The organism is Halorussus salinisoli (genome assembly GCA_005239435.1).
GTDB lineage: Archaea > Halobacteriota > Halobacteria > Halobacteriales > Haladaptataceae > Halorussus > Halorussus salinisoli.
The window spans coordinates 57,672-114,251 of sequence record SZNP01000009.1 but is presented as its reverse complement, the minus strand read 5'-3'; the positions used below and the strand labels follow the sequence as shown (position 1 = coordinate 114,251).

Sequence of the window (56,580 nt, the reverse complement as noted above, 5' to 3'; positions counted from 1 at the left end):
GCGGAGACCGGGGTCGTGTTCGATGGACTCGCCCTCGGCGAACCCCTCGAAGTAGGTGCCCTTCTCCACGGTTTCCGCGCGATTCAGCGCCGTCGCAAACGTGTCGGAGTCTGTCCAGTCAGTCATCTGCTGTCACCGCCCTCGCGGGCCAGTCACCGCGGCGCGCGAGCGCCCGGTGCATCTCGTTGGTCACTATCATGTACCCCTCGTCGAAGCCCATGCCGGGCTTGGCGAGGACCTGCGCGGCGTCGGTAGCCAGCGCGACGTGGGCGCAGGTCCGGGCCGACTCGGCGGTCTCGTTGCACGTCCCGCCGAGGTACGCGCGGGCGTCGGTCCCCTCGCAGTACCGGACGGCCTCGCCGCTCCGGTGGACGCCGCCGAGGTCGGGGGTCTTGACCTGTACCACGTCGGCCGCGCCCGCGTCCACGAAGGCTCTCACGTCGTCGAAGGTGTTGCACCACTCGTCGGCCACGACGTCCACGCCGACGCCCGCGGAGGCCAGACCGTCGCGGAGTTCGGCCATCGCGTAAATCTGCTCCTCGCGGCCGCCCTCGTCCATCGGACCCTCGACCTGGAGGGGGTAGGGCCCCGCCGCCTCCCGGAGGTCCGCGAAGTAGTCTGCCACCTCCGGCCGGTCGTACGGCGGGCCGAACACCTCTCCGAGGACGCCGTACACGTCCACGTGGAATCGAGGAGCGTAGTCCGCGCCCGACGGACCGAGTTCGTCGGTCCGGTCGGCGAGCCATTCGAGGTACTCGACCAACCGCTGGCCCTCCTCGCCGACCTTCTCGACGCTGTTGAACAGGCCGTGCGGGAGGACGGGCACGCCCTTCAACAGCATCTTCTCGGCGTTGTCCCGGCGGGCGTCGCCCGACTGCCCGAACACCGGCACGGGTTCGTCGGCCGGGTCGGTCCCGAGCGCGTCGGCCAGCACGTCGGTCTTCGTCTCGCGGCGCGCCCTCGCCGCGGCGTCGAGGAGCGCCTGCGAGACCCCGTACCGGATGGCGGTGTGGAGTCGCTGGCCGTCGCCGCCTTCACCGCCGTTCCGGACGAGGTCCTCCACAAGGTCGGCGTTCTCGGCGAACCGTTCTGCGGGTCGGCCGACCAGCGCGTCGGCGACCTGCCCCTCCACGACCGGGACGAACTCGCCGGCGCGAAAGAGGGGGTCCCGGCCGCCCGCCCCGGAGTACTGGACGGCGGCGCAGTCGCCGGTCGCGACCGTACCATCTTCGAGTTCCACGAGGACGCTTATCGCCTCGCCCGCCTGTCGAACCCGGTCGAATCCCGGGGTCACGGGGTCGCCGCGGTAACCGAAACCGTCGCGCTCGGCCCCGTCCTTGATGGCGCGCTGGTCGTCGAAGAAGAACCCGGACGCGCCGGGCACCGCCCGGATTCCGTCTATGGTCGTCACGCTCCCTCCTCCGGCCTTCCGATGAGGCGGCCGTCGCTGATGGCGTCCACGTCGTCGGCGACCATCTGGAACGACCGGTCGCGGTTCTCCGCGCGCGCCCGGCGGTCGAGTCGGTCGGTGTGAACGTCCTTCAAATCCGAGTCGAGAGCGAGATCGCCGAATTCGAGGATGCGAACCCGGCCGTCGTCGTCGCGGGCCGGGAGGACCGCGCTCTCGGCGCTCTCGCTCGGGGCGAACGGCACGTCGAGTTTGCCCGAGTCGAACGCCGCGAGGACTCCCTGGGCCACGTCCTCGTCGCCGAGTTCGAGAATCGTGTCCATCAGCGACCGGGTGGACTTCTCCACGAACTCCCGTTCGCGCTCGACGCCGTCGAGGTTGATGTCCTGCTCGCGCATCATGTCCACGAGCTGTCTGGTGGTTCGCAGGCCCGCGGCGTTGGCCTCCTTGGTCGGGACGCCGCCGAACTCCTGTGGCGACTTGGTGATGACCTTGTCGGGTTCCGCGATGGCCGCTGTGGCCGCCCCGAGCGCGATGACGCCGTTGGCACGGGCCTCGTCGGGCGGGAACCCGCCCATCCACTCGTGGAAGACGGTGGTGACTGTCACCTCGTCTGGGAGGTACTCCTCGCCGAGTGCTCGAAGCGCCCGGAGCGCCGCGATGTCCTGGACGAGGTTGCCGACCTGCCCGTAGCCCAGCGTGACGCTCCGGACGCCCTGCGTGGCGGCGAGCATCCCCTCGACCAGTCCGACCGCGATGGCGATGCTCGGCGGGACGAGCGTCCCCGTGAGGGGGCCGAACGGTTCGCGGTTGATGGTGACGCCGCGCTCGGTGTAGGCCCCGGCGAGGCGGTCGACGTACTGCCAGTGTTCGATGGTCTCCGCGAGGTCGCGTTCCTTCGTGTAGGGGATGTTGTACGAGATGGGTCCGCCCTCGAAGCTCTGGAACCCGCCGGCGAACGTGACGGCCGCGAGCAGGCGAGCGTCGGGCGTGCCGTGGCGCACCTCTATCGGGGCGTCTACCGCCTCGACGAGGTCCCGACACCCCTCGACGCCGTGGTTGACGGCCGGGAAACCGTTGAGGGTGTCGTCGCCGGTCTCGCGGGCCTCTTCGAGGCCCTGCTGGGCCTTCTCGTACTCGTTGTCGCGGGTGTACGAGTCGATGGTCGTCGGGAGCAGGTCGGCACGTCCCGCGTCGTCCAAGTGCCGGAGGAGTGCGATCTGGTCGTCCAGTCGCGGGACTCCGGCGCGGGGCTGGAGGAGCGGGCGGTCTGCGGTTTCGAGGACCCGGGCGAACTGCTTGCCTCGGGGTAGCGAGTCGTGGTAGGCGACCGCCTCCTCGAAGTCGACGTCTTCGACCGACCAGTGTTGCCGTATTCGTTCGTCGATGCGTGAGAGGTCCTCTCCGGAGAGTCTCGTGTCGCGTAACATAGTGAAAATAGCCAACTCAGCTCGTGAGCCTCGCTCGTTCGGCTTCGGATTCGGCGACGTTCGTGTCCGCTTTGAGGGCGGCGATGGCTTCCGTCGGCTCGGTTTCGGAGTCGAACACGCGGTCGAAACCCATCTCCCGGAAGCGGTCTCTGGTCCGGTCGAACTCGTCCTGACCGACCGCGAGGTTGCCGCCGATGTAGGTGACGGGGTCGAGACCCGCGTCTTCGATTGCCTCGTGGAAGCCGCGGCAGTCCTGTTCGGCGTGGCCGTACAGGGAGGAGACGAGTACCGCGTCACCCTCGTGTGCTTCGGTCGCGTCGATGAACTCCTGCTGGCTGGACTGGACCCCGAGGTTGACGACCTCGAAGCCCGCCGCCGAGAGCGCCTGTTCGAGTATCGTAATGCCGACGGCGTGTGCGTCGGACCCGATGACGCCGAGGATGACTGTAGCAGACATCGAGTAGAAATCCAATGAACAATACTTAAAGATAATCATTGTTCATGGTTAAATCCCTTTAAGGTCATTTGAGGGTGTACGTGTCCCTTCCACACAAACCACATTATTTATTGGGAAGATTTTTGGTGCGGGTGGGCGACCGGCGAAACGATGCCAGCGCTGGACGACGTGCGCGTACTCGACCTGACGCAGGTTCTCGCGGGACCGTACTGCACCATGCTCCTCTCGGACCTCGGAGCCGACGTAGTGAAAATCGAACGTCCCGGCGGGGACCTCATCCGCCCGAACCCGCCGTTCGTCGGAGACGACGACGCCTACGGCGGCTACTTCCAGAGCGTCAACCGCGGCAAGCGGAGCCTCGAAATGGACCTCGCGGACGAGGACGACCGCGTGGACTTCCTCGACCTCGTCGAGGAGGCCGACGTAGTGGTCGAGAACTTCCGGGCAGGCACGATGGAGAAGTTCGACCTCGAATACGAGACCCTGCGCGAGCGCAACCCCGAACTCGTCTACGCCTCCATCCGGGGGTTCGGCGACCCGCGCACGGGCGAGACCGACCGGCAGGGCCAGCCGTCGTTCGACCTCATCGCTCAGGCCCTCGGCGGCGTAATGGAGATTACCGGACAGGATGACGGCCCGCCGACCAAGGTGGGGCCGGGTATCGGCGACCTGTTCACCGCGACGCTGAACGCGGTGGGCATCCTCGCGGCGCTCCACCACCGCGAGAAGACCGGCGAGGGCCAGTACGTCGATACCGCGATGTACGACGCCATGATTTCGATGTGCGAGCGAACCGTCTACCAGCACTCCTACACCGGAGAGGTCCCGACGCGCCGGGGCAACGCCCACCCGACGCTGTTCCCCTACAACGCCTTCGAGGCCGCCGACGGCTACGTCGTCGTGGCCGCGTTCGGCGACAACCACTGGCGGGCGCTCTGCGAGGTCATGGACCGTCCGGACCTCGCGGCGGAGTACCCCGAGACCGCCGACCGACTCGAACACCGCGAGTCGCTCCGAGGGGAAATCGCCGACTGGACCGCGTCCCTCCCCGCCGACGAAATCTGTGACCGCCTCGAAGGGTCGGTCCCCAGCGCGCCCGTGCAGGACGTGGCCGACGTGTTCGAGGACGACCACGTCCACCGCCGGGACATGCTGGTCGAAGTCGAACAACCGGGGGCCGACGAGGACGTGACCATCGCCGGGTCGCCCATCAAACTGAGCGAGACGCCCTCGAACCCGGGCGAGCGCGCGCCGCTACTGGACGAACACCGCGAGGAACTGCTCGGTGACGAGGCGACCCAAGCGAACACCGACGAGGCCGAACCCGCGGACGCCGACGACTGACTCGACTACTGGCAAACGCTCGGTAACTCGACTGGCGTCTGGGTGGACTTTCGAATTAGTCGTCCTCCCGGACGTTCCGTCACTCCGACGAACGATAAACTCTTTTTGCGGGCCGCTCCACGTTTCGGGTATGGACTGGCCGCACGACCCCGACGGCGAGGAAGGTAGCGAAGGCGGACGCAAGTACGGCATGGCGATTATCGCCAAGAAAATCGACGAGGAGGAGGACTTCCCGATCTCGAAGCAGGAGTTCGCCGAAGAACACGCCGACGAACCGATTCGCATCAATCACAAGCGGGTCGTCAGCGTCGCCGACATCTTCGAACACGTCGAAGGTACGGAGTTCGAGACCATGGTCGATTTCCACAAGGCCGTGGGTGCGGGCATGCGGCGCGGCGGCTTCTGGGACTACCATCCGCAGGGCGAAAACCCCGCGAAGAAGAGCGCCTGAATCCGTCGCCGGGCTATTTTGCGCTGTCGTCTTTCCACCGCTCGTCCGAGTCGCTCCGCGTTTCTGCGTCGCCTCGTAGTTCGGCGTTTCGTGATTCGGCGTCCGGGCCGGCTTTGTCGTCCGGACTCGCCCGCCCCGCGTTGACCGCGCCGGGGCCGGTGACGGCGAGACCTTCGGACCCCTCGCGCTCGACGCCCTCGTCGCCGAGGGTCCACGCCGACCCCGAGTCGGTGTACGTCTCGGCGCGGACTTTCTCTTCCAGTAGATTGACCGCGACGGCGTTCGCGCCCTCGGGGATGATGAGGTCAGCGCGCTTCTTGGTGGGCGCGACGAACTGCTCGTGCATGGGCTTGACCGTCGAGAGGTACTGGTCGATGACACCCTCGAGGTCGCGGCCGCGCTCGACCACGTCGCGCTCGATGCGCCGGAGGATGCGCACGTCGGCGTCGGTCTCGACGTACACCCGGATGTCGAGCATCTCGTTCACGTCCTCGTCGTAGAGCGCGAAGATTCCCTCCAACACGACGACGTCGGTCGGTTCGACCGTGACGGTCTCGTCCTTCCGGTTGTGGATGGAGAAGTCGTACTGGGGCATCTCGATGGTCTGGCCCGACAGCAAGGCGTCTACGTGTTTACGGAGCAGGTCCCACTCGAACGCCGAGGGATGGTCGTAGTTGACCTCCGCGCGCTCCTCGAACTCCATGTGGCTGAGGTCCTTGTAGTAGTTGTCCATCGGAATGCGCGTCACGGCGTCCTCGACTTCCTCTGTAATTTCGCGGGCGACCGTCGTCTTCCCGGCCCCGGTGCCCCCCGCGATACCGACGACGAACGACGGGATGGTCATTGGTGTGGTGGAGGGCAGACTGTGGTTTGAATCCCTCGAAATTCGATTTCCCGTGCGCTCTTCGAAACCGTCGCTGAAGCGCGAGAAGTCGCTATCGCTCGTCGAAATAGTCGTACTGAAAAAGCGCGTTCGTCCGCCGTCAGGCGGCCTGAAAGCGAGATTTAAAGTCGCGTCAGATTCGTCGCGCGGGGGCCCTTGTCGGCCTGTTCGATGTCAAACTCTACGTCAGTTCCCTCTTCGAGGTCCGGGCCGCCGATGTCTTCCATGTGGAAGAACACGTCGTCGTCCGCGTCGTCCGTCGAGATGAAACCGTAGCCGCCTGTGTCGTTGAAGAAATCAACGTTGCCTTCTGCCATTGCAATTGTACGGACGCACGTTATATGGATAAGTCTTGGGTAATCCGTTTCTTAGAGCGCGAGATATTTGGACGATTATATCCACAACACAGGTTCGAGTGGCTGAACGTGACTGAACGGTCACCTCTGGAGGGAATTACGCTCGGTTCCGCTGTTCCGGCGCTGTTTCTGTAGGGTTCGGCTATTATCGACCGCCAGTCGCGGCCGCCGGGGTTGTCGGACCGTTCGATTATCGGGCTGCTCGGATTCCGAACTACTCGGTAAGCCCGAGCAGGTGGATAGCTCTCCAAGACTCGAAGCGGTCGCGTCCAAGCCGATAGAAATGGTGGAAGGCTACTAACCGAACCTCCGTGCCGGGAAGTTACCGAACCTTCGTGCCGGGAACGCTATCCTCGTGGGTCGTCAGGAGGTCGGCGTTCTCGCCCGCCGCGAGAACCATGCCGTTGCTCTCGACGCCGAACAGTTCGGCCTGCTCCAGATTCGCCACGACGACGACCTTCGTGCCCGGGAGTTGGTCGAGGTCGTGGAGTTGCTTGATGCCCGCGACGATTTGGCGGGTCTCGACGCCGATGTCCACTTCGAGGCGCGCGAGGTCGTCTGCGCCCTCGATGGGTTCGGCGACTTCGATTTCGCCGACGCGAAGGTCGAGGTCCTGGAACTCTTCGAAGCCGATGCGGTCGTCGTTCAGGGGTTCGAGGTCTTGTTCGCTCACGGTTTCTCCCTCCTCACTCTCGTCGTCTTCGTCGGCGTCTTCCGTAGCCGCTTCGATTCGCTCCTGCAACTTCTCGTCGAGTTCTTCGACGCGTTCGTCTTCGATCTTCTCGAACAGTTCGTCGGGTTCGCCGAACTCGCCCGGCGGCGATTCGAGGCAGGCGTCGAGGTCGGCGTCGTGGACCGACCCCGATTCGCCCAACTGCTCCCAGAGTCGCTGGGCCTTGCCGGGCAGGATGGGGGCCGAGAGCACCGCGACGGCCTTGGCGACCTGCACGCAGTCGTAGATGACCTGTTCGGCGCGCTCGGGGTCGTCGCCCGTGAGGTTCCACGGTTCGTTGCGCTGGATGTACTCGTTGCCGAACCCGGCCAGCGCGACGGCGGCCTCGCCCGCCTTCTTGAGCGAGTAGTCGTTGACCGCGGCCTCGAAGTTCGCGACGGCTTCTTCGATGCGCCCGGCCACCTCGTCGGAGGTGTCGGCTTCGGGCGCGCCGTCGTAGTTGCGGGCCGCGAACAGGAGGCTCCGGTAGGCGAAGTTGCCGAGCGTGCCGACCAACTCGCCGTTCACTCGCTCCTGGAACTTCTCCCACGAGAAGTCCACGTCCTGCTGGAAGCCGCCGGTCGTGGTGAGGTAGTACCGGACCAGGTCGGGGTCGAACCCTTCGTCGAGGTAGTCGTCGGCCCAGACCGCACGGTTGCGACTGGTCGAGAAGGCCTGGCCGTCGAGGTTGACGAAGCCGCTGGCCATGACCGCCCGCGGTTCGTTGTAGCCCGCTCCGCGGAGCATCGAGGGCCAGAAGACTGTGTGGTGCTGGATGATGTCCCGGCCGATGACGTGGACGATTTCGCCCGTGTCGCTCGCGTCCCACGTCTCGGCGTCGGTCTCGCCGTCGGCACCCGCCTCGGGCGCGCCCTCCTTCCAGACTTCCTCCCAGTCGAAGGTGTCCGCGCCGACGCGCTCGGTGTACTGCTTGGTCGAGGAGACGTACTCGATGGGGGCGTCCACCCAGACGTAGAGGACGAGGTCTTCCTCGGTCGTCCCTCCGTCCTCGCCGTCGCCCGACTCGTCACCGTCGCCGGGGTAGTCGATTCCCCAGTCCATGTCGCGGGTGATACAGAGGTCCTGAAGTTCGCCCTCGATCCACTCGCGGGGCTGGTTGCGGGCGTTGGAGGTCCCTTCGAGTCGGTCGATGAACCCCGCGAGGTACTCCTGGAAGTCCGAGAGGCGCAGGAACTTGTGCTCGCGGGTGCGGTACTCGGCGGGGTTGCCGGTCAGCGTCGAGTGCGGGTCCTCGATTTCGCCGGGTTCGAGGTGGCGCTGGCACCCCTCGTCGCACTCGTCGCCGCGGGCCTTCGCGCCGCAGTACGGGCAGGTGCCCTCGACGTAACGGTCGGGGAGTGGCTGGTCGGTCTCGGGGTCCCACGCGACCTGAATCTCCTTCTCGAAGACGTGGTCGTTCTCGACCCACGACCGGACGAACGCCTGGGTGAGTTCGGTGTTGGTCTCGTCGTGAGTGTGACTGTAGTTGTCGAACTCGACGTTGAACTTCGGGAAGGTCGCCGCGTACTTCTCGTGGTGTTCCAGCGCGAACTCCTCGGGTGAGACGCCCTTCTTCGCCGCGTTGACGGCGACGGGCGTCCCGTGCATGTCCGACCCGGAGACGAACGCGGTCTGCTGGCCCAGTTTCTCTAGCGCCCGGGCGTAGGCGTCACCGCTGATGTACGTCCGGAGGTGACCGATGTGGAGGTCGCCGTTCGCGTACGGCAGTCCACACGTCACCACCGCTGGCTTCTCCGTGGGGAAGTCGTCGTGGCTCATACTATCCAATCCTCCTTCGCGGGTGTAAAACCCGCCGATTTCCGTGTTCGTGCATCGTGTCGAGTCGTCGGTTTTCGCGTCGATCGGGATACGACTGGCTGGCGATTCGAACTGCCGGTCGGGTTTCGCCACCGCAGAAACCGTCCGTACCACGGTCCGGGCAGGTCCTCCCGACGCTACGCGAGACTACGCATAGCGCGGGCGGACGCCGTGGAGTGGACCGCGGCTAACACACCCGTGAGTCTGGTCCGCCGATAGTTAAGCTTTCCGAACGGTCCGACTGCCGATGTTCGGCGACGCGTAGGCTTGCCGTCCGGACCGCGCCGGGAGGACCGAAAGAAGCCGGTCACGCGAGCGGTATGCGGCGCGAAGCGCCGCGAGCGAACGTGACCTCGGAAGTCACGTGCCCGCGCGGCGAAGCGAGCAGGACCGTCTTCCGGTGTCCGCTCGTAGGCCGGGGTTGTCGAAAACGAACTCTCTGCAACTCCGTCCGTAGCTATCGGACTACTCCGTATCTTCGTCTCCAATTCTGGAAACACTATCAGAATTAGGATGACTTATTAACCATCGAACCGAAACCCCTGACAACAGTGACGAACGCGCAGATTACGCTGATTCAGATCGACAACTACGGACCGTGGACCGTGACGCCCGAACCGCGCCGGGAAGTAGACCTCCAGACCCTCCAGTCGCGCCTGTACGCCGACCTCTCGCAACTTGTCGGCAACCGCGAGGGGTACGTCTTCTTCACCCGATTCGACAACATGATCGCGGTGACGAACGGGATGGACGAGGCCGACCACGCGCTCGTTCAGGAGTCGGTGGCGAACCGCTACCCCGTGACCGTCAGTTTAGGCGTCGGCGTAGACCCGAGTCCCGTCGAGGCCCTCTCGGCCGGCACCGAACACATCCAAGACGCCGGGAGCGCCCAAGAGGCCGACCGGACCGAAATCCTCCGAGGCAGGACGCTGGACCCCGACGAGCGCACGGACGACGACGTGCAAATCGCGCACTTCGACGTGAACGACGCCACCGGGAAGTACACCGACCAGATGAACGCCTTCGACTCGTTCATCCACATAGAGCAGGGCTACGCCGAACTCATGCAGTACATGCGCCGGGCCCACGACGCCCTCTCCTTTTTCGTCGGTGGGGACAACGTCATCGCGGTCTGCCCCGACTTGGACGTACCGGCCTACGAGGACGCCATCCGGCACGTTCGGGACACCGTCGAAGTCGAACTGAAGGTCGGCGTCGGACAGGCCGCGGATCCCCAAACTGCTGGAATGGCGGCCAAGCACGCGCTCGAAGAGTGCCGCGACGACGGCGACCGAGTCGTCATCGACTGACGGCGCTCGTCGACTCGGTTTCCGTCGCTTTCCGCCGTTCGGTGATTCGTCTCGGAGGTAGGCTTAGCTGTCTTTGAAGGGTGTATTTATTTTCTCTAGACGACTCTGTGTTTCTTTAGTGACCGTATAGATTCCTGAGGGACAGGAAGAAAAACGTGAAGACAGCTACTTCTCTCGCCGGTGAGTACAGCACGGCCATCGACCCGACCTTCGATTCGACCCGTCTGCCCTCGACAACTACTAACGTATGCTCGTCGCGGGCTTAAACCTGCCGGGGATACCTTTTAGATTGCCAGTGACAATCGTTCTCACATGGAAGGCGAAGTGACTGTCCGGGACGTCATGTCTCGGGAGTACGTCGGCGTTAGCGAATCCGATACGGTTCTCGGAGCGGTCAGACTCATGCACGAAGAGGGAGTGGGGTGCGCTATCGTCCTTCGGGGAAGCGACCCGGTCGGCATCGTAACCGAGTCTGACGTTCTCGCGCTGGTCGCCGAGGAGGGCGACCCGGCCGAGACCGAGGTATCGGCGGTGATGTCCGAACCCGTCGTCTCCGTGAGCGCCGACCGGGAACTGTCCGACGCCGCGGCCACGATGTCCCGCGAGGACATCCGCCGCCTGTCCGTCACGAACGACGAGGAACTCGTCGGTCTCCTCTCGGAACGCGACGTGATTTCGGCGTCGGCGTCGCCCGGCGTCCCGTCGTTCCGCGGAGGGTCGCCACACGAGGTCGGCGGCGAACCGATGGGCGACGAACGGTTGAGTAGCGACCCCGCCGAGGTCATCGCCGACGACGGGGAGGACCGATACGAGTACTCCGACCGGAGTATCTGCGAGACGTGTGGGACGTTGAGTCGGGAACTCACGAACGTCAACGGGCAACTCATCTGCGCCGACTGCCGGGACGTGTAACCGCTCGACTCTGTCGTCCTGTATTTTGACCCGTCGGAGTGTTAAAAAGCGCAAGACACAAATAGGTCGGGCTTGCGAGATACGATATATGGTAGGTTGTGACAAGCAGACATACGAGGTGGTTACGCATGCCACCTAGCACTGGGTTGGCAAACGCTGTTCTGACGGGATTAGTCACGGGTAGCATCGTCGCACTCGGCGCTATCGGACTGGCGCTGGTGTACAACATCGCGGAAGTGCCGAACTTCGCGCACGGCGAACTCCTCATGCTCGGGGCGTACATGGCGCTGTTCGTCAACAAGCCCGACACCGTCCCGGTGTTCAAGGAACTCGTGACGGCCTCCCGGACCCTCGACGCCCTCGGGTTGGCCGTCCTGTTCGTACTCGCCGCCGGGTCGGCGCTGGCCGCGGTGTACTTGCTCGGCGGGACGCCCGCCCTGAAAGGGTCGTGGTGGCCGGGCGACCCCAGTCCGGCGCTCGCGCTCGGGGTCCACGCCCTCGCCGCCACGGTCCTCGGCGTCGGCGTCACGCTCGGCTTCCCGTCCATCTGGGCCGGACTGCTGCTCTCGGCGCTGATGCTGGCGTGGATCGCGCCGTTCCTCGAAAAGGTCGTCTTCCAGAAGTTCCGCGCGAAGGACGCTTCGCTGGCGACGATGCTCATCGTCACCCTCGGTCTCTCTTTCGTACTTCGATTCGGCACGCAGGCGTTCTACGGCGGACAGGTCCGGACCTACGTCGTCCCCCAAGTCGGCAACGTGTTCGGCTACGACGTGGGCCTGTCGGCCGCGAAGTTCTTCGACTTCTACGTCACCGGTGGCGGTCTCACGATGCACGTCATCGACACGGGACCGACCCCCGACGAAGCGATGTTCACCGCGACGTACTCGTGGGTCGCGCTCCTCGGACTGGTCGCGCTGACGCTCGGGGCCGCCTTCGCGGTCTACCGCTGGCGGAGCGGCGGAGCCGAGGGGTACGGCACCAGCCACACCGTCGGGCCGAAACTCAGCGGGGCCGTCGCGGGCGTCGTGACGTTCACTGCGCTCGTGTTCCTGCTCGCTGGCGGCGGGTCGGTTCCGAACTCGTCGGCGCTCTCGACCCGAATCCGCATCTCGGTGATGCGGGCGTCGGTCATCTTCATCGCAGTCGGGATGATGGCGTCGCTTCACTTCCTGCTACAGGAGACCAAACTCGGAAAGGCGATGCGGGCGTCCAGCGACAACATCGACCTCGCCAAGATCACCGGCATCAACACCGACCGCGTGATGATGGCGACCTGGATCATCGCCGGGGCGTTCGCGGCGGTCGGCGGTGTGATGCTCGGCGTCCTGTTCAGTCAGTTGACGGTCAACATGGGATTCTTCCTCCTGCTTCCGATGTTCGCCGGGGTCATCCTCGGCGGTCTCCAGTCGGTGTACGGCGCGATTCTCGGAAGTTACATCGTCGGTCTCTCGATGGACGTCGGCATCTACGCGATTCCCAACATCGGGTCGACGTACCGCATCCCCATCGCGTTCGCCATCCTGTTCGTCGTGTTGTTGGTCAAACCGGAAGGCATCACGGGAGGCTCATAACATGGCACTATCATCCAGCCTCGTATCACTCGGCATCATCGTGGGTATCTACGCGATACTCGCACTCGGATTGAACATCAAGTTCGGCTACACCGGCCTGCTCGACATCGGACACGTGGCGTTCTATCTGGTCGGTGCGTACGTCACTGCGCTGTTGGTCTTGCCGTCGGCCGACACCCAGCAGTTCGCCACGTACGTCCTCGGGTGGAACTGGCCGTGGCTCCCGGCCATCGCGGCCGGGACGGTCGTGGCCGGACTGCTCGGCATGCTGGTCGCGCTCCCGGCGATACGGCTCCGGGAGGACTACCTCGCAATCGCGGTGCTGGGAATCTCGGTCATCCTGAAGCGCATCGTTCAGTCGGAGGGCTGGCTGGCGAACGGTCCCGGGTCGCTCCGCGGGTTCGACCAGCCGTTCCGGAGCCACTTCCCGATTCCCGCCGACACGCTACAGGCCGCCGTACTCCTCGGGTTCGTCGTCTTCGTCCTCTGGACGGTGGCGACTCATCTGCTCGCCCAAGTCGGTACCGGTCGCGGGACCGAGGTCGCGACGGACGGCGGAGAGAAGACGGGGACGGACGCCGGGCCGAGGGCCGACGGCGGCGTCACTGCGGGCCGCACCATCTCCGGCACGCCCGGAATCGGCGGCTGGGTCGTCGACGGACTGCTCGCGCTGACGACCCTCGGCGTCGGCTACGTGGCGGCCCGGCGCTCGCGGATGCAGACCAGCGAGACCGAACAGCGCGTCTTGCTCGGCGTGGGAGCGCTCTTCGGTCTCGCCGGTGGCGTCGTCACGTGGCAAGCGTTCGAGTGGTGGACCGTCTTCGACGTGAATCTCGACTGGCTGTTCGGTCTCGTCGTCTTCGCCGCGGTCACCGCGGGATTCTACGGCGCGAACCGGCGGTACGCCCCGCTGGCAGGTGCCGTCACCGCGACGGCCGCCTTCGGAGTTGCACTCGTCGCGGGCGAATCGCCGATGGTCGCGTTCGTCTTCCTCGCGGCGCTGTCGCTGTTCGTGTGGGTGTTCGGCGTCGTCGCGGTCGTGCGCCGGTACAGCGACCTCTCGGGACGCGACTTCGGCGTCGCGCTCGGTCTCGCGGTCATGTTCGTCGCGTGTTTCGCCCCGCTCATCGTCCTCGGTGGCGGGTCGGGCGACGCCATGAGCAGCGTCGGTCTGTTCGTGACGATGGGCCTGCTCGTGGCGTTCCTCTACGGCGTCTACTACCTCGGGACGAACTGGGAGCGGTTCGGTTCCGGCGTGGCGTTCGTCCGCATCGTCGGCGTCGGCGCGATATGGCTGTTCGTCATCCGGTACTTCGTGATGGCCAACATCGTTCCGCTCCAGCGCGGCGGCGTGGGAGCAGTCGTGGACAACACCGTCCAGAACCTGGTGTGGCTCATGAAGTTCCAAGCGGGAACCGCCGTCTTCGACTACTCGCGGTTCCTGCTGGTGCTCACGCTGGCGTCGCTGGGGATGCTGTACTACCTCTCGGAGATCACGGTCGAGTCGCCGTTCGGCCGAGTGCTGAAGGCCATCCGCGAGGACGAGGACGTGGCGACGTCGCTCGGGAAGAACACCTTCGCCTACAAGGTCCAGAGCATGATGCTCGGGTCGGCGCTCGCCGGGTTCGCCGGGGGCCTGACCGCCATCTACTTCCAGAGTCTGGTCCACACGATGTTCGCCCCGCGCGTGACGTTCATCGCGTTCCTCGCGCTCATCATCGGTGGTACCGCTAACAACAAGGGGATGATTCTGGGCGCGACCATCTACTGGGCGTTCCAGAAGGCTACCGCCGACATCGCGGCGTTCTTCCCGACGGCGGCGCGCTCGTCGGTGCAGGCGCTCCGGCTCGCGTTCATCGGCGCGCTCCTCATCGTCATCCTCTACTACCGTCCCGAAGGGCTGTGGGGCGAGAAACGAACCGTCGCGGAGGTGGCAGAAGAATGAGCGAAACAGTCGAATCCGAACACGAAACGCACGGCACCGGCGAATCGATACTCGAAGTTGAGGGGTTGCGCAAGACCTTCGGCGGCATCACGGCCGTCGACGGCGCGACGTTCGAGGTCGAGGAGGGCACCGTCACGGGGCTCATCGGCCCGAACGGGGCCGGAAAGACCACGACGTTCAACCTCATCAGTGGGTTCTACGAACCCGACAGCGGTGATATCCGGTATCGCGGCACCGACCTGCAGGACATCATGCGCCCGAGCGAGACCGAGCAAGGCATCTGGATGAGCGCGTCCGGAATGACCTTCGGCGGTATCGGTCTCGCGGCCGCGGCGTCCGCCGGCGTCTCCACGCTCGGACTCGGCGGCGCGGCGCTCGTCGGGGCGGGTCTCGGCGCTGGCGTGTATCAGGCCGAGGAGAAAGTCAAGAACGACTACCTCGACGTCAAGAACAGCCGTCCGTTCCGGGTCTCACAGGCGGGACTGTCTCGGACGTTTCAGTTGACCCGCGAGTTGCAGGGGCTAACCGTGCTGGAGAACCTGATGCTCGCACCGCAAGACCAGCGCGGCGAGAGTCTCACCAACGCGTGGCTCCGTCGCGGAGCGGTCGCCGAAGAGGAAGACGAAGTTCGTGACCGAGCGGTCGAGATGCTCGAGTTCCTCGAAATCGACCACCTCACCAACGAGTACGCGGGCAACCTCTCGGGCGGCCAGCGCAAACTGCTCGAACTCGGTCGGGTGCTGATGACCGACCCCGACCTCATCCTGCTGGACGAGCCGGTGGCCGGCGTCAATCCCGCACTGACCGACAAACTGCTGGAACGAATCGAGAGCCTGCGCGAGCAGGGCTACACGTTCTGCATCGTCGAACACGACATGGAGGTCATCATGAACCTCTCGGACACCATCATCGTCATGGACCAAGGCAAGAAACTCATGCAAGGGACGCCAGAAGAGGTACAGAACGACCAGCGAGTTGTGGACGCCTACCTGGGGGGATAATCGATGGCGCTACTCGAAGCCCGCGACATCGTCTCGGGATACGGCGACGCCCAGATTCTCCACGGCGTCTCGATGGACGTGAACGACGACGAAATCGTCTGCATCATCGGCCCCAACGGCGCGGGCAAGTCCACGTTCATGAAGGCCGTGTTCGGTCTCATCGACTGCTGGGACGGGTCGGTGACGTTCGACGGTGAGCCCATCACCGACCTTCGGCCGGACGAGATCACCCGCGAGGGGATGTGCTACGTCCCGCAGGTCGACAACGTCTTCCCGAACCTCACGGTCCGGGAGAATCTGGAGATGGGCGCGTACATCTTGGACGAGATGCCCGACGACGCGCTCGACGAGGTGTTCGACCGCTTCCCGATTCTGGAGGAGCGCCAGAACCAGAAGGCCGGGACGATGTCGGGCGGACAACAGCAGATGCTCGCCATGGGCCGGGGCCTGATGGTGGACCCGGACCTGATGCTCGTGGACGAACCGAGCGCGGGACTCGCCCCCGACCTCGTGGACGAGGTGTTCGAGAAGATTCTCGAAATCAACGCGTCGGGCACGGCCATCCTGATGGTCGAGCAGAACGCCCGGAAGGCGCTGCGGAACTCCGACAGGGGCTACGTGCTGGAGATGGGCGAGAACCGCTTCGAGGACACCGGCGAGGCGCTACTGGACAACGACGAAGTGACCGAACTCTACCTCGGTGCCGGTGGCGGCGGCGACAGCGGCGAAGCCGCGACTGACGACTGACCCCGCTTCTCGGCCTACAACTGTCCCTCGAATTCGGACCGGGGAATCGTCTCTAGCTTCTCCGTCGAGCCGTCTTCCTGTACCTGCAGGATGGCGAACTGGTTGAGCGGTTCGAGCTTCTCGTTCAGGTCCACGGGGCTCGACGCGCCCTGATAATCGATGTCCGTACCGTTCGCCAGCAGGTCCTTGGCCTTCTGGAACTCGCCGACCGTGACCGTCTCCCCCTCCCGGGAGACCGACCGGATGTTCCGCGCGATAGCAGTCCCCGAGGCTTCGCCCGCGGCCTCGATAGCGAGCGCCATCAAGAACAGCGCGTCGTAGGCGTGGGGCGCGAACAGCGTGGGCGAATCGCTCCCGAACTTCTCCTGGAACGTCTCGGCGCCGGTAGTGGCCTCGGGGTCCGGGGAGGCCATGAACATCCCTGCGACGATATCACTGAGTTCCGTCAGGAAGCCAGGGTCGTTCAGGCCCTCGCTGAGGACCCACTCGCCGCCGTAGCCGCCGTTGTTCCACTGGTTCAGGATCGTTCGGCTCTCGCCGGGGAAGCCGACGAACCCGATGGCCTCGGGGTCGTTTTCGAACAGCGAGTCGAGCGTCGACGTGAAGTCGGACGCCTGTTCGTCGTACGGTATCATCCCGACCGTCTCGCCCTCGAACGCCTCGCTCGCCTTCGAGGCCAATCCCTCGCCGTACGGGTCACCGCGGAAGAGGAACGCGGCCGTGTCTGCGCCGATGAACTCGTCGGCGCTGAGGATGCGTCCCATCACGATGCCCTGCTGGCCGTCGTTCGGGGCGGTTCGGCCGAAGTATTTCACCGATTCGTCCTCGTTGAAACCGATCTCGGAGAGGACTGGCGTCGTACTCGCGTTGCTGACCTGCATGACTCTGTCCTGTGCGACGTTCTGGGCGAGCGGCGTCGAGACGGCACTCGCGGCCCCGCCGACGAATCCGACGATGTTCTGCTCGTTGACCAGCGTGTTGTACTGCTGGATAGCCTGCGACGGCGCGGTCTGACTGTCGGTGTTCGACACGTTGATGCGCCGTCCGAGCGGTCCGTCGGCGTCGTTCACGTCCTGCGCTGCCAGATTGACTGCCTCCTGCATCCCGCTGCCGAAGGCGCTCAGGTTCCCCGTGATGGGGAGTATCGACCCCATCTGGACGGGGCCGCCCTGTGTCGCGCTCGCTGACGTCGACAGCCCCGTCAGTCCGGCCACCCCCGCCACCGTTACGCCCTTCAGGTAGTGTCGTCGCGTCGTCGAATAGCTCCCTGGCATCTCGGGGACAGAGACGATTACTGGCAGTATAAATTCGTCTAGCTCGTGCGGGTGGTTAGCATAACCGCTGTCCGCTGGCGCTCGCTCGAAAAAGTCGGCGTGAGAGGATTACCCTTGCGTCGTAGTCGTTTCGCCGCCACCGCCGCCGAGTTTCCCCTCGAAGAAGCTCCGCGGAATGGTATCCAGCGTCTCGAGCGACCCGTCGTCCTGCACCTGCATGATGGCGAACTGGTTGAGCGGTTCGAGCTTCTCGTTGAGGTCCACGGGACTCGACGCGCCCTGATAGTTGATGTCCTCGTCGTTGTCCAGCAGGTCCTTCGCCTTCTGGAACTCGCCGACGGTGACGGTCTCTCCCTCGCGGGAGACCGACCGGATGTTCTGCGCGATGGCTTGCCCGGACGCTTCGCCCGTTTTGTGCATGGCGAGCGCCTGCAGGAAGAGGCCGTCGTAGGCGTGGGGCGCGAACAGCGTTCCCGCCTGGTCGCCCATCTTCTCCTCGAAGGTGGACTGTCCCGGCGTCTGCTCGGGGTTCGGCGACGCGAGGTACATCCCCGACGTGATGTTGCTCAGTTCACTGAGGAAGCCAGGGTCGTTCAGGCCCTCGCTGAGGACCCAATCGCCGCCGTAGCCGCCGTTGTTCCACTGGTTCAGAATCGTCCGGCCGTTGCCGGGGTAGCCGATGAATCCGACCGCGTCCGGGTCGTTCTGGTACAGCGAGTCGAGCGTCGAGGTGTAGTCGCTTGCCCGCTGGCTGTAGCCGACCATCCCGACCGTCTCGCCCTCGAACGCCTCGCGGGCGAGCTCGGCGAGTCCCTGTCCGTAGGGGTTGTCCACGAAGAGGAACGCTGCGTTGTCCGCACCGATGTACTGGTCGTCGCTGAGGATGCGACCCATCACGATGCCCTGCTGGCCGTCGTTCGGAGCGGTCCGGCCGAAGTACTTGAGCGACCGGTCCTCGTTGTAGCCGATCTGTGCGAGTGCGGGCGACGTGCTGGCGTTACTCACCTGCATCACTTGGTCGGCCGCGACGTTCTGAGCCAGCGTGACCGAGACCCCGCTGGAGGCCGCGCCGACGAACCCGATGATGTTCTGCTCGTTGACCAGCGAGTTGTACTGCTGGATACCCCGGGACGGTTGGGTCTGACTGTCCGTGTTCGTCATGTTAATCTGGCGGCCCAACGGGCCGCCCGCGTCGTTCACGTCCTGTACGGCGATGTTGACCGCCCGCTGCATCCCGCTTCCGAACGCGCTCAGGTCCCCCGTGATGGGGAGTATCGATCCCATCTGGATGGGGCCGCCCTGTCGGGCACCCGCCGACGTTGACAGTCCGGTCAACCCGGCCACCCCCGCGGCCGTCGCGCCCTTTAGATACGTCCGTCGCGTGGTTCGATATTTCTCTGACATCTCCGACGTATCACACGACGCGACAGTAATAAACAATTGTGTATGATTACCGGGGTACGACCGGATAGTTCAATCGGATTCTGGAAGCGACCCGGAAGAAAGCGGCGTATGCGCACGATTCGACCGCCGGAAAAAGGGAAGAGCGACGTCTCGGACGTTTTGGCTCGATTACAGTTTCCCTTCGAACCACGAGCGTTCGATGCTCTGTAACTCTTTCCGCTCGGCCTGCTGAATTTGCATGATGGCGAATCGGTTGAGCGGTTCGAGCGAGTCGTTCATGTCCACGGGACTCGACGCGCCCTGATAGTTGATGTTCTCACCGTCGTCGAGCAAGTCTTTGGCCTTCTGGAACTCGCCAGCGAACACCTTCTTCCCGTCGCGTGACACCGACTGGAAGTTCTTGGCGATGGCTTGCCCGGACGCTTCGCCCGCTTTGTGCATGGCGAGCGCCTGCAGGAAGAGGCCGTCGTAGGCGTGGGGTGCGAACAGCGTCCCGGCCTGGTCGCCCATCTCTCCGTCGAACGTGTCCGCGCTCTTCGTGGACTCGGGACTCGGCGACGCGAGGTACATCCCGTCGGTGATGTCGCTGAGGTTCTCGAAGAACCCTTTGTCGTTCAGGCCCTCGCTGAGGACCCACTCGCCGCCGTAGCCGCCGTTGTCCCACTGCTTGAGGATGGTCTTCCCGTTGCCGGGGTAGCCGACGAACCCGATGGCGTCGGGGTCGTCCTCGAACAGTTTGTCGAGAGTCGAGGTGTAGTCGGAGGACTTCTTGTCGTAGGGCACCGTCGCGACGGTCTCGCCGTCGAACGCCTCCTTCGCCTTCTCCGCCAACCCTTCGCCGTAGGCGTTGGCGACGTGGAGGAACGCGGCCTTGTCCGCGCCGATGTACTTGTCCTCGTTCATGATGCGGCCCATCACGATACCCTGCTGGCCGTCGTTCGGGGCGGTCCGGCCGAAGTACTTCGTGTCGCCGTCGTAGCCGATCTCCGCGAGCGCCGGCGTGGTGCTGGCGTTGCTCACCTGCATCACGCCGTCGGAGGCGACGTTTTTGGCGAGCGGCACGGAGACGCCACTGGAGGCCGCGCCGACGAAGCCGACGATGCTCTGCTCGTTGACCAGCGACTTGTACTTCTGAGACGCCTTGCTCGGTTTGGTCTCGCTGTCTTTGTTGTGGACCTTTATTTCGCGTCCGAGCGGTCCGCCCGCGTCGTTGATGTGTTTTTTCGCGAGGTTGACCGCTTCCTGCATCCCGTCACCGTAGGCGCTCAGCGCACCTGTAATCGGCAGAATCGACCCCATGTGGATGGGTTCGTCGCTTCCGCCATCGCTTCCACCCGAAATGCTGCCGATACATCCGGAGAGACCGGTGAGTCCGGCAGCACCGACCGCGGCCGTCGTCTTCAGATACGCGCGTCGCGACTTTTCCATGCCTGTCATAGTCTATCAGTAGGTCTCACACCGGCTATAAAAAAGTTTGCAAGTTGTGAACCCAACGCACGACCTCTGAAAGTTTACTCGGAAACGAATTTTTATTTGTCACTCAGCCCGACACATATATCACTCGGGCTGTCGGAGTCACGTACATGCCGATAGAGACCCTGGACGACCTCGCCGTCCAAGGGACCACGCTCGGAGTGCGTATCGACATCAATAGCCCGCTAACTGACGACGGCGCGCTCGCCGACGACGCCCGCTTGCGCGCCCACGTCGACACCCTCTCGGAACTGTTGGAGCGCGGCGGTCGGGTGGCCGTCCTCGCCCATCAGGGTCGTCCCGGTGGCGACCAGTTCCGGAACCTCCGCCCGCACGCCGACCGCCTCGACGAACTGCTCGACGCTCCGGTCGGGTACGCCGACGCGACCTTCTCGGCCGACGCCCGCCGGACCGTCGAGAACCTGAGCGACGGTGAGGCCGTCGTACTGGAAAACACCCGTTTCTACAGCGAGGAGTACATGGAATTCCCGGCCGACCGCGCCGGCGAGACCGAACTCGTCAACAGACTCGTCTCCGTCCTCGACGCCTACGTCAACGACGCCTTCGCCGCGGCCCACCGCTCACAGCCCTCCATCGTCGGATTTCCGGCCCGGATTCCGGGCTACGCGGGCCGGGTGATGGAGCGGGAACTCGACGTTCTCGGCGATATCGAGGGGACGCCCGAACCCCGGACCTACGTCATCGGCGGTGCGAAAGTGCCCGACTCGATGGCGGTGGTCGAGAGCGTCCTCGAACGCGGTATCGCCGACGAGGTGCTGACGACCGGCGTGGTCGCAAACGTGTTCCTGCTGGCCGACGAGACCGACCTCGGCGACGCCAGCGCCGACTTCGTCTACGAGCAGGGCTACTGGGACGAAATCGACCGCGCGGCCGACCTCCTCGACGAGTACGGCGACCGCATCCGACTCCCCGCGGACGTGGCGGTCGAGCGCGACGGCGAGCGCCACGAAATCGCGGTGGACGCGCTTCCCCCGCGAGAGGGCGAGGCCGCGATGGACGTCGGGACGGAGACGATCGATACCTACGCAGAGGTCGTCCGGAACTCGGGCACGGTCGTCCTCAACGGTCCGGCCGGGGTCTTCGAGGACGAGACGTTCGCCCGGGGCACTCGCGAACTCTTCGAAACTGCCACCGAGGCGGAGTACAGCATCGTCGGCGGTGGCGACACGGCCGCGGCCATCCGGAAGTTCGACATCGACGGGTTCGACCACGTAAGCACGGGCGGCGGCGCGGCACTCAACATGCTCACGGGCGAGGACCTGCCCGCGGTGGAAGCACTCCGAGACTGAATGGTCACCATCGAACTCGGGAGTACCGAAGACGCGGACGCGGCGGCCGACTGCTGGGTCGAACTGGCCGCCGACCAGCGCGAACTCGGCTCGCACCTGCTGGCCGACGAAAACCACACGACCATCCGTGAAGCCTTCACCCAGAGCGCAGTCGCCGACGAACTGGTGGTGGCGCGAGACGACGCGGACGAACTCGTCGGCTTCGTCACCTTCGGCATCGAGTCGAACAGCTACGAGCAGGACGCGACCCGCGGTCTGGTCCAGAACATCTACGTCGTCCCCGACCGCCGCGACGAGGGCATCGGGTCGGACCTGCTTCGGGCCGCCGAGGAGAGACTGGTCGAGTCGGGCGCGGACACCCTCGCGCTCGAGATGATGGCCGCCAACGACGACGCCCGGCGATTCTACCGACGCCACGGCTACGCTCCTCACCGAATCGAACTGGAAAAATCGGTCGAAAGCGATACGCTCACAAAGGAGTAGCCAGAAGGTGGCGGTACGCGCCAGGGGAGCTTGGGCGGTTCAAGCACCCGACTTGTAATCGGGAGTTCGTGGGTTCAAATCCCACCCCTGGCTTCCTGACGCTGTCCCTTTCGACAGCGACGGAAGCAGTTCGGTGGCGATTCGAATCCTGCCAGTCGCATCTCGCGCAGGGAGGGAAACGACCGAGCAAGAACGTCTGATTCCGGTTCACTATCCACCCCTGGATTCGAATCGAGATTCACACGCCTCGATTTCCACCTGGGTTTGTTCACACGCCCCGATTTCCACCTGGGTCTGCGCCTCCGGCTTGCCGGAGGCGCTCGCCCGAGTCGTTCGAAATTTCACGCGTAGAACGCGGTCAGTTGCTCGCGGAGACTGGCCGTCGTGTCCGGGGCGACCCGAGCCGAGTCGTTCAACCAGTCGCAGACCGCGTCCAACTTCGAGGTCGGAACCACCGTGTCGTCGTCGTACTCTACGACGCCAGCGTCGACCAAGTGCGGCAGGTGGTCGTCGCGGAGCGCGATGCACACCTCTTCCCGTGCCGTGCAGTCCGAGGCGACGTCGGTTCCGACGCCTCGGTCGCCAGTTGTTGGCGGGAGACCGGACCGGTCTCGTCGAGGACGACGACGATGGTGCGTCGGTGTTCGTTACTCAGTAGGCCGAGTGCTGTTTCGAAATCCATGGGTAGCGGGCTGACGTGCTACTGGGATCGCGTGGTGATAGTCGGCCAATTTATTCGAGCTCTAATCAATCCTACTACTGTTCACATTCGTTGCACGAAATCCGCGCCCTCACTTAAAATGAAACGGTATGGGAGTCTGACGCCGTTTTAAATATTTCACTGCTCTTTGGTCGAGTAGGCGGTGACAGACCGCCTCGACGTGCTTCGACTCGCGTGCCAGAGTCTACGTCGAACTGCGGATTTGCCGGACGACTCCCATAACTCCATTTCGCCTGTGACGCGATGGGTCTCCGCCGGGCGCACACTACTCGCTCGGCGACCCGCCGACGCTCGGTGTCCGGCCGGAGCGCACGGCCGGAACAGGGGGAAGACCTGTCGTGCGGCTTCAGGCCGTCTCGTTTTCGTACGACAGCGCCGCGACCCGGCCGTCGCCGTACATCGTCAGAATCTCGGGTGCCGGGTCGTCGTCTACGTCCGCGAGCGTCGGATGCGTCCAGAGTGGCGTCTCGCGCTCGTACGACGCCAGTATCTCGCCCGACTTCGGGTCGACGACCGCGACGCTCCCGTCGTTCGACGCCGCGACCAGTTCGTCGTCGCCGTCGTCGTCCACGTCGCCGAGGACCGGCGGCGGCGTCATCTGGGCGTTGACCGTGGTCAGACTCGTCGTCCACTCCACGTCGCCGGAGACCGCGTCGATAGCCCGGAGATTCCCGTCCCGTGCGGTCGCGTACACTTCGCCGGTCCCGTCGTCGTCGCCGTCTCCGACCGCGTGGACCGCGGCGTACGCGCCGAACGACTTTCGCCAGACCAGTTCTCCGTCGTCGCCGTCGAACAGCGAGACGTTCCCGCCGGAGGTGGCCGTCACGAGTTCCGCCGGTGAGTCGTCGTCGACCTGCCCGGTCGTGAACCAGGTCACGGAGTCGCCCGCGCCGACCGACCGGTTCCACGCGATGTTCCCGTCGTTGTCGAGCATGACGAGTCGGCCGTTGCCGAGTGCGACCGCGAGTTCGGGCGACTGGTCGCCGTCGAAGTCCTCGACGTGCGGTTGGCCCCAGACGTAGTCGGCCGGGAGTTTACGAGTCCAGACGGTCTCGCCGCCGGACTCGTCCGACGAATCTCCGCCGCCGGTAGAGTCGCCGTCGGGTCGGACGACGAAGACGGTCCCGTGAACGTCCACCACGACGACCTCGGGTCGCGCGTCGCCCGTGAAGTTGGCCACGACCGGCCGGGTGTAGCCGTAGGCCGAGAGGTTGCGTTCGAACGTCACGTCGCCGGACTTCGAGTCGAACGCCGCGACCGTCTTCTCGGTCGAGGTGGCGAGGACTTCCGGCACGCCGTCGCCGTCGACGTCGGCCAGCGTCGGGTCGGCGATGGAGTGGATGGTGCAGTTGGCCGGCGGGACGTCGTAGGTCCAGCGAACGTCACCGTCGGTCCCGTTCAGCGCGACCAGTCCGCACCCGGAGGACGCGCTCGTGGCGGCGTTCGCCGTCGCGCTCCCGTGATCGTGCTGGTGGCCGTGACCGGCGTCGTCGGCTTCGCCGCTGATGGGCGCGAACACGAGCGGTCGGTCGCCGACAGTGCCGCCGATTGCGACGTGGTGGTTCCCGGTGATGTTCCGGCCCGTGTCGCTGACCCAGTTGGCGGTGAGCGTTCGCTGCGCTCCGGCGTCGGTTCCGCCGTCCTGCGAGGTGACGACGAGGCCGACGCCGACCAGAACGACCGACGCGAGGACGGCGACCGCGACGAGAGTCGCCTTCGATTTCGGTGTAGGCATGATAGGAAGTAGTCACCCAGTCCGAGGTGCTTCCCCGATGGTCGGGGTGCGAGCAAAATAAGCGCCTCCATTCCGCGACGGAGTCAGGATAGCACGGGACCGAACCCGTGGAAGGCGTCGCGGGCGCTCACGTAGACCGCCCCGTCGACCGGCGTGACTCCGTAGATGTTCCGACCGATAGTGTCCTCGATCTGTACCTGTTCGGTTCGATGCGACCAGAGAACGCCCTCGCCATCGCCCTCGGCGTCGAGCGCGAAGAGCGTCCCACGGTCGGTCGCATATATCACGTCACCCACGCGCGCGACCGGCGTCCCTTGGTTGCCGAGGGTCGTCGTTCGCGTCCCGTCGCTCGAATCGAGCGCGACGACGCCGCGGTCGGTCCCGACGTAGACCGTCCCGTCCGCGACGACCGGCGGTTCGCCGTCGAGTCCGGATGGCTGGAATCGCCAGTGGACCGTTCCGTCCGCGGCGTCGATAGCGAACAGTTCGTCGTCCTCGTCCCGATAGGCAACGACGTACACCGTTCCGTCGGCGACGACGGGGGCCGACCACTCGTCTCCGGCGTCGCCGACCACGAACAGGCCCGCTCCGGTCGCGGCGTCGATTGCGTGGAGTCCGTCGCGGGCCACGACGAAGACGCGACCGTCGGCGACTGCCGGCGCGGACTTCGATTCGCTCTCGGTGTCGTAGCGCCATCGCTGGTCGCCCGACGCCGCGTCGAAGGCGCGCAACTGTGCCGGAACCGATTGGTAGCCACCGCTGTTGACGAACACGGTGTCGTCGCTGACGGTCGGCGCTCCGTGGATACCGTCCATCTCGGGGCCGCGCCACAGCACTTCGTCGCGGTCGGCGGCGAGGCAGAACGCTTCGACGAACGTCGTCACGAAGACTCGTCCGTCGGCGACCGTCGGCGGCGAGTTGATGCCGTACCCGACGAGACCTGTCGCCGAGCGAACCGAGAGGGTCCCGGGGTCGCGCCGGGTGAGCGCCCCCTCGTCGCGTTCGTAACCCGAGACGTTGAACAGCGCGTCGTCGCTCACGCTCGCGGGGCCGCCCGCCCGGAGTCGCCAGTACTGCTCGCCGTCGCGGAGACCGTCTCCGTCGGGGTTGTAGCCCGTATTTCTCGCGTCGAATCGGTACGTGGGCCACTCGCCGGACGCCGGGAGCGCGGGCGCGCCGGGCGGCGTCTCCGTCACGCGCTCGTCCGGGCCGGTCGTTCCGGCGGTCGTCTCGCCGTCCGTCGTTGCCGTCGTCGAAGGCGGTGGCGTCGTGGTCGAACCGACGGGTCGTCGCTCGCCCGTACAACCTGCTAATCCGAGCGACCCGACCGTGACCGCCCGGAGGAACGCTCTTCGGGAGCGGGAGGGGACCATAGTTCTGCTATTCGAGCGTGTCGGTAAATGTTTTCTCGTCGACCAAACGGCGGCGTTCGAAGACGCTCGGCGTCTCTCCGACCTCCCGAGGTGGGGAAATGATATCCTTGCCTAAAGGCGTAAAAATACTCCTATTATAGCTATATGTTTATCTAAGAGACGGAGATATCGACGTGAGGTCGAAATTCGAACGAAGCGACCGGGTTACTGGAACTTTCCGACGTTCGAGAAATCGTCGTCCTTACAGGTCGAACACTCGTTCGGCTTCGAGATGAAGACGGCTCCACAGCCCTCGCACTCGTAGAGGTCGGGGCCGTCGTCGTCCCGTACGGTGGCGTCTCCCTCGTCGGCGTCGGAAGCCGACGACCGCGTCAGGCGCTTGACTCGGTCGACGGCTGCGTAGAGCAGTTGCTTCAATGTGCGTGGATGGAAACTGGTGGTACAAAACGTTTGTTGCCGTCTAGGCTACCTGACACGTCAACGTCCCGAACGGGCGACGTTCGTCCGACGAGACTGCGCCGGGTGTCGTTCCGGTAATCTACGGAACGCTCAGTTGTCCTCGGGACGCGGGAGCGCCACGAACGACAACTGCACGATGCTGAACGGGTCGTACACCGACTGGTGGCACTGGCAGTAGATTTCGTTCGCCGCGCCGAACTTGGCACTGTCGGGAAGCGTCTTGAATCCGGGCACGCAACAGAAGTGGGTACACTTGTTCAAGTTCGCGAGGAACCCTTCCTCGGTGCTGGCCGAGAGCCACTCGTCGCCTCGGTCTGCCATCCGCTGGATTCGTGGACTCCGGATTATCTGCACCGGCATCGTCCCGCTCGCGGGCACGTCCTGCGAGCGCCACGTCGCCAGCGCGGGCTTGCCGAGACCGCTCTCGCCGATGCCGTTGCCCCACGTCTCGTAGTCGCTGAAGTCCTCGACGTTGACCTTGTCGCCGGGTTCGACCTCCTCCTGTTGCCATTCGTAGGGGGGCGACCCCGAGTACCGGAGGAAGTTGTCCTGGTCGGCGTCGGGTTCGACGCCGGGGTACGTCTGGACCCCGCAGTACTGGAACCACTCGCTGGAGTAAGTGATGCCGCCAAGTTGCATCTCGGCGACCGTTATCTCGCGACCTTGCTCCGTTACGGTCTCTGGTTCGGGCCAGACGCCCTTGAGGAACCCCTCGTCGTCGATTTCTATCGGAATCTGGGGCATCCCTCGGGGTGCAGGTCCGGCGGTGTTCTCGACACCGAAGTACTGGATGATACCTCCGCCCGCGCCGGTCGGTGCAGTGGCAGAGTTGATGCTCGCGGCCGCCGCGGTGCCGATGCCCGTGAGTGCGGCGCTCCCGACGACGCCCTTCACGAACCGGCGTCGGCCGGACTCCTCGGGATACTTGTCGTCGGCGTCAGCCATACTGGACTCCTCCGAGCCGAATCGCGCTATCGATTACCATGACTCTCTCCCCATCAGAGAACTGTGCGGGTTCCGCGCCAAAAGGACTGTCGGGGGTCGTCGGCCGCAGGAATCCGACCGTCACGCAGTAGTCGGGTTCGTTGACAGGAGCCACTGTCTTTTTGGTGTTGCCGTGTGTCTCATCGCGTATGCCCCTTTCAGCAGACGAGCGTGAACGCATCAAGCAGTTCGTAGACACACCGCGCTACGAGCGCACGCCGGACCAACTCTGCCCCGAAGAGGAAGAAGAGTAGCTACTCGGCCACTGCGAACCGTTCGTCCCGCTTCTCCACGAGACCGCGTTCTCGAAGCGTCCGAAGGATGCTGAACAGCGTGATCTTCTTGACGTCGAGGTCCGCCTGTAGTTCGTCTATCGACGCCGCCGCGGGCCGAAGGTAGAGGTACACTAGTTTCGCGCGCGGCGACTCCAGTTCCGTCGGCAGTTCTCTCGCAGGTGTCGTCAGTCGTTGAACGCTCATTTCGGTATTGAATTCCAGTAGTTCGACGATAATAAATCCCTCTTACAACGATCGTCGAAACCACCGGAACCGTTCGGACGCCGACCGCGGTCTGAAAAATCGACGGCGAGAGGCGGGTCCGACGGGCGGTCGTTCGATGTCTAGCCGAGATTTCCGACGCTCAGTGAGGCGGTGACTTCGCGCAAACCGTCGAACGCCTCGTAATTCGGAGGAATCAGGCGGTGGGTTTATGTGAAATCGAACGGAATCGGTTCCCAATGAGTCCGACGCCGGACGACGGCCGGGACCCCGACGAACGGACCGCCTTACGGCCGAACGAGGCCGCGAGTGGCGACGACGGGCCGGCGCTGTCGCCGGACGAACTCGACATCGAAGACGAAGAGCAGGTCGTGTCGCTGGACGAAGATCGGTACGTCATCGGTACCGACGCCCGACCCGACGTTCCCGACGACGCTCGCGGCGGTGACTCGGCGCGCACGGGGGATTCACAGGACGAGTCGCGCCCGGCGGAGGACGGCCCGAGCGACGGACCCGCGGACTCCAGTGCGGTAAAGCAGTGGCTCGAAGACGACTTGCAGGGAACGAGCGCCCGGTACGGGTTCCACGTCAGCGCGAAGTCCGACAACGCCATCAGCCACCAGCAGACGTTCTCCGACGACGTGGGCACCGTCTTCGACAGCCTCCTGCGCTGGTACGCCCAGCAGTTGACCACCGAAACCGCCGTCGAGGACGTGTTGGGCATCCTGCTCACCGAATCGAACGTTCGGGTGCGCTACTCGCCGTCGTGTCTGCAAACGATTCTGGAGACCTACGACCTCGGCCCGGACGACACCATCGCCGACCTCTTCGAGGCGGTCCAGGACGACCGCGGCATGGTGTTCCCGCCGGAGAACGTCTGAAACTGGCCGGTTGGGTCGAATTACGGTCGAAACGACCGGCAGACGCTTCGAGCAATCGCGCCCTCGTTTCACTCCGTCCCAGTTATCATCTCCGAGAGACGAGGCCGGGTTTTATATTCTCGGCTTCGATGATTGAATCAGAGAGTGCCATGCAGGTCGAAGAGACCGACGCCGAACCCGGTGACGGAACCGACCGGACCGACTCGCCCGAGGTCGAGAACGTCCCGACCAGACAGGTCGTGGAGTTCCGACTCGGCGAGGACTACTGTGCGGTCGACATAGACGAGGTCGACAGCATCGTGGAGATAAAGAAAGTGACGCGCATTCCCCGGACGCCCGCCTCCGTCGACGGCGTGATGGACCTGCGGGGCGAGACCACCGCCATCATCAACCCCCGGACGTTCCTCGGCGTCGAGGGCGACGCCTCCGAACGCGACGAACAGAACGTCCTCGTGTTGGACCGGCCGGACGACAAGCAGAAGATCGGCATCCGAGTGGACGAGGTACTGGAAGTCACCGACCACCCCGAGAGCAGAATCGATACCGACGATGACCTCTCGGACCTCGACACCCAGGGCATCGAGCAGCAGGTCTCGCGGGGCATCATCCGCAAACCCAACGGCGACGGACTCGACCTCGTGGTCTGGGTGGACATCGACGCCATCATCGACCAACTGAAATGAACTCGGTCAGTTCCGACCGAAATCGCGTCGCGTCGGCAGAGAGCGGTCTCGGTGCCGTTCCGCGTGTTCGGACGAGCATCAGTCGTGATAATCGGAGGGGAGAATTTATTTCACCCCGTTTCAAATCAACCGCTTGGTGACTATCGGATGGCTAAAAACGTACTCATCGTAGACGATTCGGAATTTATGCGGAATCTACTCCGGGAGATACTCGAAGAGGAGTTCGAAATCGCGGGCGAGGCCGAGAACGGCGTCGAGGCCGTCGAACTCTACGAGGAACACGACCCCAATCTCGTGATGATGGACATCGTGATGCCGATTCGTGACGGCATCGAGGCCACCTCCGAAATCAAGGAGGACGACCCCGACTCGAACATCATCATGTGCACCAGTATCGGGCAGGAAGAGAAGATGAAGGCCGCCATCAAGGCGGGTGCGGACGGCTACATCACCAAACCGTTCCAGAAACCCAGCGTGATGGACGCCATAGAGGACGTCGTCTCAGCATGACGCGGGCAGTCGTCGTCGATGACTCTCACTTCATGCGGACGGTCATCTCCGACATTCTCGAAGAGGGTGGCATCGAAGTCGTCGCGCAGGCCGGAGACGGCACGGAGGGAGTCGAGGCGGTCGCCGAACACGACCCCGACGTGGTGACGATGGACGTGGAGATGCCCCGCATGGACGGCATCGAGGCCGTCGAGGAGATTATGGCGACGAACCCGACCCCCGTGTTGATGCTGTCGGCCCACACCGAAGACGGTGCGGAAGCGACGTTCGAGGCGCTGGAGAAGGGTGCGGTGGACTTCCTCGCCAAACCGGGCGGCGAGGTGTCGACCGAGATTTCGGCCCACGGCGACGCGCTGGTCGAGAAAATCCGGTCGGCGACGCGGGCCGACCCCGAGTCGGTCGAGGACGTGGACACGGCGACTTCCGGCACGCTCGACGCCGACCACGGCTACGCCGAGAACCCGACGCTCGTCGTCGGGGCCTCGACCGGCGGTCCCCGAGTGGTCGAGCGCGTGCTGTCGAGTCTCCCGCTGGAGGCAGACCTCCGGGTGCTGGTCGTCCAGCACATGCCCGACGGTTTCACCGCTCGGTTCGCCGAGCGCCTCGACCGCCGGAGCGAGTACGACGTGCGCGAGGCCGCAGACGGCCTCCGAATCGGCGGCGGCGAGGCCGTCGTGGCGAAGGGCGACTACCACATGGAGGTCGCGGGCTACGGCCACGGTCGCCTCCGAATCCGCCTCCAGCAGGACGAGGCGATGCACGGCGTGCGCCCGGCTATCGACGTGACGATGGAGACCGCCGCCGAGAAGGTCGACGGCCCGCTGACCGGGGTCGTCCTGACCGGAATGGGTTCGGACGGCGCGACGGGCATCGAAGCCATCGAGGACGCCGGCGGAGCGACGCTCGCGCAGGACGAGGAGACCTGTTCGGTGTTCGGCATCCCGGCCCGGGCCATCGAGACCGGATGCGTCGATTCCGTCCATCCGGCCGACGAGATCGCCAAGGCGATTCTCGACACGATTCGTGACAACGGGTGAAAGGACATGGAAGACTACATACAGGATTTCATACGCGAGAGCGAAGAGAACGTCACGGAGTTGAACAACTCCCTGCTCGAACTGGAAGACGACCCGGGCGACGAGGCCGCGATGGACTCCATCTTCCGGACGGCTCACACCCTGAAGGGCAACTTCGGCGCGATGGGTTTTCAGGACGAGAGCGGCCTCGCGCACGCCATCGAGGACCTGTTGGACGAGATTCGACAGGGTCGGATGGAGGTCACGCCGGAAATCATGGACCTCGTCTTCGCCGGCGTGGACGAAATCGACCGAGCGCTCGGCCAAATCGAAGACCAGGGCGAGTCCGACATCGACCCAGAGGAGACCATCGCCGAAATCCGCGGCGTCATCGAGCGCGGCGGTGCGGCGGCCGACGAGTCGGCGGAGACCGAAGACGGGTCAGGCGACGCGGCAGGCGACGACGGGGAACCCGACACCACCGAGGAGTCGGCGACGGCGCTCGACGCGATTCCGGTCGGTGACCTCGACGCTCCCGAGGCGCTCGCTACCGCCGGCGGCGACGTGTTCCACGTCGGCGTGGACATGGGCGACCCCGAGATGAAAGGCGTGGACGCGATGTTCGCCCTCGAAGGACTGAGCGACGGTCTCGAACTGCTCGGTGCAGTCCCCGACGTGGACGCGCTCAACGACGGCGAGTACGACGACGGCTTCGACGCTTTCGTCGTCGGCGAGAGCGCGGGCGACGTGGAGGCCGTCGTCGCGTCCGTCGGCAAAATCTCGGCCGCGACGGTGACGCCGCTCGACGTAGACGAAATCGACGTGACGAGCGCGGCCGACGCGACCGACGGATCTGCCGGGACCGACGAGAGCGGTTCGACCGACGAAACTTCCAGGAGCGACGAGAGCGGACCGACCGACGAGAGTACCACGGCAGCGGAGACCGCCGCGAGTGACTCGTCCGGGTCCGACGACTTCGAGGGCGACGTGATAGAAGCGGGCGACGGTGACGGCGCTGGCGACCAGTCGGCCAGCGGGGACGCCGGCGACGACTCCGCCGCCGAAGAGATAGCGGAGATTCAGTCGGTCCGCGTGGACGTAGACCAGTTGGACGACCTCCACGGTCAGGTCGAACAGTTGGTCACGAGTCGCATCAAGCTTCGGCGGTCGGTCGAGCAGGCGCAACTCGACAGCGCCGAGGACCACCTCGACGAACTCGACAAGATAACGTCGAGTCTACAGGACACCGTGATGGACATGCGGTTGGTCCCGCTGAAGAAGGTGGTCAACAAGTTCCCGCGACTCGTCCGGGACCTCGCGCGCGAGCAGGAGAAGGAGATAGACTTCCGGATGGAGGGGACCGACATCGAGTTGGACCGTACCATCCTGGACGAAATCAGCGACCCCCTGATGCACCTGCTCCGGAACGCGGTTGACCACGGCATCGAACCGCCCGACGAGCGCGAGGCCGCGGGCAAGCCCCGAGAGGGGACGATTCGGCTCCGAGGCTTCCGCGAGCGCGACCGCGTGACCATCGAAGTCGAGGACGACGGCGGCGGCATCGACGCCAACGCCATCCGGAGGAAGGCCGTCCAGAAGGACGTTCTGACGCGCGAGGAGGTCGAGAAACTGAGCGAAGAGGAAGCCCAGAAACTCGTCTTCCACGCCGGCTTCTCGACCAACGACGAGGTGACGGACGTGAGCGGCCGCGGCGTCGGGATGGACGTGGTTCAGGACACCGTCTCGCGCCTCGACGGCGAGATTCAGGTGGACAGCACGCCCGGCGAGGGCACGACCATCAGCCTCTCGTTGCCGGTCACTGTCGCCATCGTGAAGGTCCTGTTCGTCCAGTCGGGCGACGAGGAGTACGGCATCCCCATCAAGAACGTGGACGAGATTCGCCGGATGGAGGACGTCCAGACCGTCGAAGGCGAGGAAGTCGTCACCCACGACGACACGGTGTACCCCCTCGTACGACTCGGCGACGCACTGAACGTCCCCGGCGAGACGAGAAACGGCGACGGCATGCTCGTCCGGGTCAAGGAGTCCGAGCGCAAGGTCGCGATTCACTGCGACGCCGTGAGCCGTCAGGAAGAGGTCGTCGTCAAACCGTTCGAGGGCATCCTGTCGGGCATCCCGGGACTGTCGGGTGCCGCGGTCCTCGGTGAGGGCGACGTGGTGACGATTCTGGACGTCGAGACACTATAGGAGGAGACGAGATATGAGCCGAGGTGACGATAGAAACTTGCAAATCGACATACGAAAGCTGAACCTGTTCAACCAGATGGCCAAGGAGGGCGCGAACACGGTCGCCAACCACCTCAACCAGATGACGGGGATGAAGACCGAGATGGAGATAACGAAGATAAACTTCCTCGACATCGAGGACATCAAGACCCACGTCGGTCACGAGAAACAGGTCGGAACTCACATCGAACTCGTGGAACCGCCTCACGGCCACATCCTGTTCCTGTTCAGCGCGAGCAGCGCGAAGAAACTCGCCACCGGGATGCTCCCCGGGAGCGCGGACCCCTCCTCGAAGGGCTTTTCGGACATGGAACGCTCCGCGGTTCAGGAGATCGGCAACATCATGACCAGCGGCTTCATCGACGGGTGGGCGAACGTGCTGAACACGACCATCGACATCTCGACGCCGAAGTTCACCTACGGGGCGGGGTCGAAGATGGTCGAGAATCTCGTCGGCACCCGGCGAGACGAGATGGCGCTCGTGTTCGATTCGCGGGTTCACGCCCGCGAGGCCGACGTCGAGGTGAAGGTGTACACCTTCCCCGAACTCGAAGAACTCGTCTCGCTGATGCAGAAGATAGACCTCTGACACAATGTACGTGGATATCGAGTCGCTGGGAACGTTCAGTAGAACCGCCCGGGCGGGCGCAGAGCGGGCCGCCGAGAACCTCACCGGGATGACCGGCATCGAGACCGCGGTCGACGTGACAGAGGTGACGCTGGCGTCCGCCGACGAACTCGGCCGCAACGGAGAGCGCGTCGGCATCGTCGTCGACTTCGAGGGCGGCATCGACGGAACGAGCATACTGACCTTCTCGCCGGAAGGCGTCGAGATGCTACTGGACACCCTCCTGCCCGGCGCGGGCGTCGAGGAGAGCGCGGTCGAGGAAGTCGGCAACGTCGTGACCAGCGGCTTCGTCGGCGGGTGGGCCGACCACCTCGGAACTCCCATCGACATCTCGCCGCCCGAGTACGTCGAGGGGACCGGTGCGGAACTGTTCGACGGCGCGGAGTTCGAGCGCGACCGAGCGTTCGTCTTCCGGAATCGCGTCGGTGCGGTCGGCGAGGAGTTGGACGTGGAGTTCCACATGTTCCCCGACTCCGACTCGATGCAGGAGATGCTCGCGGGCGGCGACGAGGAGATTCCGGTCGAGAAGCTCACGACCCTCCGAGAGATGGCGAGGACCGGCGCGCAGACCGCCTCCGAGACCGTCTCGGCGATGACCGGCATCGACACGGGCGTCGACATCACCCACCTGCGTTTCGTCCCGGTCGAGGACGTGCCCGCGGAACTGTGCGACCGCGAGTACGTGGGCGTCGTCCTCGAATTCGAGGGTGCGCTCGGCGGCTACGTCGTGATACTGTTCGACGAGACGTCGGCCCGCGAAGTCGTGAGTGCGCTCGTACCCGGGGCCGAGGAGGTCGAAACCTTCGACGGTGAGCGACGGTCTGCGATGAAGGAGATCGGGAACGTGATGACCAGTAGCTTCATCGATGGCTGGGCGAACGTGCTGAACACGACCATCGACATCTCGCCGCCGCAGTTCGTCCACGACATGGGTCGGGCGGTCGCCGAATCCGTGGTCGCGCGTCTCGGCCAGAAGCAGGCGTTCGCGTTCCTGTTCGACGCGACCCTGCACGCCGACGACCGGGAGTTCGACTGCGAGATCTACGCCATCCCAGACGAGGACGAACTCCGGGCCGCGCTGGGCGACCTCGACCCGGACGCGACGGCCGAGCGAACGACCAAAGCAGGGTCGCTATGAGCATGACGACCGAACGCTACCCTTTCACCGACGACCCGCCCGACCGCGTGAAAGTCGGAGTCGCCGAACTCGCGGTCGCCACCGGCGACACCCGACTCACGACCAGCGGTCTCGGCTCCTGCGTCGGCGTCGCGGTCGCGGACCCGACCGCGGGCGTCGCAGGTTTGGCACACGTCATGCTCCCCGAGGGGACCGGAGACGACCGGGGGAAGCCCGCGAAGTCGGCGGACGTCGGCGTCGAGCGACTGGTGGCCGCGGTCGAAACCGCGGGCGGCGACCCCGACCGCGCGGAGGCCAAAATCGCGGGAGGAAGCCGGATGTTCGACTTCTCGGGCGTCAGCGAGGGCGTCGGCGAGCGAAACGTCGAGCGAACGCGCGCCGCGCTCGCGGACCGAGACGTCCCGGTCGTCGCCGAGGACGTGGGCGGCGGTCACGGTCGGTCGCTCGTACTGGTCCCGAAGACCTGGACGCTAACCGTGACGAGTACGCACGAAGGAGACGAGGACCTATGAGACCCGACGACGACGAGTTCGACCGACTGCTCGACTACGTGGAGGCCGAACTCGGCTTCGCCACGAGTTACTACGACGACGCCTATCTCGACCGCCGGGTCTCCTCGCGGATGCGCCGGACGGACACCGACGAGTACGACCGTTACCTCGACCTGCTCAGCGACGACGACCGCGAGCAGGACGCCCTGCTCGACGCGTTCTCGGTCAACGTCACGAGTTTCTTCCGGAATCCGGAGGTCTGGGAGGAGGTGCGGTCGGTCCTCCGAACCCTCTCGGTCGAGCGCGACCGAATTCGACTCTGGAGCGCGGCCTGCTCGGACGGCCGCGAACCGTACTCGCTGTCGATGCTGGCGCTGGACGACCCGGAGGTCGACGACGGGAACGTCGCGATAACCGCGACCGACATCGACCGCGAGATACTCTCGGCGGCCCGGCGCGGCGTCTACGAGAACACTCGCACCACCGACATCGGTGAGCAGTTAGCGCCGCTGGACGAGTACGAGGAGTACGTCGAGCGCGACGGCGACCGGTTCGCCGTGACCGACGCGGTGAAGGACCTCGTGTCGTTCGAGCGTCACGACCTCATCAACGGCGACCCGAAGTCCGACTTCGACCTCGTGGTGTGTCGGAATCTATTCATCTACATCGACACCGAACACAAACTTCCGATTCTGGAGACGGTCTCGGAGTCGCTGTCGGAGGGCGGCTACCTCGTCATCGGGAAGACCGAAACGCTCCCCGAACTGCTCAAGCCGGTGTTCGAGCCAGTGGCGCGACGGCTCCGAATATACAAGAAAACCGATAGTACATCCATCCAGAAGTAGCCTGGATGAAACGGTTCTTAGAGGCTCCGTGTGGCGGTTTAGGCACTCTTAGAAACAGAGTATCAGAGTTGATAACTCAGGGGGAAGATTAATGTGCCGTAAGTTCGCTGTTGACGACAATGAAACTTATCGGTCTCACCGACCAGTTCGTTCACCTCCTCGGGACGGGCCTGGTCGGCATGGGAATCATGGATTTCATGGACGAAGAGGAGGGTGAGAGCGTCGAAGCCGACAGCGGTGGTGGCGGCGACGACGACCTCTTCGGCGACGGTATGGGCGACGGTGCGGGCGGTGAGATGGACGGCGACTTCGGCGGAATGGACGACGGCATGGACGACGGAATGGGAATGGACGGGGAGATGGACGACTGGGCCGACGGCGGAGGCGGCGGCGACGCCGAGTTCGCCATGGGCGGCGGTTCCGGCCCGACCCAGGAGCTAGAGAACCGAATCGACGAACTCGAAAACGAGGTCGCCGAGATCTCCTCGACGGTCGGCACCGTTCGGAGCGAGAACGAGCAGATCAGCGCGAAAGTGGACGAGACCGAAGAGAACGTCCGAAAGCTCCTCGAAATCTACGAGATGGTGACGCGCGGAGTCAACCCGTTCGTCGACGACGTACAACAAGGGGGTGTGGCCGGCGGCGACGGTTTCGGCGCCGAAGGCGGGGGTGACTTCGGTCTGTTCGAGGACGACGGAGAAGACGAACAAAACGAAGACCTCAACGAGGACATCGCCGACGCCGAGGCCGAGAGTTTCTTCGACGACGACTTCGACGAGGAGGAGGACGGCTTCGAGGACGACGCCGCCGAAGACCTCGGCTTCGACTCGCCCGACGAGGTCGAAGCGACCGACGACGAGGAATCCACGCTGGAGGCGGACGACGAGGACGACGGCGGACAGGCTGGCGGCTCGACGTTCGAGGAACTCAAAGAGGAGTACGAGTCGGGCGATGCCGACTGGGCCGAGGAAGAGGGTGCGCCCGAAGGCGGCCAGCCGGAACCCGAACCGACGCTCGAAGCCGAGACGACGCCGGAGGAATCGGCCGACGGCGACTTCGAGTTCGAGGGACCGTCCGACACCGAACCCGCGACGCCCGCCACGCAGTCGGGCCGCGGGGGGAAGCCCTATCTCGCGGAACTCCCGAAGGGGTACGTCTCGGACCTCGTGGTGATGGAGTGGTTGGAGTTCCTCGTCACGGAGTTCGGCTCCGAGGACGCGGTTCGGACGATACAGTACTACGGCGACATCGATTGGATCAGCGAGTCGGTCGAGGAAGAGCTTCTGGCGTTCATGAGCGGATTTGCCGGCGTGGACTCGGTCGACACCGAAAAGACCGGCCCCGCGGCACTCGAAGTCGACGACCACATCCAGAGCCTCACCTTCCTGAGCCAGCTGACAGGCGACGCCGTCCAGCGGAAAATCGTCGAACACTGTGCGCAGATTCGAGGTGGGCGCGATGGGATTCAGCGTTAGCGGCTCGACGGTGGTCCTGTTCCTCGGGATATTCATCAGCTTCGGAGTCGCCTACTCGGCCGCGAACAATGGCTTCGAGCGAGTGAACGAAGCGTACGAGGAGAACGCCGACGGCGAGTTGGTCCGCCAGAACACCGAGATCGACATCGCCGACGCCGCTGTCGCCAACGAAGGCGGGGAGGCCTACTTGAACGTGGCCGTCGACAACAACGGGTCGACCACGCTCTCGGTGAATGACACCGACATTCTTATAGATGGAAATTACACGCCTCAAACGAGTCAGAAAATGGTGACGGTGGAAGTCGACGGAAACAGCGAGACCGACCTGTGGCTCCCCGGAGAGACGCTCCAGTTCAACGTCTCCGTTACCGACCCCGACCGCGTGAAAGTCGTGACCGGTCCGGGCGTCGCCACGGCGGAGGTGATCTGAGTGGCGAGCGTCTCCAGTTCCCACCTCATCCTGTTCATCGCCAGCCTCATCATCGCCGCCAGTGTGGCCGGAACGTTCACGCAGGGCGTCCAGCGCCTCTCGTCGGCGTTGGGCGACCGAAGCATCGACGTGACCGGCGACATCCGAACCGACGTTTCGATAATCAGCGACCCCGGTAGCGGTGCGGTGTACGACGAGGACAACGAGACGGTGACGCTACTGGTAAAGAACACCGGTTCGCGCTCACTCCCCGCGGAGAGCGACCGCATCGACGTGTTGATAAACGGGCAGTATCAGACGAGTCTGTCGGTGTCGGTCATCGGCGGACCGCCGTGGCGAGTCGGTGACGTCGCCAAAATAGAGTTCTCCAAGTCGCTGGACGCCGGCGAGGACCATCGCGTGAAGATAATCATCAACGACGACGAGGAGGTGCTTCAGTTCCGAACATGACACGAGACAATCTCTACTCGCTCGGCCTCGAAGACCACGACCGTCTGAATCACGAACTCGGGGGCGGCATCCCCCGCGGCTCCATCGTCCTCATCGAGGGCGACTACGGGGCCGGGAAGTCCGCCATCAGCCAGCGGTTCAGTTACGGTCTCTGCGAGACGGGCCACTCCGTCACCCTGCTCTCGACCGAACTGACCGTCAGCGGGTTCATCGACCAGATGCACTCGCTGTCGTACGGCGTCGAGGATCATCTGCTCGACGAGCGACTCCTCTTCCTCCACGCCGACGTGGACACCGGCGGCGGCCGGTTGACCGCCCCGGCCGAGGACGAGGAGGGCAACCGGAAGGAACTACTCAATCGGTTGATGAAAGCCGAGGCGATGTGGCAGGCCGACGTCATCGTCATCGACACGTTCGACGCCATCCTCCGCAACGACCCCAAGTTCGAGGCCCTGATTCGACAGAACGAGGAGCGACAGGCCGCCCTCGAAATCATCTCGTTCTTCCGCGATTTGGTGTCACAGGGACAGGTCATCGTCCTCACGGTGGACCCCTCGACGGTGGACGAGGAGGCCATCGGCCCGTTCCGGGCCATCGCCGACGTGTTCATGGAACTCCAGATGGTCGAAGTCGGCAACGACGTGCGCCGGAACATCTCGGTCAAGCGGTTCGCCGGAATGGGCGAACAGGTCGGCGACACCATCGGGTTCTCCGTCCGGGCCGACGCCGGAATCGTCATCGAGAGTCGTAGCGTCGCCTAACTGAGCCTCCACCATGACAGAGCACGGGACCGCACAGATCCAAGACGACCTTCGGGAAGTCGCCATGCGGCGACCCCACCTGCGGGATTATCTGAAGCGGTTCAAGCAGTTCACCGGGGAGTTCCCGCGGCTCATCGACGAGCCGAACGACGAGTGGGAGACCGACAAACCGAACGTCATCTACCCGGTCGGCGGTCCCATCTACTGTCACGTCTACGGCGACGTTGGCCAAGACACCGAGTACTACGCGGTCGAACCCGAACTCTCGGGCACCGAACAGGAACTGTTCGGCAAGGTCCGCGGCGAGATTCTCGAAAAGAGCGTGAAGAAACCCGCGCCACAGGACGAGGGCGAGTACGACGACCGCATCGAGGAACTGCTCGACGACACGGTGCTGGTCAACGACGCCGACGGAGGCGGTGGCGGCCGCGCCAACCTCCAGAACCTCTCGGCCGACCAGATCGTCGACTGGATCAAGAACGTCTCGTACAACGACTTCAAGCGCGGCGTCCGGACGTTCTCGACCGAAGACATCGTTCGGTTCGTCAAGGACTTCACCAACATCGGGACCTACGAGGTCTCGGAACAGACCTACGAAAACATCCGCTACCGGCTGAACCGCGACATCGTCGGGTTCGGCCCGCTCGAACCCATCATGCGCGACCCGGCCAACGAGGACATCCACGTCATCGGTCCCCACGAGACGTACGTGGACCACGGCACCTTCGGTATGCTCGGGACCAGCGTGGACTTCGGGTCGCCCGACCGCTTCGACAACTGGCTGCGAAACATGGGAGAGCGGATAGGCGACCCCGTGAGCGACTCCGACCCCATCGTGGACTCGACGCTCCCGGACGGGTCGCGTATCAACATCATCTACTCCGACGACGTGAGTCTGAAGGGACCGAGCCTCACCATCCGTCAGGGCGAGGGGACGCCGCTGTCGGTCGCCCAGATTACCAAGTGGGGCACGCTGTCACCAAAACTGGCGGCGTACCTCTGGCTCTGTCTCGAAAACGAGCAGACCGTGTTCGTGGTCGGAGAGACGGCGTCCGGGAAGACCACGACGCTGAACTGTATCATGTCGTTCATCCCGCGGGACAGCAAGATTTACACCGCGGAGGACACCGCCGAGGTGCTGCCCCCGCACGATACCTGGCAACAGCTCTTGACTCGGGAGGGCGGCGGCGAGGACTCCTCGGACGTGGACATGTTCGACCTCGTGGCGGCCGCGCTGCGTTCGCGCCCCGACTACATCGTCGTGGGTGAGGTTCGTGGCGAAGAGGGTCGGATGGCGTTCCAGGCCGCACAGACCGGCCACCCGGTGATGCTGACGTTCCACGCGAGCGACATCGTCTCGATGATTCAGCGTTTCACGGGCGACCCCATCAACATCCCCGAGACGTTCATGGACAACGCCGACGTGGCGCTGTTCCAGAACCGGGTCAAGCAGGGCGACGACGTGTTGCGTCGCGTGACCTCGGTGCAGGAAATCGAGGGCTACTCCAAGGAGATGGGCGGCGTCGTGACCCGCCAGTCGTTCTACTGGGACCCCGTGGAGGACGAAATCGTCTTCCAGGGGATGAACAACTCCTTCGTCCTCGAAGAGCAGATCGCGACTCTGCTCGGATACGAGAACACCCGCGACATCTACGACGAGTTGGACTTCCGGGCCGAGATCATGGAGCGCATGATAGAAGAGAACGTCCTGGGGTATCACGAAGTCAACGAGACCATCGAGGCGTTCCAGCGCGACGGCGTGGACGGGTTGCCGTTCGACATCCACCGCTCCATCGACTGAGGTCACCGACCCCCGACTCGCGTCGCCGACCCGTCTCGTCCCCAACATTTACGCGCCGTTTCCGTGAACTGCCGGTATGAGTCGCGTCCGTCGCGCCCACTACGCGGCGCTCCTCGGTCTCGCAATCGTCGCCACCGGCCTGCTCGTTACGGTCGCAGGTGAGTGGCGGGACGTGCAGTCCGTCGCCGGAGTCGTCACGGCGCTTCTCGCCGTCCTGTTGGTTCTCAAAGCGATTTCCGTTCTCGTGATAATTGGCCTTCGAAGCGTCTTCTGAGCACCCTATTTATTTGCGAAAGAAACGTTCTGTTGGCTACAAACCATACAGACATTTCTCTTCGGCCCCCGTCGAGCGTTCGAGTCGGCCTCCCTCGTTTATAAGAACACCGATAGTAACACGTCTTGGAGTGCAATATTTCAAGGGGAAAGAGGGATGATGATGGGACGTAAACCCGCGAACGCCCGCCGCCTCACCGACGACCATGGCGACGAACGAACAATCCGGGGACACCCCCAAGGACGCCAAAGACCTCCTCGCTAGCTTCGCGTCCTCGACCATCGACTCCTACCAGCACATGGAGACGCCGGTCTCCCGGTACCTCGGACTGGTCGTTCTCCCCTCGGTCGTCTTCTTCGTGCTGACGGTGGGAGTCTTCTTCGTCACGGACTTCCCGCCGCTCGTCTCCCTCCCGATTCCGCTGTTGGGCCTGCTGTCGCTCGTGGTCGCCGTCATCTATCCCAAGATTCTGCGCGACCAGAAGCGCAAGGAGATAGAGGACCGCCTCCACCTGTTCATCACCCACATGACTGTCCTCTCGACCGCGAACATCGACCGCGTGGAGGTGTTCCGGACCCTCGGCGAGGAGGAGGAGTACGGTGCGCTGGCCGAGGAGATGCGCCGCATCACTCAACTCGTGGACACCTGGAACCAGAGCCTCGACGACGCCCTCCGTATTCGGGCCGACAAGTCCCCGAGCAAGCCGTTCGCCGACTTCCTCGACCGACTCGCCTACACCATCAACGCCGGGCAGGAGATTCAGGACTTCCTCCTCTCCGAACAGGACGTGGTCATCGAGAACTACGTCACCATCTACGAGGGGTCGCTGGAGAACCTCGAAGTGATGAAGGACCTCTACCTCTCGATGGTGCTGTCGGTCACGTTCGCGCTGGTGTTCGCGACCGTCCTGCCGATTCTGACGGGGACGAATCCGACGATGACGGTCAGTGCGGTCGTCGTGATGTTCGCGTTCGTCCAGACCGGGTTTCTGGTGATGATTCGGAACACGGCACCGTACGACCCGCTCTGGTACCACCCGGAGGTCCAGACCACCGACACCGAGTGGCGCATCCGCATCTCGGTCGCGGTCGGTTTCGTTCTGACCGTGGTCGCTATGGTCGCGTGCCTGCTGATTCTGATGGGCCAGACGAGTGTCGACCCCAACTCGATTCCGCTCCCGTTCTACGCCGCGATTCCGACCACGCCGTTGCTGGTACCCGGCATCCTCGCGCGCAAGGAGGAAGAACAGATAAAGGACCGCGACGACGAGTTCACGAGTTTCATCCGGGCGCTGGGTGCGACCGAGAGCGCCAAGCAGAGTACGACCACCAAGGTCCTCGAGAGCCTCCGGGGCAAGGACTTCGGCGCGCTGACCGAGAACGTCGACGACCTCTACAAGCGACTCAACATGCGCATCGAACCCGCGATGGCGTGGCGACACTTCACCGCCGACTCGCGGTCGTACCTCATCCAGAAGTTCAGCGAGATGTTCCTCGTCGGCAGGCAGATGGGTGGCGACCCCAAGAAACTGGGCGAACTCATCTCCAGCAACATGAACAAGGTGTTGCAACTCCGCGAGCGCCGCGCCCAGTCCACCGTCACCCTCATCGGCGTCCTCTACGGGATTACGGCGGCCTCCACCTTCGCGTTCTTCATCGGCCTCGAGATCGTTGGGGTGCTGTCGAGCATGTCCATCGGTCTCAACAGCAGTCAACTCGACATCACGACGATCATCCACACCAACGTGTACGACATCGAGACCATCGAGTATCTGCTCGTCATCATCATCCTGCTCAACTCCGTCCTGTCGTCGCTGATGATTCGCATCGCCGACGGCGGCCACAAGGTCAACGCGTACATGCACTTCGTCTTCCTGACGTGGATGTCGAGCGCCATCGCGGTGTTCACCCGAGTCGTCGTCGGGTCGTTCCTGAACGTCTAACTCCGATGGATTACCGTGAAGGCCGCCAGGCCGCCGAGCGCCAGCGCGAACCAGTAGCTCGCCACCCGATACACCAGCGCCACGCTCGCGGCGAAGTCGGTCTGGAGCGCGGTCAGCGCGACCAACAACCCGACCAGTGCGAACTCGACGCCGCCGACGCCACCCGGCGTGGGGACGATGCCGGCGAGCGAACTCGCCGGGACGACGAACAACACCAGCATCGGGTCGAGGTGGATGCCGAGGGTTCGACCCGCGAGATAGAGCGGCGCGGCGAAGAACAGCCACCCGACGTACGAGAACACCAGCGTGTAGCCGAGTTGCCGCCGACTTCCGGCGATGCGCTCTACGAGTCCGTAGAACTCGTCGATGCGGTCTCGTATGCTCTCGGCGTCTACCCTATCGACGTAGCGCGAGACGGGCGAGGTCACCTTCACCACGAGACGCTCCACGACGCCTCGGTGGCGGTAGGAACCGTAGATTACCAGCGGGAGAAGGATGGCGAGCACGCCGAGTCCGGCGACGAGCATCTCGGCCTGTTTGGGAATCTCGCCCTGTATCAGGAGCGCGACGGTGCCGAGTCCCGCGAAGGTGAAGAAGGGGAGGAGATTCAGTAGGTCGGCGGTGACGACGCTGGCGAGACTGTCCTGATAGTTGGCCTCGGTGTCGGCCGCCAGCACGTAGGCGATGAAGGGACCGCCGCCGGCTTTGCCGAACGGCGTGGCGTAATCGGCGAACGTGGCCGCAAAGTAGGTCACGACGATCTTCCAGAAGGGCACGTCGATGCCCACCGTACAGAGGATGACGTCCCACGACTTGGCCCAGACGACCAGCGAGACGACGGTCGAGAGACAGGCCACCCCGAGCCAGACGAGGTTCGCACGCTGGAGCGTCCCGAGGATCTGGCTCCACCCGATGACCCGCCCGAAGAAGTACAGGAGTACCACCGCCACGGCGAACCCGGCGACGACTTTGACGGTCGTGCGCCGGTCGAACATCTCGCTGGCCGTTTCGGTCGACATCTACACGACGAAACGGCCGAGAGACAGTTAGGTCTCTTGGCTCCGCGGTTCTCGGCGAACGCTCCGACCCGACGGAGTCGGGGCGCGTCGGCGTTTCGCTATCGCAAACTGGCGAGTGCGTGTGGTGACCACGGGGTACGCGTGGGCGCGGGTGAGTGCGTGCGTAGACAGGTACGTGGGTGGGTGCGTAAAGACGTGCGCAGGTGTAGACGTACCTAGCTGAGTACATATAGTCGTTCGTGCGCGCTAGCGCGTGCGTGTGTGCCCTGCGAAACGGAATCAGTTTCGATGGACCGAAAAAATATTTACCCTTACTGAGAATTGCCTGTCAAAGGGAGGCGCGCCGATAGCGGGCGTCGCTCGCCACACCATGTCCGAAAAGGTCATCGCCGACTTCGTCGCACGCTTCAGCCTCGACACGTTCGATTCGCCCGAACCGGTCAAGGGTCGAATCGTCCTCAGTCAGAAGCGTCTGGTCCTCGCCACTTCGGACTCGAAGACCACCGTTCCGCTCGCCAACATCTTCGACATCAACGTCGGGCACGTCCCGAGCAACTTGGAGTCGTTCTTCCAAGACACCATCACCATCGCGTACCGAGAGGGCGACGGTCGCCGAGCCGCGGTCGTCGAGGCCGGGACCGAGGAAGTCTCACGATTCAAGACCGTACTGTTCAAGGCCGAACTCAACGGCTCGGACGCGAAGGTCAAACACCCGGCGCGAGTCGGCGGTCGGGTGACGGGCGCGTCGTTCCGCCCGGCGAAACTCAAAGTCGAACCCGGAGCGGTCAGGTTCGCCGCCAGCGAGTCCGTGACCGTGAACCTCGCCAACGTCACCTACTTCCAGAAAGAGAACCGCGACACCGGGTCGGTGCTCGTCGTGCGCCACGCCGACGAGGGCCAGTCCGTAACCTCGGAGTTCGCCATCGAGAGCGACCGCAAACTCAACTTACTCGGACGCTACCTCCGACTGGAGTACTCCGAACTCGCCCAAGAAGTCGAGGAGGTGACCACCTCCGAAGAGGAGATGGAGGCGCTGGTCGCCATCTACTCCGGCGCGCGGAGCGGGGACCTCGCCGGGACGCTCGGCGTCGACTCGAGTCACGTCACGATGCTGCTCAACGACCTCCGAGAGAAGAGTCTCATCGACGAGGGCGAGAAGGGTCTCTCGTTGACCGCGCAGGGGCAACTTCTGGTAAGCGACCGCATCGAAACCGTGAACACGTAAGACTCCTGTCTGTTTCCGAACGCGGTGATTTATTCCGCGCCATTTATTACTGCAATACTCCTATGGATTTTTATACTACATATTGGTAACAATAATCATCGCATGGGGAACGCCATCCGCGTCCTGCTGGTGGACGACGACTCGGCCATCGCGGATCTGACTGCCACGTATCTCGAGAGAGCGAACGACCGTATCGAGACGGTCGTGGAGACCAACCCGGACGAAGCGCTACAGCACGTAATCGACGGTTCGGTCGACTGCGTGGTCAGCGACTACGAGATGCCCGAGATGGACGGACTGGAGTTCCTCGACCGGGTTCGGGAGTCCGCTCCGTACCTGCCTTTCGTCCTGTTCACCGGGAAGGGAAGCGAGGAGATCGCCTCCGAAGCGATCTCGGCGGGCGTGACCGACTACCTCCAGAAGGAGACGGGCACCGAACAGTACGCGGTGTTGGCCAACCGCGTCGAGAACGCGGTGGCACAGTTCCGCGCCGAGCGCGAGGCCGAGCAGGCCGACGAGCAGATTCGGCGCATCTTCGAGCGCATCACGGACGCCTTCTTCGCGCTCGACGATAGCTGGCAGTTCACGCACGTCAACGACCGCGCCGCGAGTTTCTTCGACTACGACTCCGACGACCTCCTCGGCGAGGACATCCGCGACGTGTTCGACGTGGACTTCGACAGCGAGTTCCTCGGCGCCTACCGGGAGGCTTTCGAGACCCAGGAGCCGGTGACGCTCGAAGCCGAGTCGAACTACAGGCCCGGGACGTGGCTGGAGGTCCGCATCTACCCCGCCGAGGACGGACTGTCGGTGTACTTCCGGAACGTCACCGAACGCCGTGAGGCCCAACTGGAACTGCGCGACACCAAGCAGAAGATAGAGGCGCTCCACGACGTGGCCGCCCGAGCGGTCGCCTGCGAGACCGAACAGGCCATCTACGACCTCGCCATCGAAACCGCCGAGGAGATACTGGCGTTCGACCTCTGCACCGTGGACGCTCACGACGACGGCGTTCTCCGCACGAAGACGGTCTCGAAAGTGGTCTCGACCGACGGCTACTACGAGGAGACGCCGGTCGAAACCGAGGGCAACCTCGCGGCCCGCGCGTATCGAACGGGCGAGTCGTCGCTGATCGACGACCTGCGCCAGACCGACGTGGTGCCCGCCGAGAGCGAGTATCGGTCGGCACTCACCGTCCCGATAGCCGACTTCGCCGTCTTTCAGGCGGTCTCGAAGGAGCCCAACGGGTTCGACGAAGACGACCGCGAACTGACCGAACTCCTCGCGGCCCACATCTCGGAGGCGCTGGTTCGCGTCCAGACCGAGACCGAACTCCGGGCCGAGCGCGACCGGTTCGCCGCGCTGTTCGAGAACGTGCCCAACGCGGTCGTGCGCTACGAGATAGACGGGATAGACGCCATCTGCAAGTCGGTGAACGCGGCGTTCGAGGACGTGTTCGGCTGGTCGAACGACGCCATCGTCGGCGACCCGGTGGACGACTACATCCTTCCCGACGGCTGCCAAGAGCAAGGCGAACTGCTCAACGAGCGGGTGCGCCACGGCGACCGAATCGAGGGCGAGGAGTCCCGTCGCAGAACCCGCGACGGCGACCGGGACTTCCTGCTTCACACTGCCCCGGCGGGCAACGGGGGGACCGAGGCGTTCGCCATCTACGTCGACATCACCGAGCAGAAAGAACGGGAGCGCCAACTCGCCCGCCAGAACGAGCGACTGGAGGAGTTCGCCAGCGTGGTCAGTCACGACCTGCGCAATCCGCTCAACGTCGCGCTCGGTCGGTTCGACCTGCTCGAAGACGAGTGCGACAGCGACCATCTCGCTCCCATCGGTCGGTCGCTGGACCGGATGGACTCGCTGGTCGAGAACCTGCTCACGCTGGCCCGGCAGGGGCAGGTCGTGGACGAGACCGAACCGGTCGCGCTGTCGGCGGCCGCCGAGGAGGCGTGGGAGACTGCCGACACGAAGGAGGCCACTCTGACTCTCGCTGCCGACGCGGTGATCGAGGCCGACGACGCCCGATTCCGGGAACTGCTGGAGAACCTCTTCAGGAACTCGGTGGACCACGCCGACTCGGTGTCGGTGGTCGAAGTCGGCGCGCTCGACGACCGCACGGGCTTCTACGTCGTCGACGACGGGCCGGGGATTCCGCCGAACGTGCGCGAGAACGTCTTCGACCATGGGTTCACGACCGACGAGGAAGGAACCGGGTTCGGACTCGCCATCGTGGAGTCCATCGCCGACGCCCACGGCTGGACGGTCGAAATCACGGACGAGGACCGAGACGACCCCGCAGGCGCTCGATTCGAGTTCTCTCGGGTGACGGTCCACGAGGACGGGACTGCGGTACGTTGATGGACCCGCCGCACCGAGGTGTCGATTGTGGGCTTTCACGGAGACCATAACAAAGATGGTCTCGACCTAACTCCGGACGGGGAAGGGTAGCTCAGTGGTAGAGCGCCGCCGGTCCTCCCGGTGGCAGCCTTACGGGCTTCGCGTGGTTCGACTCCCGCCCCTTCCGTGTTCTGCTGCTTTCCTGCGAGGCGCGGAGCGCCGAGCATCTCCAGCAGCAGAACACCGGAGTCAAAAGGGAGTCGAGCAGACGAGTCGCATGCCCGGAACGGCGCGAAGCGCCGCACGCCCGGACCGTCTCGGCCAGTTCGACTCCCGCCACTTCCGGCAGTCTGGGACGATGGGGAAATATATTTCTATACAAAAGTATAATTTTTACTACTTTTACGCAATTGTAACGGTATCAAACGTGGTTCTGACCACTTCTCGGTGGTCTCGGCGCGCGTCATCAAGTTATATGGTCCAGCGCTGGGACTCCGGAGGTGTATCTATGGCGACTGGCGACGACGGAGACGAGGCCGGTGGTGCGGACGTCGAGAGCGCGTCGGAACTCGCGGACGCCACCGTCGTGTTCACCGGGCAGTTATCCGAACTGACGCGGGCCGAAGTCACCGAGCTGGTCGAGGACTGCGGTGCGTGCGTCACGAACAACGTCTCGAAGCAGAGCGACCTCCTCGTCGTGGGGGACGGTCCCGGCGACGAGAAGATGACGTTCCTCGAGCAACACGAGATTCCGTCGCTCACCGAGCGTGAGTTCTACAGTCTCTTCCCCGAGCGGTTCTCTCACGTCGAGGGTGTCCCCGCGGACGCGACGGACGAAGCGTCGGGCGACTCCGCGACGACCGGCGATCCCACCGAGACGGTCCGCGTCGAGGTCGAACCGGTCGTCCTCCAACTCGCCCGAATCGAGGCCAAGCGCACCGACCGCGACCTCGATTCGGTCGTCGCCGAATCGACCCAGGCGCTCCTGAAGCGGGTCATCGACGGCGGGACGGTAGAGACCGAGGAGGCCGACGACGGCGAGACCGTCGCGGTCGCACTTCCCGAGAACGTCCACGCGATGGTCGAGACGGCGGTGACGACGACCGCGGGCGTCGAGTCGGTTCCGGCGTTCGTCGGGGAAGCGTGCCGAACCGAGTTCGGGTTCGACTTCTCGGAGAAGCAGGAACTCGCGCTCGGACTGCCGACGGAGGCGGTCGCGGCGCTCAAGCAACTCTCGTCCGAGAACGACCGGAGCGTCGAGACCGTCGCTCGGGAACTCCTCTGTGACGCTATCGAGGAAGCGCTCACGGCTTCCGAGTGAGTCGTGACGGTGTTCGAGTATCAGAAATCGGCGCGGACACGGGGAACGGCGGGTTCAGTGGCTGGCGACACCCCGCGCGTCCAGTGGATAGACGCGAAAATCCACGATCAAGTCTCGTTTCGGGCGTCCTCCAACTCCGCGATGTTCCGTTCGCCGACCTCCACCGTCTTTTGGAACTCCTCCCTCGGGCTAAACTCGATAAGCACGGTACCCGCATCGACGGCTATCGTGTGGTCTGGTGCCATATAGTACACGTCGCCCGCTTCGACGACTTCCTCGTGGTCGGCGTACCGGACAGTCATTCGTCCCGACAGCAGATATCCCCAGTGTGGGCATTGACACCGGTCGTTCGGTAGTCCTTTCAGGAGTTGCGCGTCGTCGAAGTCCTGAAGATACGTTTCGTAGCCGACGCGCATATCTCCCCACTCCGCCTCCCGCCAGACTGCCTCCTCCATCTTGAGTCCGGTCTCGAACTCCGACAGAGTAGCGTGCTGTCCGCCCGACTCCTGGCTTGTCATGCGTTCACAAGACAAGATGCGATTCGGGGAGATAAGGTTGCTGACTCGTCGAAGAATTCGGCGGTAAAACCGTTCACGACGCCGAGAGACCGATTACCGCGGGCCGATAGGTTCGCGCGGGAGCGGTTCGTCGTCCTTGATGTCGGCAGCGATGGAGTTCATCGTCTCGACCTGTAGCGGGGTCGTGTTCCGGACCTCCGCGAGGTGTTCGAGGATGGCTTCCATGCGCTCGAAGTCGCGCTCGTCGGTCAGGTTGTTCGGGTGGAGCCACATGTGGAACACGCCGTCTTCGGTGCTGGCGCGGTCGATGCCCCGCTTCGCCATGCTGACGATCGGGTCGTCGGCCACGCGCTCCACGGTCTGTCGCGCCCGGCCCTCGAAGCAGAACAGGTAGAGCGACGCCGGGACGTTGACCAGTCCGTACTCGTCTTCCTCGGGCGTGACCAGCGTGGGCGAGACCGCTTTGGTGGGCCACCCGAGGAGTTTGGCCGCCGACCCGAGAGCGCCTCGGTCGTACCACCGCCGAGGTCGGGTGCCCCGATAGCTCTTGACGCCGTAGGCCGCCAGTACGTCGCGATGGCCGACGTAGTTGCGCGGGTAGACCACCGAATCGACCGAGAGACCGCGGCGCTCGGCGAGTTCGACGCACTTGCGCATCTCGGCCGACGCGATTTCGCGAGTGGTGTGGCCCATCTCGACGTGCGAGAAGGTGTGGCTCCCCACCTCGTGGTCGGCGTCGGCGTCCTCGATGGCGTCGATTAGCTTGGCTCCGTACCACTGTTCGTCGCGGCCCTCCCACGTTCCGGGGTCGCAGTCGAACCACCCGTCCGGCGTCGGGTGGGCGGCGTGTTCGCCGTCGCAGGAGTCGAGGAGCAGGTGGCCGACGACTGCCCACGTCGCCGGTATCTCGTAGTCGTCTAACATATCGAGGAGTCGGAGCCACGACTCGCGGGCCGTAGTCACCCGGTCTTCGGGCATCGTCTCGCGGTCGTGGAAGCCCCACGCGAGTTCGGCGTCGAGGGAGAGTACGACAGAACCCATCGTATCGTTACTATACGTCGGTCGGTGAGTAAATCGGGCCGACTGTTCAACAGCGTTCTGCACGGTAATCGTGGGTTTCTATTCGACGGTCACGCTCTTTGCGAGGTTTCTCGGCTTGTCGATGGCTCGTCCGAGCAGGTCGGCGGCGTGGTAGGACAGCAACTGTAACTGGACGTTGGCCAGCACGCCCGCCACGTCCGGATGGGTGTCCGGAATCGTCAGCACTTCGTCGGCGTACTGGTGGACCTCCTCCTGCTCGTCGCTGGCGACCGCGACCACGGGCGCACCGCGCGCTTCGGCCTCCTTGACGTTGCTGAGCGTCTTCTCGTCGTGGTTCCCGGTGAAAACCGCGAACACCGGGGTCTCCGGCGTGACGAGCGCGAGCGGACCGTGTTTGAGTTCGCCCGCGGCGAACCCTTCGGCGTGTTCGTAGGATATCTCCTTGAACTTCAGCGCGCCCTCCAGCGCGACCGGCCGGACAGACCCCCGGCCGATGAAGAAGTACGCCTCGCTGTCGCGGTAGTTCTCGGCGACCCGGCGGGCGCTCGTGTAGTCGAGAATCTGCTGGACGTGGCCCGGCAGGTCCGAGAGGGCCTGGAGTCGTTCGCGGGCGTCGTCGGTCCGCGAGTCGGTCACGTCCCGGACCAGGCGCTCGCCGAGTAGCGCCAGCGAGACCACCTGCGAGGAGAACGTCTTGGTCGCCGCGACGCCGATTTCGGGTCCGGCCCGGATGAACAGCGCGTCGTCGCACTCGCGGGCCGCGGTCGAACCGACCACGTTCGTCACCGCGAGCGTGGTCGCGCCCGAGGCGTTCGCCCGCCGAAGCGCCGACAGCGTGTCGGCGGTCTCGCCGCTCTGGGTCACGCCGATTACCAGCGTCTCGTCGTCTACCGGCGGTTGGGAGGTCGCGTACTCGCTCGCCAGGAACGCCTGGGCTGGCACGCCACCGCCGGAGAGGAACTGCGCGCCGACCAGTCCGGCGTGGTACGAGGTGCCGCAGGCGACGAACTGGACCCGGCTCACGTCCTCGAACGTCCCCGGCGGGAAGTCTTCGAGGTGGATGTCGCCCGTACTCGGGTCGGCCCGGCCTCGGAGGGTCTGGCGGAGCGCGGCGGGTTGTTCGTGAATCTCCTTGAGCATGTAGTGGTCGTAGCCGCCCTTCCCGGCGTCTTCCGGGTCCCACTCGACCGTCTGGACCGCCCGTTCGACCGTCTCGCCTTCGGCGGCCGTGATGCTGTGGCCGTCGGGTTCCACGATGACCACGTCGCCGTCGTCCAGATAGATCACGTCGTCGGTGAAATCGAGGAACGCGGGCACGTCGCTGGCGAGGAAGTACTCGCCGTCGTTTACGCCGAGGACCAGAGGCGACCCGCGTCGCGTGGCGTACACCGCGTGGTCGCGGTCGGTTATCATCGCCACGGCGTAGCTTCCCGAGAGACGCTCCAAGGTGGCCCGGAACGCGGTTTCGGGGTCGGCTCCCGCGGCGAGTTCCTCCTCCACGAGGTGCGGGATGACCTCGGTGTCGGTGTCGCTCTCGAACTCGTGGCCGCGAGCCTGTAACTCCGACTTGAGTTCGTCGTAGTTTTCGATGATACCGTTGTGGACGACGGCTACGTCGCCGGTACAGTCGGTGTGCGGGTGGGCGTTTGCGTCGGTCGGCGGACCGTGGGTACTCCACCGCGTGTGGCCGATACCGAGTCCGCCGTTGGGAACCTCGTCGGCGAGGGCCTCTTTCAGGTGGGAAATCTCTCCCTCGCGCTTGAAGACCTCCGGCCCACCGCCGTTCTTTATCGCCAATCCCGCCGAGTCGTAGCCGCGGTACTCGAGGTTTTCGAGTCCCGTGAGCAACTCGTCTACTGCACAGTCGTCGTCGCTGCCGATACGGGCGATGATTCCACACATCAGCAGTACACCCCCGTCGTCGTCTCACGCGCCAGCATCGTGTTGGTATCTTTCATGGTTAGAGCTTCGTACTGCGATATTCGTTCGGGACGGCGTCGCGTAGCCCGTCACATAACCTTCGCCTATCGTTCGCGTAGTTCAGTTCATCGCGCATTGTACCGTCCTGACCGCCCCGACGTCCGGAAGCGGGTGCTGTTCCACAGATTGCCACCGGACCTCTTTGTTATACGCTCGCTGATTGCCGGGTAGGAGAAAATACGCTCCACGTAGGGCCGACTTATCGTGGTTCGTGTACCCATTTTGGACGCGGGTACCGTCGTTCGTCGATCGCTCCGGGACTGCATTAATCGGGGGAAGCGTCTACCATCCGTTCGGTACCACCTACTTACTGGCACACAAGGAGATGGTAACAAAGTCTTCACCCCGAGTGGGTCCCCACAATGACAGCCGAGAGAGTTCAGGCAGTCGTCCTCGCGGCAGGCGAGGGGACCCGGATTCGGCCGCTGTCGGCGTCGCTCCCCAAACCGATGCTGCCGGTCGCAGACCGCCCGCTGGCCACCCACGCGGCCGACGCGGCCGTGCGGGCGGGCGCGGACGAACTAATCCTGGTCGTGGGTTACGAGGCCGACGCGGTCAGGGACTACTTCGGCGAGGAGTACGCCGGCATACCGGTCAGCTACGCGGTCCAGGAGACGCAGGCCGGGACCGCCGACGCGGTTCGAACCGCCCGCGACCGCTTGGACGGTCCCTTCGCGGTCCTCAACGGCGACAACCTCTACGACCCCGAGGGCGTCGAGGCGCTGTTCGAGGCGGGTCCGGCGGTCGGCGCGCACCGCGTCGCCGACCCGACGAACTACGGCGTGCTCTCGACCGAGGGCGGGGTCGTCACCGACATCGTGGAGAAACCCGCCGACCCGCCGACCGACCTCGCCAACACCGGGGCGTACCTGTTCCCCGAAGAAGCGCGAGCGTGGTTGGACGTGCCCGAGAGCGAGCGCGGCGAGCGAGAGATCACCGACGTTCTCGCTCGCACTATCGAGGAGTACGACGTTTCGGCGGTCGAACTCGACCGGTGGCTCGACGTGGGGCGGCCCTGGGAACTGCTGGAAGCCAACGAGTGGAAACTGGGAGAACTCGCCCGCGACATTCGCGGCGACGTCCACGAAACCGCCGACCTCCGAGGGCCGGTCGTCGTCGAGGAGGGCGCGACCATCGACGCCGGAGTCGTCGTCGAGGGTCCCGCGCTCGTCCGCACGGGCGCGAGCGTCGGCCCGAACGCCTACGTCCGCGGCGCGACCCTCGTCGGCGAGGGCGCTAAAGTCGGCCACTCGGTCGAGGTCAAAAACACCGTTCTCATGCCGGGTGCGACCGTAGGCCACCAGAGCTACGTCGGCGACAGCGTGTTGGGTCGAAACGTCAACTTCGGGGCCGGGTCGAACGTCGCCAACTTGCGGCACGACGACGAGGCGGTGAAACTGACGGTGAAGGGCGAGCGCGTCTCGACCGGCCGCCGGAAGTTCGGCGTCGTGGCGGGCGACGGGGCGAAGACCGGCATCAACGTCTCGCTGAACGTCGGCACGAAACTCTCGCCGGGCGTCGGGATTCCGCCGGGCGAAACCGTCACGCGAGACCGGTAGAAGCCGGGATCAGTGTCGTCGTCAGTTGTTGATTTCGGACGGCTTGATCCAGACGACGAAGTCGTCGTCCTGCCGGACGATGCCCCGGACCGACCCGCTCTCGACGCTCTCGTCTACTGCGTCGGTGTCGATGCCGACGACCTGCGTCACCGCATCGATGAGCCACCCGACGTTGCCGGTGTCGTCGCTCTCGAGGACGACGACCCGCTCGCCGGTTTCGGTCTCGTCCAAGTCCAGCACCTCCTTCGGATTGATGATGGTCGTCGTGGTTCCGCGGAGGTCCATCACGCCCTCGACACGAGGGTCGGAGTTCGGAAGCGGTGTCAGTTCCTCCTTGTCAACGATTTCGTCCACGTGTGCGATGTCGATGCAGTATTTCCGGTCTTCGAGCCGAAATTCGAGGACCTGAACGTCGCCGACGGTCTCTGACATACTCGATGGAATCCGTGGTGCCCACTTTACTGTTCCGACGCCGACCAGTCACGACAGCCGACGAGTCGGCTACGGTACCTTTTTAAACTAAGTTTTCAAACGCGATAATTGATGGAGGCCGTGGAACTACTCCGGGTACTCGGCAACAAGTACAACGCCGAGATACTCCGAGCCACGAGCGAACCCAAGTCGGCCCAGGAGCTGAGCGACGAGCTCGAAATCCCGATAGCGACGAGCTACCGCCGGATAGAGGAACTCACGGAGGCCGACTTGCTCGAACTTTCGGGCAGGGAGTTCTCCGACGAGGGCCGACGTACGAAGGTATACCGACGGAACGTCGACGCGCTCGAAATTTCGTTCGAGGAGGCCAGTATCGACGTGTCGGCAGAGGACCGGCCGAACGTCGAGAACGCGCTGGCCGACGTGTGGCGCGACCTCAAAGCGGAGTGACCCGAACCGGTGACCGTCGTGGGTCGCCGATTCCGGACCGTGCGCGGACGGCCTCTCAGCACAGGAAAACCATGCAATCGATAGAACTGCTGTACGTCGTGTTCAGCCTGACCCTCGCAACCGCCGGTCTCTCGATGGTCGGATTCGCGGTCCGTGCCTACAACCGAACCTCCCGGCAGGCGATGTTTCACCTCTCGATAGGCTTCACGCTCATCGTCGCCGCGGCGTTAGCGACGACGGTCAGTGCGTTCGTGACTCGCTTCGAACAGACCAGACTGCTGCTGTCGGTCAACTATCTCATCACGACGGTCGGATACCTGTTCGTCATCTACAGCATCACTGCGGGCGAATAGGACGCTCCGACCGACGTATACTTTTTCGGAGAGTTCTGGCTGGAGATGACCAACGTATCGGATTTCGGTCCTGTGTCTCGACCAATATCACATCTGATAATCGAGGCCGTACATTTATTACGAAGGTTTGTTTCGTTCCGGATAGAGTCCGTAGTCAATGTCACATTGACGCTCGGACAGGACGTGAGAAAATGAAAGAGAAAATCCAAAAACGACTAAATGACAGAGGTCAAGTCGGTATCGGTACACTCATCGTGTTCATCGCGATGGTGCTAGTCGCCGCTATCGCAGCAGGCGTGCTCATCAACACGGCCGGGTTCCTCCAGACCAAGTCCGAACAGACCGGACAGGAGAGTAGTGCACAGGTCTCGAACCGCGTGCAAGTAGTGAGTGGCTTCTCGAACGTCGCCAACGAAAAGGCTGACTACATCAACCTGACAGTGATGCGCGGCTCCGGTTCCGACGACATCAACCTCTCAGCGGCCACCATCGAGTGGATCGGTCCGAACGACGCCAAGACGCTGACGGAGTCCGAGAAGTCGGACGCCATCGTCAAGAAAGGCGGCACCGACGCTGGTAAACCCAAGTACGCGAACTTCACCGTTGACGCGATTAAGGACTCTGACGACTCGACACCTGTCCTCAACACGCAGGACGACCGATTCAAGGTCATCATGAACACCACCGCGATTAGCGGTGAACG

At 64.3% G+C, this 56,580-nt stretch carries 53 protein-coding genes, 2 tRNA genes and 1 pseudogene (2 of these 56 running past the window's edge); 35 read left to right on the top strand and 21 right to left on the bottom strand.

The features are described 5' to 3' along the window. The 4 genes in view from mch to glmS (E2484_RS21715) are tightly spaced (at most 16 nt apart) and all read right to left on the bottom strand, a layout consistent with a single transcriptional unit that may run on beyond the window. Window positions 1-126 carry the 5' end (the start) of a 2-methylfumaryl-CoA hydratase gene (gene mch, locus E2484_RS21730; RefSeq protein WP_137287290.1) on the bottom strand. Its footprint begins 1,008 nt before the window's first position, so only the first 126 of its 1,134 coding nucleotides appear in the window; its start codon is at window positions 124-126; its stop codon lies beyond the left edge, outside the window. Next, window positions 119-1,411 carry a methylaspartate ammonia-lyase gene (locus tag E2484_RS21725; protein ID WP_321112928.1) on the bottom strand — a complete coding sequence of 431 codons (1,293 nt, stop codon included), beginning with the start codon at window positions 1,409-1,411 and terminating at the stop codon, window positions 119-121. Before E2484_RS21725 ends, mch begins: the two co-directional genes overlap by 8 nt. Continuing rightward, the gene (locus tag E2484_RS21720) at window positions 1,408-2,838 is read right to left on the bottom strand and encodes a methylaspartate mutase subunit E (protein WP_137287289.1); all 1,431 of its coding nucleotides are present in this window, start codon (window positions 2,836-2,838) and stop codon (window positions 1,408-1,410) included. Before E2484_RS21720 ends, E2484_RS21725 begins: the two co-directional genes overlap by 4 nt. A gap of 16 nt (window positions 2,839-2,854) precedes the next feature. Next, window positions 2,855-3,295, bottom strand: a complete 441-nt coding sequence (gene glmS, locus E2484_RS21715; RefSeq protein WP_137287288.1) for a methylaspartate mutase subunit S — start codon at window positions 3,293-3,295, stop codon at window positions 2,855-2,857. 150 nt (window positions 3,296-3,445) lie between these two features. Between glmS (E2484_RS21715) and mct the strand changes: the two genes are divergently transcribed. Together mct and E2484_RS21705 are read left to right on the top strand one after the other, a co-directional pair. Then, window positions 3,446-4,639: a succinyl-CoA:mesaconate CoA-transferase gene (mct, locus tag E2484_RS21710; RefSeq protein WP_137287287.1), complete on the top strand. Its 1,194-nt coding sequence runs from the start codon at window positions 3,446-3,448 to the stop codon at window positions 4,637-4,639. 130 nt (window positions 4,640-4,769) lie between these two features. Next, entirely contained in the window at window positions 4,770-5,090 is a 321-nt protein-coding gene (locus tag E2484_RS21705) for a DUF5785 family protein (RefSeq protein ID WP_137287286.1), read from the top strand. A 13-nt stretch (window positions 5,091-5,103) separates the two neighbouring features. On the opposite strand, the gene udk is transcribed toward E2484_RS21705, so the two are convergent. The 3 genes from udk to metG all read right to left on the bottom strand — a co-directional run bounded on the left by udk (window position 5,104) and on the right by metG (window position 8,820). Further along, window positions 5,104-5,934 (bottom strand): uridine kinase, encoded by an 831-nt coding sequence (udk, locus tag E2484_RS21700; protein ID WP_137287285.1) that lies wholly within the window; start codon window positions 5,932-5,934, stop codon window positions 5,104-5,106. A 161-nt stretch (window positions 5,935-6,095) separates the two neighbouring features. After that, on the bottom strand, window positions 6,096-6,290 hold the full coding sequence (locus E2484_RS21695) for a cold-shock protein (RefSeq protein ID WP_137287284.1): 195 nt from the start codon (window positions 6,288-6,290) through the stop codon (window positions 6,096-6,098). Between the two features lie 361 nt (window positions 6,291-6,651). Next, complete coding sequence (metG, locus tag E2484_RS21690; RefSeq protein ID WP_137287283.1) at window positions 6,652-8,820, bottom strand: methionine--tRNA ligase; 2,169 nt, start codon at window positions 8,818-8,820, stop codon at window positions 6,652-6,654. Between the two features lie 590 nt (window positions 8,821-9,410). Between metG and E2484_RS21685 the strand changes: the two genes are divergently transcribed. The 6 genes from E2484_RS21685 to E2484_RS21660 all read left to right on the top strand — a co-directional run bounded on the left by E2484_RS21685 (window position 9,411) and on the right by E2484_RS21660 (window position 16,345). Further along, on the top strand, window positions 9,411-10,169 hold the full coding sequence (locus E2484_RS21685) for a GTP cyclohydrolase III (RefSeq protein ID WP_137287282.1): 759 nt from the start codon (window positions 9,411-9,413) through the stop codon (window positions 10,167-10,169). A 312-nt stretch (window positions 10,170-10,481) separates the two neighbouring features. Further along, window positions 10,482-11,081 carry a CBS domain-containing protein gene (locus E2484_RS21680; protein ID WP_137287281.1) on the top strand — a complete coding sequence of 200 codons (600 nt, stop codon included), beginning with the start codon at window positions 10,482-10,484 and terminating at the stop codon, window positions 11,079-11,081. 128 nt (window positions 11,082-11,209) lie between these two features. Further along, window positions 11,210-12,652, top strand: coding sequence for a branched-chain amino acid ABC transporter permease (locus E2484_RS21675; RefSeq protein WP_137287280.1), 1,443 nt, complete (start codon window positions 11,210-11,212; stop codon window positions 12,650-12,652). Window position 12,653: 1 nt separating this feature from the next. Further along, entirely contained in the window at window positions 12,654-14,597 is a 1,944-nt protein-coding gene (locus E2484_RS21670; RefSeq protein WP_137287279.1) for a branched-chain amino acid ABC transporter permease, read from the top strand. After that, window positions 14,594-15,598, top strand: coding sequence for an ABC transporter ATP-binding protein (locus tag E2484_RS21665; protein WP_137287278.1), 1,005 nt, complete (start codon window positions 14,594-14,596; stop codon window positions 15,596-15,598). Before E2484_RS21670 ends, E2484_RS21665 begins: the two co-directional genes overlap by 4 nt. 3 nt (window positions 15,599-15,601) lie before the next feature. Next, window positions 15,602-16,345, top strand: a complete 744-nt coding sequence (locus tag E2484_RS21660; protein ID WP_137287277.1) for an ABC transporter ATP-binding protein — start codon at window positions 15,602-15,604, stop codon at window positions 16,343-16,345. Between the two features lie 14 nt (window positions 16,346-16,359). Here the strand turns inward: E2484_RS21660 and E2484_RS21655 are convergent, their stop codons facing one another. The 3 genes from E2484_RS21655 to E2484_RS21645 all read right to left on the bottom strand — a co-directional run bounded on the left by E2484_RS21655 (window position 16,360) and on the right by E2484_RS21645 (window position 20,460). Next, window positions 16,360-17,619 carry an ABC transporter substrate-binding protein gene (locus tag E2484_RS21655; RefSeq protein WP_137287276.1) on the bottom strand — a complete coding sequence of 420 codons (1,260 nt, stop codon included), beginning with the start codon at window positions 17,617-17,619 and terminating at the stop codon, window positions 16,360-16,362. Between the two features lie 108 nt (window positions 17,620-17,727). Next, entirely contained in the window at window positions 17,728-19,023 is a 1,296-nt protein-coding gene (locus E2484_RS21650) for an ABC transporter substrate-binding protein (RefSeq protein WP_137287275.1), read from the bottom strand. A 168-nt stretch (window positions 19,024-19,191) separates the two neighbouring features. After that, entirely contained in the window at window positions 19,192-20,460 is a 1,269-nt protein-coding gene (locus E2484_RS21645; RefSeq protein ID WP_137287274.1) for an ABC transporter substrate-binding protein, read from the bottom strand. A 146-nt stretch (window positions 20,461-20,606) separates the two neighbouring features. Between E2484_RS21645 and E2484_RS21640 the strand changes: the two genes are divergently transcribed. The 3 genes from E2484_RS21640 to E2484_RS21630 all read left to right on the top strand — a co-directional run bounded on the left by E2484_RS21640 (window position 20,607) and on the right by E2484_RS21630 (window position 22,382). Then, a complete protein-coding gene (locus E2484_RS21640; protein WP_137287273.1) occupies window positions 20,607-21,806 on the top strand; it encodes a phosphoglycerate kinase in 1,200 nt (399 codons plus the stop codon). Beyond that, window positions 21,807-22,289, top strand: coding sequence for a GNAT family N-acetyltransferase (locus E2484_RS21635; RefSeq protein WP_137287272.1), 483 nt, complete (start codon window positions 21,807-21,809; stop codon window positions 22,287-22,289). It begins immediately after the preceding gene. A gap of 19 nt (window positions 22,290-22,308) precedes the next feature. Continuing rightward, window positions 22,309-22,382: transfer RNA gene (locus E2484_RS21630), tRNA-Thr, on the top strand. 248 nt (window positions 22,383-22,630) lie between these two features. On the opposite strand, the pseudogene E2484_RS21625 reads toward E2484_RS21630, so the two are convergent. The 6 genes and pseudogenes from E2484_RS21625 to E2484_RS21600 all read right to left on the bottom strand — a co-directional run. Beyond that, window positions 22,631-22,828 (bottom strand): annotated as a pseudogene (locus E2484_RS21625) (DUF7344 domain-containing protein); the annotation flags it as partial. 528 nt (window positions 22,829-23,356) lie between these two features. Further along, a complete protein-coding gene (locus E2484_RS21620) occupies window positions 23,357-24,745 on the bottom strand; it encodes an outer membrane protein assembly factor BamB family protein (protein ID WP_137287270.1) in 1,389 nt (462 codons plus the stop codon). Window positions 24,746-24,828: 83 nt separating this feature from the next. After that, window positions 24,829-26,118 (bottom strand): outer membrane protein assembly factor BamB family protein, encoded by a 1,290-nt coding sequence (locus tag E2484_RS21615; protein ID WP_137287269.1) that lies wholly within the window; start codon window positions 26,116-26,118, stop codon window positions 24,829-24,831. Window positions 26,119-26,322: 204 nt separating this feature from the next. Further along, the gene (locus tag E2484_RS21610; protein ID WP_137287268.1) at window positions 26,323-26,535 is read right to left on the bottom strand and encodes a hypothetical protein; all 213 of its coding nucleotides are present in this window, start codon (window positions 26,533-26,535) and stop codon (window positions 26,323-26,325) included. Between the two features lie 132 nt (window positions 26,536-26,667). After that, on the bottom strand, window positions 26,668-27,522 hold the full coding sequence (locus tag E2484_RS21605) for a ubiquinol-cytochrome c reductase iron-sulfur subunit (RefSeq protein WP_137287267.1): 855 nt from the start codon (window positions 27,520-27,522) through the stop codon (window positions 26,668-26,670). Window positions 27,523-27,815: 293 nt separating this feature from the next. Then, the gene (locus tag E2484_RS21600) at window positions 27,816-28,040 is read right to left on the bottom strand and encodes a TrmB family transcriptional regulator (protein ID WP_137287266.1); all 225 of its coding nucleotides are present in this window, start codon (window positions 28,038-28,040) and stop codon (window positions 27,816-27,818) included. Window positions 28,041-28,297: 257 nt separating this feature from the next. Between E2484_RS21600 and E2484_RS21595 the strand changes: the two genes are divergently transcribed. The 16 genes from E2484_RS21595 (at window position 28,298) to flaJ (ending at window position 43,630) form a co-directional block, all read left to right on the top strand. Next, window positions 28,298-28,939, top strand: coding sequence for a DUF7500 family protein (locus E2484_RS21595; protein ID WP_137287265.1), 642 nt, complete (start codon window positions 28,298-28,300; stop codon window positions 28,937-28,939). 128 nt (window positions 28,940-29,067) lie between these two features. Further along, window positions 29,068-29,622 (top strand): chemotaxis protein CheW, encoded by a 555-nt coding sequence (locus E2484_RS21590; protein ID WP_321112916.1) that lies wholly within the window; start codon window positions 29,068-29,070, stop codon window positions 29,620-29,622. Between the two features lie 147 nt (window positions 29,623-29,769). Then, complete coding sequence (cheY, locus tag E2484_RS21585) at window positions 29,770-30,132, top strand: chemotaxis protein CheY (protein ID WP_137287264.1); 363 nt, start codon at window positions 29,770-29,772, stop codon at window positions 30,130-30,132. Further along, window positions 30,129-31,169, top strand: coding sequence for a chemotaxis-specific protein-glutamate methyltransferase CheB (cheB, locus tag E2484_RS21580; RefSeq protein ID WP_137287263.1), 1,041 nt, complete (start codon window positions 30,129-30,131; stop codon window positions 31,167-31,169). The genes cheY and cheB overlap by 4 nt, the downstream gene beginning before the upstream one ends. 6 nt (window positions 31,170-31,175) lie before the next feature. Next, complete coding sequence (locus E2484_RS21575) at window positions 31,176-33,356, top strand: chemotaxis protein CheW (protein ID WP_137287262.1); 2,181 nt, start codon at window positions 31,176-31,178, stop codon at window positions 33,354-33,356. A 13-nt stretch (window positions 33,357-33,369) separates the two neighbouring features. Continuing rightward, complete coding sequence (locus tag E2484_RS21570; protein WP_137287261.1) at window positions 33,370-33,984, top strand: chemotaxis protein CheC; 615 nt, start codon at window positions 33,370-33,372, stop codon at window positions 33,982-33,984. Between the two features lie 4 nt (window positions 33,985-33,988). Beyond that, on the top strand, window positions 33,989-35,161 hold the full coding sequence (locus E2484_RS21565) for a chemotaxis protein CheC (protein WP_137287260.1): 1,173 nt from the start codon (window positions 33,989-33,991) through the stop codon (window positions 35,159-35,161). Window positions 35,162-35,163: 2 nt separating this feature from the next. Further along, window positions 35,164-35,673 (top strand): chemotaxis protein CheD, encoded by a 510-nt coding sequence (locus tag E2484_RS21560; RefSeq protein ID WP_137287259.1) that lies wholly within the window; start codon window positions 35,164-35,166, stop codon window positions 35,671-35,673. Further along, window positions 35,670-36,497 (top strand): CheR family methyltransferase, encoded by an 828-nt coding sequence (locus E2484_RS21555; RefSeq protein WP_137287258.1) that lies wholly within the window; start codon window positions 35,670-35,672, stop codon window positions 36,495-36,497. The genes E2484_RS21560 and E2484_RS21555 overlap by 4 nt, the downstream gene beginning before the upstream one ends. Window positions 36,498-36,616: 119 nt before the next feature. Then, window positions 36,617-37,972 carry a FlaD/FlaE family flagellar protein gene (locus tag E2484_RS21550; protein WP_321112913.1) on the top strand — a complete coding sequence of 452 codons (1,356 nt, stop codon included), beginning with the start codon at window positions 36,617-36,619 and terminating at the stop codon, window positions 37,970-37,972. Continuing rightward, a complete protein-coding gene (locus tag E2484_RS21545; RefSeq protein ID WP_137287257.1) occupies window positions 37,956-38,402 on the top strand; it encodes an archaellum stator protein ArlF in 447 nt (148 codons plus the stop codon). Before E2484_RS21550 ends, E2484_RS21545 begins: the two co-directional genes overlap by 17 nt. Next, complete coding sequence (locus E2484_RS21540; protein ID WP_137287256.1) at window positions 38,403-38,852, top strand: archaellum stator protein ArlG; 450 nt, start codon at window positions 38,403-38,405, stop codon at window positions 38,850-38,852. Continuing rightward, a complete protein-coding gene (locus E2484_RS21535; RefSeq protein WP_137287255.1) occupies window positions 38,849-39,613 on the top strand; it encodes an archaellum protein ArlH in 765 nt (254 codons plus the stop codon). Before E2484_RS21540 ends, E2484_RS21535 begins: the two co-directional genes overlap by 4 nt. Before the next feature lie 13 nt (window positions 39,614-39,626). Then, entirely contained in the window at window positions 39,627-41,414 is a 1,788-nt protein-coding gene (locus E2484_RS21530; RefSeq protein ID WP_137287254.1) for a type II/IV secretion system ATPase subunit, read from the top strand. Window positions 41,415-41,490: 76 nt separating this feature from the next. Further along, complete coding sequence (locus tag E2484_RS21525; protein WP_137287253.1) at window positions 41,491-41,688, top strand: hypothetical protein; 198 nt, start codon at window positions 41,491-41,493, stop codon at window positions 41,686-41,688. A 205-nt stretch (window positions 41,689-41,893) separates the two neighbouring features. Beyond that, window positions 41,894-43,630 carry an archaellar assembly protein FlaJ gene (gene flaJ / locus E2484_RS21520; RefSeq protein ID WP_137287252.1) on the top strand — a complete coding sequence of 579 codons (1,737 nt, stop codon included), beginning with the start codon at window positions 41,894-41,896 and terminating at the stop codon, window positions 43,628-43,630. Here flaJ and E2484_RS21515 read toward each other — a convergent pair. Further along, window positions 43,627-44,649 (bottom strand): lysylphosphatidylglycerol synthase transmembrane domain-containing protein, encoded by a 1,023-nt coding sequence (locus E2484_RS21515; protein ID WP_137287251.1) that lies wholly within the window; start codon window positions 44,647-44,649, stop codon window positions 43,627-43,629. The two genes, flaJ and E2484_RS21515, sit on opposite strands and share 4 nt — an antisense overlap. A gap of 370 nt (window positions 44,650-45,019) precedes the next feature. Here E2484_RS21515 and E2484_RS21510 point away from each other — a divergent pair, with 370 nt between their 5' ends. From E2484_RS21510 to E2484_RS21495, 4 genes are all read left to right on the top strand, one after another. Continuing rightward, window positions 45,020-45,874 (top strand): CheF family chemotaxis protein, encoded by an 855-nt coding sequence (locus tag E2484_RS21510; RefSeq protein WP_137287250.1) that lies wholly within the window; start codon window positions 45,020-45,022, stop codon window positions 45,872-45,874. Window positions 45,875-45,976: 102 nt separating this feature from the next. Further along, the gene (locus tag E2484_RS21505) at window positions 45,977-48,244 is read left to right on the top strand and encodes a PAS domain S-box protein (protein WP_137287249.1); all 2,268 of its coding nucleotides are present in this window, start codon (window positions 45,977-45,979) and stop codon (window positions 48,242-48,244) included. A gap of 80 nt (window positions 48,245-48,324) precedes the next feature. Next, window positions 48,325-48,410 (top strand) — tRNA-OTHER (locus tag E2484_RS21500). Window positions 48,411-48,731: 321 nt separating this feature from the next. Beyond that, window positions 48,732-49,544 carry a BRCT domain-containing protein gene (locus tag E2484_RS21495; RefSeq protein ID WP_170977457.1) on the top strand — a complete coding sequence of 271 codons (813 nt, stop codon included), beginning with the start codon at window positions 48,732-48,734 and terminating at the stop codon, window positions 49,542-49,544. 107 nt (window positions 49,545-49,651) lie between these two features. Here E2484_RS21495 and E2484_RS21490 read toward each other — a convergent pair whose 3' ends face one another. From E2484_RS21490 to glmS (E2484_RS21480), 3 genes are all read right to left on the bottom strand, one after another. Further along, the gene (locus E2484_RS21490; RefSeq protein ID WP_137287247.1) at window positions 49,652-50,062 is read right to left on the bottom strand and encodes a cupin domain-containing protein; all 411 of its coding nucleotides are present in this window, start codon (window positions 50,060-50,062) and stop codon (window positions 49,652-49,654) included. Between the two features lie 93 nt (window positions 50,063-50,155). Continuing rightward, the gene (locus tag E2484_RS21485) at window positions 50,156-51,103 is read right to left on the bottom strand and encodes a polysaccharide deacetylase family protein (RefSeq protein WP_137287246.1); all 948 of its coding nucleotides are present in this window, start codon (window positions 51,101-51,103) and stop codon (window positions 50,156-50,158) included. Window positions 51,104-51,181: 78 nt separating this feature from the next. After that, on the bottom strand, window positions 51,182-53,005 hold the full coding sequence (gene glmS, locus E2484_RS21480; RefSeq protein ID WP_137287245.1) for a glutamine--fructose-6-phosphate transaminase (isomerizing): 1,824 nt from the start codon (window positions 53,003-53,005) through the stop codon (window positions 51,182-51,184). Between the two features lie 440 nt (window positions 53,006-53,445). Here glmS (E2484_RS21480) and glmU point away from each other — a divergent pair, with 440 nt between their 5' ends. Next, entirely contained in the window at window positions 53,446-54,642 is a 1,197-nt protein-coding gene (glmU, locus tag E2484_RS21475; RefSeq protein WP_137287244.1) for a bifunctional sugar-1-phosphate nucleotidylyltransferase/acetyltransferase, read from the top strand. A 21-nt stretch (window positions 54,643-54,663) separates the two neighbouring features. Here the strand turns inward: glmU and E2484_RS21470 are convergent, their stop codons facing one another. Next, window positions 54,664-55,074: a chemotaxis protein CheW gene (locus E2484_RS21470; protein WP_137287243.1), complete on the bottom strand. Its 411-nt coding sequence runs from the start codon at window positions 55,072-55,074 to the stop codon at window positions 54,664-54,666. A gap of 111 nt (window positions 55,075-55,185) precedes the next feature. Here E2484_RS21470 and E2484_RS21465 point away from each other — a divergent pair, with 111 nt between their 5' ends. From E2484_RS21465 to E2484_RS21455, 3 genes are all read left to right on the top strand, one after another. Then, complete coding sequence (locus tag E2484_RS21465) at window positions 55,186-55,524, top strand: ArsR/SmtB family transcription factor (RefSeq protein ID WP_137287242.1); 339 nt, start codon at window positions 55,186-55,188, stop codon at window positions 55,522-55,524. Window positions 55,525-55,595: 71 nt separating this feature from the next. Further along, complete coding sequence (locus E2484_RS21460) at window positions 55,596-55,877, top strand: DUF7521 family protein (RefSeq protein WP_137287241.1); 282 nt, start codon at window positions 55,596-55,598, stop codon at window positions 55,875-55,877. A 191-nt stretch (window positions 55,878-56,068) separates the two neighbouring features. Then, window positions 56,069-56,580: the 5' portion of an archaellin/type IV pilin N-terminal domain-containing protein gene (locus E2484_RS21455; protein ID WP_137287240.1), read on the top strand. It continues 115 nt past the right edge of the window; only the first 512 of its 627 coding nucleotides appear in the window; its start codon is at window positions 56,069-56,071; the stop codon falls past the right edge of the window.

What these genes read in the sequence shown, in the direction of transcription:
- E2484_RS21720 (WP_137287289.1), bottom strand. Translation starts at nt 2,838, where the DNA reads ATGTTACGCGACACGAGACTCTCCGGAGAGGACCTCTCACGCATCGAC.
- glmS (WP_137287288.1), bottom strand. Translation starts at nt 3,295, where the DNA reads ATGTCTGCTACAGTCATCCTCGGCGTCATCGGGTCCGACGCACACGCC.
- mct (WP_137287287.1), top strand. Translation starts at nt 3,446, where the DNA reads ATGCCAGCGCTGGACGACGTGCGCGTACTCGACCTGACGCAGGTTCTC.
- E2484_RS21705 (WP_137287286.1), top strand. Translation starts at nt 4,770, where the DNA reads ATGGACTGGCCGCACGACCCCGACGGCGAGGAAGGTAGCGAAGGCGGA.
- udk (WP_137287285.1), bottom strand. Translation starts at nt 5,934, where the DNA reads ATGACCATCCCGTCGTTCGTCGTCGGTATCGCGGGGGGCACCGGGGCC.
- E2484_RS21695 (WP_137287284.1), bottom strand. Translation starts at nt 6,290, where the DNA reads ATGGCAGAAGGCAACGTTGATTTCTTCAACGACACAGGCGGCTACGGT.
- metG (WP_137287283.1), bottom strand. Translation starts at nt 8,820, where the DNA reads ATGAGCCACGACGACTTCCCCACGGAGAAGCCAGCGGTGGTGACGTGT.
- E2484_RS21680 (WP_137287281.1), top strand. Translation starts at nt 10,482, where the DNA reads ATGGAAGGCGAAGTGACTGTCCGGGACGTCATGTCTCGGGAGTACGTC.
- E2484_RS21675 (WP_137287280.1), top strand. Translation starts at nt 11,210, where the DNA reads ATGCCACCTAGCACTGGGTTGGCAAACGCTGTTCTGACGGGATTAGTC.
- E2484_RS21670 (WP_137287279.1), top strand. Translation starts at nt 12,654, where the DNA reads ATGGCACTATCATCCAGCCTCGTATCACTCGGCATCATCGTGGGTATC.
- E2484_RS21665 (WP_137287278.1), top strand. Translation starts at nt 14,594, where the DNA reads ATGAGCGAAACAGTCGAATCCGAACACGAAACGCACGGCACCGGCGAA.
- E2484_RS21660 (WP_137287277.1), top strand. Translation starts at nt 15,602, where the DNA reads ATGGCGCTACTCGAAGCCCGCGACATCGTCTCGGGATACGGCGACGCC.
- E2484_RS21655 (WP_137287276.1), bottom strand. Translation starts at nt 17,619, where the DNA reads ATGCCAGGGAGCTATTCGACGACGCGACGACACTACCTGAAGGGCGTA.
- E2484_RS21650 (WP_137287275.1), bottom strand. Translation starts at nt 19,023, where the DNA reads ATGTCAGAGAAATATCGAACCACGCGACGGACGTATCTAAAGGGCGCG.
- E2484_RS21645 (WP_137287274.1), bottom strand. Translation starts at nt 20,460, where the DNA reads ATGACAGGCATGGAAAAGTCGCGACGCGCGTATCTGAAGACGACGGCC.
- E2484_RS21640 (WP_137287273.1), top strand. Translation starts at nt 20,607, where the DNA reads ATGCCGATAGAGACCCTGGACGACCTCGCCGTCCAAGGGACCACGCTC.
- E2484_RS21635 (WP_137287272.1), top strand. Translation starts at nt 21,807, where the DNA reads ATGGTCACCATCGAACTCGGGAGTACCGAAGACGCGGACGCGGCGGCC.
- E2484_RS21620 (WP_137287270.1), bottom strand. Translation starts at nt 24,745, where the DNA reads ATGCCTACACCGAAATCGAAGGCGACTCTCGTCGCGGTCGCCGTCCTC.
- E2484_RS21615 (WP_137287269.1), bottom strand. Translation starts at nt 26,118, where the DNA reads ATGGTCCCCTCCCGCTCCCGAAGAGCGTTCCTCCGGGCGGTCACGGTC.
- E2484_RS21605 (WP_137287267.1), bottom strand. Translation starts at nt 27,522, where the DNA reads ATGGCTGACGCCGACGACAAGTATCCCGAGGAGTCCGGCCGACGCCGG.
- E2484_RS21600 (WP_137287266.1), bottom strand. Translation starts at nt 28,040, where the DNA reads ATGAGCGTTCAACGACTGACGACACCTGCGAGAGAACTGCCGACGGAA.
- E2484_RS21595 (WP_137287265.1), top strand. Translation starts at nt 28,298, where the DNA reads ATGAGTCCGACGCCGGACGACGGCCGGGACCCCGACGAACGGACCGCC.
- E2484_RS21590 (WP_321112916.1), top strand. Translation starts at nt 29,068, where the DNA reads ATGATTGAATCAGAGAGTGCCATGCAGGTCGAAGAGACCGACGCCGAA.
- cheY (WP_137287264.1), top strand. Translation starts at nt 29,770, where the DNA reads ATGGCTAAAAACGTACTCATCGTAGACGATTCGGAATTTATGCGGAAT.
- cheB (WP_137287263.1), top strand. Translation starts at nt 30,129, where the DNA reads ATGACGCGGGCAGTCGTCGTCGATGACTCTCACTTCATGCGGACGGTC.
- E2484_RS21575 (WP_137287262.1), top strand. Translation starts at nt 31,176, where the DNA reads ATGGAAGACTACATACAGGATTTCATACGCGAGAGCGAAGAGAACGTC.
- E2484_RS21570 (WP_137287261.1), top strand. Translation starts at nt 33,370, where the DNA reads ATGAGCCGAGGTGACGATAGAAACTTGCAAATCGACATACGAAAGCTG.
- E2484_RS21565 (WP_137287260.1), top strand. Translation starts at nt 33,989, where the DNA reads ATGTACGTGGATATCGAGTCGCTGGGAACGTTCAGTAGAACCGCCCGG.
- E2484_RS21560 (WP_137287259.1), top strand. Translation starts at nt 35,164, where the DNA reads ATGACGACCGAACGCTACCCTTTCACCGACGACCCGCCCGACCGCGTG.
- E2484_RS21555 (WP_137287258.1), top strand. Translation starts at nt 35,670, where the DNA reads ATGAGACCCGACGACGACGAGTTCGACCGACTGCTCGACTACGTGGAG.
- E2484_RS21550 (WP_321112913.1), top strand. Translation starts at nt 36,617, where the DNA reads ATGAAACTTATCGGTCTCACCGACCAGTTCGTTCACCTCCTCGGGACG.
- E2484_RS21545 (WP_137287257.1), top strand. Translation starts at nt 37,956, where the DNA reads ATGGGATTCAGCGTTAGCGGCTCGACGGTGGTCCTGTTCCTCGGGATA.
- E2484_RS21535 (WP_137287255.1), top strand. Translation starts at nt 38,849, where the DNA reads ATGACACGAGACAATCTCTACTCGCTCGGCCTCGAAGACCACGACCGT.
- E2484_RS21530 (WP_137287254.1), top strand. Translation starts at nt 39,627, where the DNA reads ATGACAGAGCACGGGACCGCACAGATCCAAGACGACCTTCGGGAAGTC.
- E2484_RS21525 (WP_137287253.1), top strand. Translation starts at nt 41,491, where the DNA reads ATGAGTCGCGTCCGTCGCGCCCACTACGCGGCGCTCCTCGGTCTCGCA.
- flaJ (WP_137287252.1), top strand. Translation starts at nt 41,894, where the DNA reads ATGGCGACGAACGAACAATCCGGGGACACCCCCAAGGACGCCAAAGAC.
- E2484_RS21515 (WP_137287251.1), bottom strand. Translation starts at nt 44,649, where the DNA reads ATGTCGACCGAAACGGCCAGCGAGATGTTCGACCGGCGCACGACCGTC.
- E2484_RS21510 (WP_137287250.1), top strand. Translation starts at nt 45,020, where the DNA reads ATGTCCGAAAAGGTCATCGCCGACTTCGTCGCACGCTTCAGCCTCGAC.
- E2484_RS21505 (WP_137287249.1), top strand. Translation starts at nt 45,977, where the DNA reads ATGGGGAACGCCATCCGCGTCCTGCTGGTGGACGACGACTCGGCCATC.
- E2484_RS21495 (WP_170977457.1), top strand. Translation starts at nt 48,732, where the DNA reads ATGGCGACTGGCGACGACGGAGACGAGGCCGGTGGTGCGGACGTCGAG.
- E2484_RS21490 (WP_137287247.1), bottom strand. Translation starts at nt 50,062, where the DNA reads ATGACAAGCCAGGAGTCGGGCGGACAGCACGCTACTCTGTCGGAGTTC.
- E2484_RS21485 (WP_137287246.1), bottom strand. Translation starts at nt 51,103, where the DNA reads ATGGGTTCTGTCGTACTCTCCCTCGACGCCGAACTCGCGTGGGGCTTC.
- glmS (WP_137287245.1), bottom strand. Translation starts at nt 53,005, where the DNA reads ATGTGTGGAATCATCGCCCGTATCGGCAGCGACGACGACTGTGCAGTA.
- glmU (WP_137287244.1), top strand. Translation starts at nt 53,446, where the DNA reads ATGACAGCCGAGAGAGTTCAGGCAGTCGTCCTCGCGGCAGGCGAGGGG.
- E2484_RS21470 (WP_137287243.1), bottom strand. Translation starts at nt 55,074, where the DNA reads ATGTCAGAGACCGTCGGCGACGTTCAGGTCCTCGAATTTCGGCTCGAA.
- E2484_RS21465 (WP_137287242.1), top strand. Translation starts at nt 55,186, where the DNA reads ATGGAGGCCGTGGAACTACTCCGGGTACTCGGCAACAAGTACAACGCC.
- E2484_RS21460 (WP_137287241.1), top strand. Translation starts at nt 55,596, where the DNA reads ATGCAATCGATAGAACTGCTGTACGTCGTGTTCAGCCTGACCCTCGCA.